The 56,673-nt window shown below is 71.8% G+C and carries 53 protein-coding genes and 2 tRNA genes (2 of these 55 running past the window's edge); 33 read left to right on the top strand and 22 right to left on the bottom strand.

Translation table 11 applies throughout. The features are described from left to right. Both ABZ452_RS18720 and ABZ452_RS18715 read left to right on the top strand, forming a co-directional pair. Nucleotides 1-256, top strand: the 3' portion of a protein-coding gene (locus tag ABZ452_RS18720; RefSeq protein WP_357944187.1) for a hypothetical protein. Its footprint begins 287 nt before the window's first position; 256 of the gene's 543 nt are visible here — the last part of the coding sequence; the start codon falls outside the window, past its left edge; it ends in the stop codon at nt 254-256. A gap of 28 nt (nt 257-284) precedes the next feature. Next, nucleotides 285-1,790: an SPFH domain-containing protein gene (locus ABZ452_RS18715; RefSeq protein ID WP_357944185.1), complete on the top strand. Its 1,506-nt coding sequence runs from the start codon at nt 285-287 to the stop codon at nt 1,788-1,790. A gap of 66 nt (nt 1,791-1,856) precedes the next feature. Here the strand turns inward: ABZ452_RS18715 and ABZ452_RS18710 are convergent, their stop codons facing one another. Both ABZ452_RS18710 and ABZ452_RS18705 read right to left on the bottom strand, forming a co-directional pair. Beyond that, nucleotides 1,857-3,899: a S8 family serine peptidase gene (locus tag ABZ452_RS18710; RefSeq protein WP_357944183.1), complete on the bottom strand. Its 2,043-nt coding sequence runs from the start codon at nt 3,897-3,899 to the stop codon at nt 1,857-1,859. A 167-nt stretch (nt 3,900-4,066) separates the two neighbouring features. Then, on the bottom strand, nt 4,067-5,527 hold the full coding sequence (locus tag ABZ452_RS18705; RefSeq protein ID WP_357944180.1) for a CCA tRNA nucleotidyltransferase: 1,461 nt from the start codon (nt 5,525-5,527) through the stop codon (nt 4,067-4,069). A 131-nt stretch (nt 5,528-5,658) separates the two neighbouring features. Here ABZ452_RS18705 and murJ point away from each other — a divergent pair, with 131 nt between their 5' ends. The 7 genes from murJ to ABZ452_RS18670 all read left to right on the top strand — a co-directional run bounded on the left by murJ (nt 5,659) and on the right by ABZ452_RS18670 (nt 14,027). Continuing rightward, nucleotides 5,659-7,398, top strand: a complete 1,740-nt coding sequence (gene murJ / locus ABZ452_RS18700; protein WP_357944178.1) for a murein biosynthesis integral membrane protein MurJ — start codon at nt 5,659-5,661, stop codon at nt 7,396-7,398. A gap of 430 nt (nt 7,399-7,828) precedes the next feature. Then, nucleotides 7,829-9,442 carry a protein kinase family protein gene (locus tag ABZ452_RS18695; protein WP_357944175.1) on the top strand — a complete coding sequence of 538 codons (1,614 nt, stop codon included), beginning with the start codon at nt 7,829-7,831 and terminating at the stop codon, nt 9,440-9,442. Nucleotides 9,443-9,485: 43 nt separating this feature from the next. Beyond that, nucleotides 9,486-10,217 (top strand): RNA polymerase sigma factor SigM, encoded by a 732-nt coding sequence (sigM, locus tag ABZ452_RS18690; RefSeq protein ID WP_357944172.1) that lies wholly within the window; start codon nt 9,486-9,488, stop codon nt 10,215-10,217. Continuing rightward, nucleotides 10,214-11,185 carry a hypothetical protein gene (locus ABZ452_RS18685; protein WP_357944169.1) on the top strand — a complete coding sequence of 324 codons (972 nt, stop codon included), beginning with the start codon at nt 10,214-10,216 and terminating at the stop codon, nt 11,183-11,185. Before sigM ends, ABZ452_RS18685 begins: the two co-directional genes overlap by 4 nt. A 177-nt stretch (nt 11,186-11,362) precedes the next feature. Further along, nucleotides 11,363-12,316, top strand: coding sequence for a thioredoxin-disulfide reductase (gene trxB, locus ABZ452_RS18680; protein ID WP_357944167.1), 954 nt, complete (start codon nt 11,363-11,365; stop codon nt 12,314-12,316). A 38-nt stretch (nt 12,317-12,354) separates the two neighbouring features. After that, nucleotides 12,355-12,678, top strand: a complete 324-nt coding sequence (gene trxA / locus ABZ452_RS18675) for a thioredoxin (protein ID WP_073836974.1) — start codon at nt 12,355-12,357, stop codon at nt 12,676-12,678. A 188-nt stretch (nt 12,679-12,866) separates the two neighbouring features. Then, the gene (locus tag ABZ452_RS18670) at nt 12,867-14,027 is read left to right on the top strand and encodes an N-acetylmuramoyl-L-alanine amidase (protein ID WP_357944164.1); all 1,161 of its coding nucleotides are present in this window, start codon (nt 12,867-12,869) and stop codon (nt 14,025-14,027) included. A 12-nt stretch (nt 14,028-14,039) separates the two neighbouring features. Here the strand turns inward: ABZ452_RS18670 and ABZ452_RS18665 are convergent, their stop codons facing one another. Next, nucleotides 14,040-14,705: a GNAT family N-acetyltransferase gene (locus ABZ452_RS18665; RefSeq protein ID WP_357944161.1), complete on the bottom strand. Its 666-nt coding sequence runs from the start codon at nt 14,703-14,705 to the stop codon at nt 14,040-14,042. A gap of 294 nt (nt 14,706-14,999) precedes the next feature. Between ABZ452_RS18665 and ABZ452_RS18660 the strand changes: the two genes are divergently transcribed. Both ABZ452_RS18660 and ABZ452_RS18655 read left to right on the top strand, forming a co-directional pair. Continuing rightward, nucleotides 15,000-16,313, top strand: coding sequence for a PLP-dependent aminotransferase family protein (locus ABZ452_RS18660; protein ID WP_355054527.1), 1,314 nt, complete (start codon nt 15,000-15,002; stop codon nt 16,311-16,313). Between the two features lie 7 nt (nt 16,314-16,320). Continuing rightward, nucleotides 16,321-17,319, top strand: a complete 999-nt coding sequence (locus ABZ452_RS18655) for a D-alanine--D-alanine ligase (RefSeq protein WP_357944159.1) — start codon at nt 16,321-16,323, stop codon at nt 17,317-17,319. A gap of 2 nt (nt 17,320-17,321) precedes the next feature. On the opposite strand, the gene ABZ452_RS18650 is transcribed toward ABZ452_RS18655, so the two are convergent. The 9 genes from ABZ452_RS18650 to rpmH form a co-directional block, all read right to left on the bottom strand. Further along, the gene (locus ABZ452_RS18650; protein WP_357944157.1) at nt 17,322-18,272 is read right to left on the bottom strand and encodes a hypothetical protein; all 951 of its coding nucleotides are present in this window, start codon (nt 18,270-18,272) and stop codon (nt 17,322-17,324) included. A 2,792-nt stretch (nt 18,273-21,064) separates the two neighbouring features. Next, nucleotides 21,065-22,120: a ParB/RepB/Spo0J family partition protein gene (locus ABZ452_RS18645; protein WP_357944155.1), complete on the bottom strand. Its 1,056-nt coding sequence runs from the start codon at nt 22,118-22,120 to the stop codon at nt 21,065-21,067. Between the two features lie 27 nt (nt 22,121-22,147). Further along, on the bottom strand, nt 22,148-23,512 hold the full coding sequence (locus tag ABZ452_RS18640) for an AAA family ATPase (RefSeq protein ID WP_357944153.1): 1,365 nt from the start codon (nt 23,510-23,512) through the stop codon (nt 22,148-22,150). Nucleotides 23,513-23,760: 248 nt separating this feature from the next. Then, nucleotides 23,761-24,540 (bottom strand): 16S rRNA (guanine(527)-N(7))-methyltransferase RsmG, encoded by a 780-nt coding sequence (rsmG, locus tag ABZ452_RS18635; protein ID WP_357944599.1) that lies wholly within the window; start codon nt 24,538-24,540, stop codon nt 23,761-23,763. A gap of 425 nt (nt 24,541-24,965) precedes the next feature. Further along, nucleotides 24,966-25,550 (bottom strand): R3H domain-containing nucleic acid-binding protein, encoded by a 585-nt coding sequence (locus ABZ452_RS18630; protein WP_357944151.1) that lies wholly within the window; start codon nt 25,548-25,550, stop codon nt 24,966-24,968. A 217-nt stretch (nt 25,551-25,767) separates the two neighbouring features. Next, nucleotides 25,768-26,769, bottom strand: a complete 1,002-nt coding sequence (gene yidC, locus ABZ452_RS18625) for a membrane protein insertase YidC (RefSeq protein ID WP_357944149.1) — start codon at nt 26,767-26,769, stop codon at nt 25,768-25,770. After that, complete coding sequence (gene yidD, locus ABZ452_RS18620; RefSeq protein WP_357944596.1) at nt 26,770-27,009, bottom strand: membrane protein insertion efficiency factor YidD; 240 nt, start codon at nt 27,007-27,009, stop codon at nt 26,770-26,772. A 41-nt stretch (nt 27,010-27,050) separates the two neighbouring features. Next, entirely contained in the window at nt 27,051-27,464 is a 414-nt protein-coding gene (gene rnpA / locus ABZ452_RS18615; protein WP_357944147.1) for a ribonuclease P protein component, read from the bottom strand. Nucleotides 27,465-27,498: 34 nt separating this feature from the next. Beyond that, the gene (gene rpmH / locus ABZ452_RS18610) at nt 27,499-27,636 is read right to left on the bottom strand and encodes a 50S ribosomal protein L34 (protein WP_089002791.1); all 138 of its coding nucleotides are present in this window, start codon (nt 27,634-27,636) and stop codon (nt 27,499-27,501) included. Between the two features lie 628 nt (nt 27,637-28,264). Between rpmH and dnaA the strand changes: the two genes are divergently transcribed. The 5 genes from dnaA to ABZ452_RS18585 all read left to right on the top strand — a co-directional run bounded on the left by dnaA (nt 28,265) and on the right by ABZ452_RS18585 (nt 34,664). Next, nucleotides 28,265-30,103, top strand: coding sequence for a chromosomal replication initiator protein DnaA (gene dnaA, locus ABZ452_RS18605; protein ID WP_357944145.1), 1,839 nt, complete (start codon nt 28,265-28,267; stop codon nt 30,101-30,103). Between the two features lie 760 nt (nt 30,104-30,863). Next, entirely contained in the window at nt 30,864-31,997 is a 1,134-nt protein-coding gene (gene dnaN / locus ABZ452_RS18600; RefSeq protein ID WP_148429202.1) for a DNA polymerase III subunit beta, read from the top strand. A gap of 40 nt (nt 31,998-32,037) precedes the next feature. Then, nucleotides 32,038-32,910 carry a phosphogluconate dehydrogenase (NAD(+)-dependent, decarboxylating) gene (gene gnd / locus ABZ452_RS18595; protein WP_357944143.1) on the top strand — a complete coding sequence of 291 codons (873 nt, stop codon included), beginning with the start codon at nt 32,038-32,040 and terminating at the stop codon, nt 32,908-32,910. Nucleotides 32,911-32,926: 16 nt separating this feature from the next. Then, nucleotides 32,927-34,060 (top strand): DNA replication/repair protein RecF, encoded by a 1,134-nt coding sequence (recF, locus tag ABZ452_RS18590; RefSeq protein ID WP_357944141.1) that lies wholly within the window; start codon nt 32,927-32,929, stop codon nt 34,058-34,060. A gap of 94 nt (nt 34,061-34,154) precedes the next feature. Continuing rightward, nucleotides 34,155-34,664: a DciA family protein gene (locus ABZ452_RS18585; protein WP_357944593.1), complete on the top strand. Its 510-nt coding sequence runs from the start codon at nt 34,155-34,157 to the stop codon at nt 34,662-34,664. Between the two features lie 3 nt (nt 34,665-34,667). Here ABZ452_RS18585 and ABZ452_RS18580 read toward each other — a convergent pair whose 3' ends face one another. Continuing rightward, nucleotides 34,668-34,898: a hypothetical protein gene (locus ABZ452_RS18580; RefSeq protein WP_357944139.1), complete on the bottom strand. Its 231-nt coding sequence runs from the start codon at nt 34,896-34,898 to the stop codon at nt 34,668-34,670. 99 nt (nt 34,899-34,997) lie between these two features. Here ABZ452_RS18580 and ABZ452_RS18575 point away from each other — a divergent pair, with 99 nt between their 5' ends. Further along, nucleotides 34,998-35,492 carry a MarR family transcriptional regulator gene (locus ABZ452_RS18575; protein WP_357944136.1) on the top strand — a complete coding sequence of 165 codons (495 nt, stop codon included), beginning with the start codon at nt 34,998-35,000 and terminating at the stop codon, nt 35,490-35,492. On the opposite strand, the gene ABZ452_RS18570 is transcribed toward ABZ452_RS18575, so the two are convergent. Then, nucleotides 35,477-36,031: a hypothetical protein gene (locus ABZ452_RS18570; protein WP_357944134.1), complete on the bottom strand. Its 555-nt coding sequence runs from the start codon at nt 36,029-36,031 to the stop codon at nt 35,477-35,479. The two genes, ABZ452_RS18575 and ABZ452_RS18570, sit on opposite strands and share 16 nt — an antisense overlap. 581 nt (nt 36,032-36,612) lie before the next feature. Between ABZ452_RS18570 and gyrB the strand changes: the two genes are divergently transcribed. The 6 genes from gyrB to ABZ452_RS18540 all read left to right on the top strand — a co-directional run bounded on the left by gyrB (nt 36,613) and on the right by ABZ452_RS18540 (nt 42,638). Further along, nucleotides 36,613-38,559, top strand: coding sequence for a DNA topoisomerase (ATP-hydrolyzing) subunit B (gene gyrB, locus ABZ452_RS18565; protein ID WP_357944132.1), 1,947 nt, complete (start codon nt 36,613-36,615; stop codon nt 38,557-38,559). Nucleotides 38,560-38,689: 130 nt separating this feature from the next. Next, nucleotides 38,690-41,215, top strand: a complete 2,526-nt coding sequence (gyrA, locus tag ABZ452_RS18560) for a DNA gyrase subunit A (protein WP_357944130.1) — start codon at nt 38,690-38,692, stop codon at nt 41,213-41,215. A 3-nt stretch (nt 41,216-41,218) separates the two neighbouring features. Beyond that, a complete protein-coding gene (locus tag ABZ452_RS18555) occupies nt 41,219-42,127 on the top strand; it encodes a DUF3566 domain-containing protein (protein ID WP_357944128.1) in 909 nt (302 codons plus the stop codon). Nucleotides 42,128-42,277: 150 nt separating this feature from the next. Continuing rightward, nucleotides 42,278-42,351, top strand: a tRNA-Ile gene (locus ABZ452_RS18550). Between the two features lie 43 nt (nt 42,352-42,394). Next, a complete protein-coding gene (locus tag ABZ452_RS18545) occupies nt 42,395-42,523 on the top strand; it encodes a DLW-39 family protein (RefSeq protein WP_208818042.1) in 129 nt (42 codons plus the stop codon). A gap of 39 nt (nt 42,524-42,562) precedes the next feature. Further along, nucleotides 42,563-42,638 (top strand) — tRNA-Ala (locus tag ABZ452_RS18540). Nucleotides 42,639-42,700: 62 nt separating this feature from the next. Here ABZ452_RS18540 and ABZ452_RS18535 read toward each other — a convergent pair. Continuing rightward, on the bottom strand, nt 42,701-43,582 hold the full coding sequence (locus ABZ452_RS18535) for a site-specific integrase (RefSeq protein WP_357944125.1): 882 nt from the start codon (nt 43,580-43,582) through the stop codon (nt 42,701-42,703). Between the two features lie 304 nt (nt 43,583-43,886). Here ABZ452_RS18535 and ABZ452_RS18530 point away from each other — a divergent pair, with 304 nt between their 5' ends. The 4 genes from ABZ452_RS18530 (at nt 43,887) to ABZ452_RS18515 (ending at nt 47,394) form a co-directional block, all read left to right on the top strand. Next, the gene (locus ABZ452_RS18530; RefSeq protein ID WP_357944590.1) at nt 43,887-44,132 is read left to right on the top strand and encodes a hypothetical protein; all 246 of its coding nucleotides are present in this window, start codon (nt 43,887-43,889) and stop codon (nt 44,130-44,132) included. Nucleotides 44,133-44,336: 204 nt separating this feature from the next. Continuing rightward, complete coding sequence (locus tag ABZ452_RS18525; protein WP_357944123.1) at nt 44,337-44,861, top strand: hypothetical protein; 525 nt, start codon at nt 44,337-44,339, stop codon at nt 44,859-44,861. Nucleotides 44,862-45,668: 807 nt separating this feature from the next. Further along, entirely contained in the window at nt 45,669-46,133 is a 465-nt protein-coding gene (locus ABZ452_RS18520) for a histidine triad (HIT) protein (protein ID WP_357944121.1), read from the top strand. A gap of 697 nt (nt 46,134-46,830) precedes the next feature. Next, nucleotides 46,831-47,394 carry a dihydrofolate reductase family protein gene (locus ABZ452_RS18515; protein ID WP_357944119.1) on the top strand — a complete coding sequence of 188 codons (564 nt, stop codon included), beginning with the start codon at nt 46,831-46,833 and terminating at the stop codon, nt 47,392-47,394. A gap of 160 nt (nt 47,395-47,554) precedes the next feature. Here ABZ452_RS18515 and ABZ452_RS18510 read toward each other — a convergent pair whose 3' ends face one another. After that, a complete protein-coding gene (locus tag ABZ452_RS18510) occupies nt 47,555-48,679 on the bottom strand; it encodes an FAD-dependent monooxygenase (RefSeq protein WP_357944117.1) in 1,125 nt (374 codons plus the stop codon). Between ABZ452_RS18510 and ABZ452_RS18505 the strand changes: the two genes are divergently transcribed. After that, the gene (locus ABZ452_RS18505) at nt 48,614-49,435 is read left to right on the top strand and encodes a TetR/AcrR family transcriptional regulator (protein ID WP_357944115.1); all 822 of its coding nucleotides are present in this window, start codon (nt 48,614-48,616) and stop codon (nt 49,433-49,435) included. The two genes, ABZ452_RS18510 and ABZ452_RS18505, sit on opposite strands and share 66 nt — an antisense overlap. 126 nt (nt 49,436-49,561) lie before the next feature. On the opposite strand, the gene ABZ452_RS18500 is transcribed toward ABZ452_RS18505, so the two are convergent. Beyond that, nucleotides 49,562-50,266 carry a VOC family protein gene (locus ABZ452_RS18500; protein WP_357944113.1) on the bottom strand — a complete coding sequence of 235 codons (705 nt, stop codon included), beginning with the start codon at nt 50,264-50,266 and terminating at the stop codon, nt 49,562-49,564. Between the two features lie 97 nt (nt 50,267-50,363). On the opposite strand from ABZ452_RS18500, the gene ABZ452_RS18495 reads away from it, so the two are divergent. Both ABZ452_RS18495 and ABZ452_RS18490 read left to right on the top strand, forming a co-directional pair. Then, nucleotides 50,364-51,182, top strand: coding sequence for a HEAT repeat domain-containing protein (locus tag ABZ452_RS18495; RefSeq protein ID WP_357944111.1), 819 nt, complete (start codon nt 50,364-50,366; stop codon nt 51,180-51,182). Between the two features lie 39 nt (nt 51,183-51,221). After that, on the top strand, nt 51,222-51,575 hold the full coding sequence (locus tag ABZ452_RS18490; RefSeq protein WP_357944109.1) for a hypothetical protein: 354 nt from the start codon (nt 51,222-51,224) through the stop codon (nt 51,573-51,575). A gap of 4 nt (nt 51,576-51,579) precedes the next feature. Here the strand turns inward: ABZ452_RS18490 and ABZ452_RS18485 are convergent, their stop codons facing one another. After that, the gene (locus tag ABZ452_RS18485; RefSeq protein ID WP_357944106.1) at nt 51,580-52,170 is read right to left on the bottom strand and encodes a dienelactone hydrolase family protein; all 591 of its coding nucleotides are present in this window, start codon (nt 52,168-52,170) and stop codon (nt 51,580-51,582) included. A gap of 63 nt (nt 52,171-52,233) precedes the next feature. On the opposite strand from ABZ452_RS18485, the gene ABZ452_RS18480 reads away from it, so the two are divergent. After that, on the top strand, nt 52,234-52,842 hold the full coding sequence (locus ABZ452_RS18480) for a helix-turn-helix domain-containing protein (RefSeq protein ID WP_357944104.1): 609 nt from the start codon (nt 52,234-52,236) through the stop codon (nt 52,840-52,842). 43 nt (nt 52,843-52,885) lie between these two features. Here ABZ452_RS18480 and ABZ452_RS18475 read toward each other — a convergent pair whose 3' ends face one another. Continuing rightward, the gene (locus tag ABZ452_RS18475; protein WP_357944587.1) at nt 52,886-53,776 is read right to left on the bottom strand and encodes an aminoglycoside phosphotransferase family protein; all 891 of its coding nucleotides are present in this window, start codon (nt 53,774-53,776) and stop codon (nt 52,886-52,888) included. Nucleotides 53,777-53,828: 52 nt separating this feature from the next. Continuing rightward, complete coding sequence (locus ABZ452_RS18470) at nt 53,829-54,380, bottom strand: hypothetical protein (RefSeq protein WP_357944102.1); 552 nt, start codon at nt 54,378-54,380, stop codon at nt 53,829-53,831. A gap of 74 nt (nt 54,381-54,454) precedes the next feature. On the opposite strand from ABZ452_RS18470, the gene ABZ452_RS18465 reads away from it, so the two are divergent. Then, a complete protein-coding gene (locus tag ABZ452_RS18465) occupies nt 54,455-55,402 on the top strand; it encodes an L-threonylcarbamoyladenylate synthase (protein WP_357944584.1) in 948 nt (315 codons plus the stop codon). Between the two features lie 4 nt (nt 55,403-55,406). Here the strand turns inward: ABZ452_RS18465 and ABZ452_RS18460 are convergent, their stop codons facing one another. Then, nucleotides 55,407-55,868, bottom strand: a complete 462-nt coding sequence (locus ABZ452_RS18460) for a GNAT family N-acetyltransferase (RefSeq protein ID WP_357944100.1) — start codon at nt 55,866-55,868, stop codon at nt 55,407-55,409. Nucleotides 55,869-55,986: 118 nt separating this feature from the next. On the opposite strand from ABZ452_RS18460, the gene ABZ452_RS18455 reads away from it, so the two are divergent. Further along, on the top strand, nt 55,987-56,406 hold the full coding sequence (locus ABZ452_RS18455; RefSeq protein WP_357944098.1) for a CBS domain-containing protein: 420 nt from the start codon (nt 55,987-55,989) through the stop codon (nt 56,404-56,406). Between the two features lie 56 nt (nt 56,407-56,462). Here the strand turns inward: ABZ452_RS18455 and ABZ452_RS18450 are convergent, their stop codons facing one another. After that, nucleotides 56,463-56,673 carry the 3' portion of an MBL fold metallo-hydrolase gene (locus tag ABZ452_RS18450; RefSeq protein ID WP_357944096.1) on the bottom strand. It continues 578 nt past the right edge of the window, so the window shows 211 of its 789 coding nt (coding positions 579-789); the start codon falls outside the window, past its right edge; it ends in the stop codon at nt 56,463-56,465.

The raw sequence follows: 56,673 nt of genomic DNA, 5'->3' as shown, positions 1-56,673 counted from the left end.
CTGGCTGGCGGCCCGGCTCAGCCGCGCGGCCCGGAACATGCGCACGGACGCCACGCCGACCCGGGACGACCTGGCCGGCGCGATCGGCCTGGTGGTGACCCCGGTCCCCGCCAACGGCTACGGCGAGGTCCGGGTACGCCTCGCCGGCCAGCCGGTCAAACTCAACGCCCGCGCCGACGGACCCATCCCGGTCGGCGCCCGGATCTTCGTGGCCGAAGCGCTCAGCGAGACCAGCGTGCACGTCGAAACCTACTGAATCCCCCCAGCACAGACGGGACCTCACCATGCCCCTGCTCGTCGCCATCGGCGGCGCGGTCCTCCTCGCCGTCGTCCTCGTCCTCTTCGTGCTGTCCCGGATCAAGGTGGCCGGCCCGAACGAGGCGTTCATCGTCACCGGCCGCAAGGGCCGGACCACCCAGTCCGCCGACGGCATCCGGTCCACCGACATGTCGGGCCAGAAGGTCGTGCTCGGCGCCTCGGTCTTCGTGCTGCCGGTCGTGCAGAAGCTCCAGTCCCTCGACCTGTCGAGCCGGCGGATCGACGTCGGCATCAAGGGCGCGGTGAGCAAGCAGGGCATCCGCACCGACCTGCACGGCGTGGCCATCGTCAAGGTCGGCGGCACCGAGGACGCCATCCGCGCGGCCGCCCAGCGGTTCCTGCACCAGCAGGACGAGATCGAGGACTTCACCCGGGAGGTGCTGGCCGGCGCGCTGCGCTCGATCGTCGGCCGGCTCACCGTCGAGGAGGTCATCCGGGACCGGGCCGCGTTCGCCAGCGCGGTCGCCGAGGAGGCCGAGCACTCGATGACCAACCAGGGCCTGGTGCTGGACACCTTCCAGCTCCAGGACATCCTGGCCGAGGGGTCCTACCTGGCCGACCTCGGCCGGCCCGAGGCGGCCCGGGTGCTCAAGGACGCGGCCATCGCCGAGGCGCGGGCCCGGCAGCAGGCCGAGCAGGAGCGGCTGCTCGCCGAGGAGGCGATCGCCGAGGCGAACCGGAACCTGTCGCTCAAGCAGGCCGCCATCCAGGCCGAGATCGACGCGGCCAAGGCGAAGTCGGCGGCGGCCGGCCCCCTCGCCCAGGCCGAGCGGGACCAGGCCATCCTGTCCGAGCAGCAGAAGGTGGCCGAGCGCAACGCCGAGCTGAAGCAGCGCCAGCTCGACACCGAGGTGCGCAAGCCGGCGGACGCGGCCCGTTACAAGGTCGAGCAGGAGGCCGAGGCGGCCCGCAACGCGGCGGTGCTCAACGCGGACGCGCAGCGGCAGGCCACCATCGCCGCCGCCCAGGCCGCCGCCGAGCAGGCCCGGCTCACCGGTGAGGGCGAGCGGGCCCGGCGGGCCGCGCTGGCCGAGGCGAACGCCATCGAGGGCGCCAAGGAGGGTGAGGCGGAGCAGCGGCGGCGCTCCGCGATCGCCGAGGCCGTCGAGCGCGAGGGTCAGGCCGAGGCCGCGGCCATCCTGGCCAAGGGGCAGGCGGAGGCCGACGCGATGGCCCGCAAGGCCGAGGCGTTCGCCGCGTACGGTGAGGCCGCGGTGCTGGACCTGCTGGTCAAGGTGCTGCCGCAGGTGGTCGAGGCGGCCAGCGCCCCGATCGGCGCGATCGACAAGATGACCGTCATCTCCACCGACGGCGCGTCGTCGCTGACCAAGTCGGTCGCCGGCAACGTGGCGCAGGGCCTCCAGCTCGGCAGCGACCTCACCGGCATCGACCTGGCCGGGCTGCTCGCCAAGCTGGGCAGCGCGCACACGAACGGCAAGAACACCGTGGACGGCACCACCGTCACCCCGTGACCTGACACGACGGCGCCCGCCGGTTTCCCCTGCTGGGGACTCCGGCGGGCGCCGTTATGTGGACGGTCAGATGACCGCGACGACGAACTTCTCGCCGATGCCGAGACCCAGCGTCCCGCTGTCCCAGTCGATGGTGCGGCTGGAGATGAGTTCGCTGGCGCCGGTGCTGCCGGCCGTGACCGCCTGCCCGTCGATGTCCGCCCGGAGGTAGATCGAGCCGTCCGGGTTGTAGTCGAGGAAGTCGAACGTCTCCCAGACGCCGATCGAGTCCGACCGGGCGATCAGCGGCTTGGCGCCCGCGCTCTCCGCCACGACGAACTTGTTGTTCGCCAGCGACCGGATGCCGACGTAACCGTCGCCGGCGCTGACGATCTCGAACTTCTCCCAGGCCCCGACGCTGGCGGACCGGGCGATCAGCGGCTTGGCGCCGCCGCTCTCCGCGGTCACGAACTTGTTGTTCGCCAGCGACCTGATGCCGACGACCGGGGCCGGCGCGTCGAAGTCGAACCTCTCCGCCGTGCCGATGGCGGTCTTGCTGGCGATCAGCGGGGAGGTGGTGCTCGGCGCGGTGACGTACCGGCCGTTGACGGTCGCCTTCAGGCTGATCGTGCCGTCGGTGTTGTCGACGATCTGGAACGTCTCCCAGGCGCCGATCGAGGCGGACCGGGCGATCAGCGGCTTCGCGCCGCCGCTCTCCGCGGTCACGAACATGTTGTTGGCCCGCGCCCGCAGCCCGACCAGGCCACTGCCGGCGTCGACCACGTCGTACTTCTCCCAGGCCCCGATGGTGGTGCCCCGGGCGATCAGCGGCTTCGTGCCGCCGCTCTCCGCGGTCACGTAGCGGCCGTTGACCCGGGCCTTGAGCCCGTACGAGGCGCGGGCCGTCGGGACCGTGCCGACGTGCAGGAGCCGGTCGATCGAGCCCATGGTGTCGTGCACGGCGCCGCCCACGCCGGTGGTGACGACGGCGTCGCGCACCTGCTGCGGGGTCCAGGTCGGATGCGCCTCGAGCAGCAGCGCGGCGGCGCCCGCCACGTGCGGGGAGGCCATCGAGGTGCCGTTCATCGCCACCGAACCGTCGGTGGTGCCCATCGCGGCGGAGACGATGCCGGTGCCCGGCGCGAAGGTGTCCAGGCAGGGGCCGTAGTTGGAGAACCAGGCCCGGAAGTCGACCTGGTCGGTGGCGCCGACCGTGATGGCCGCCGGCACGCTCGCCGGGGAGACACCGCAGGCGTCCCGCCAACTGTTGCCGGCCGCCACGGCGTACGTGATGCCGGAGGCGATGGAGCCGGCGACGGCCTCGTTGACGGCCTGGTCGGTGATGCTGAAGCCGAGGCTCATGTTGGCCACGGCCGGCCCGGTGGCGTGCGCGGTGACCCAGTCGATGCCGGCGACCACCTGCTCGCTGTCACCGCTGCCCTCGCAGTCCAGCACCCGGACCGCGACGAGCTTGACGTCCTTGGCCACGCCGTACTTCGTGCCGCCGATGGTGCCGGCGACGTGCGTGCCGTGACCGTCGCAGTCCTGGGCCACGTCGTCCTTCTCGATGGCGTCGTAGCCGTAGCTGGCCCGCCCGCCGAAGTCCTGGTGGGTGATGTCGATGCCGGTGTCGATGACGTACGCGGTCACGCCGGCCCCGGTCGCCGGGTAGGTGTAGACGCCGTTGGCCTTCGCCGTGGTCTGGTCGATCCGGTCCAGGCCCCAGGACGGCGTGCCGCTCTGGCTGCCGGTGGCCGACGCGCGCTGCACCTGCTGGACGTACGCGACGTCCGGATCCGCGGCGAGGCGCTCGGCCTGCCGGCGGTCCATGCTGGCGGAGTAGCCGTGCAGCGCCTTTCCGAAGACCCGGCGGACGGTGCCGCCGTGCTCACCGGCGAGCGCCGACGCGGCGGACCGCACCTTCGCGGCGCTGGCCCTGCCGTCCTTCAGGACGACGATGTAGCGGCCGGGGACCGCCTCGGCCGCGTCGGCGCCCCGGACCGGAGCACGCTTCGGGCCGGCCGGGTCGGCGAGCGCGGGGCCGCCGCTGGCGGCGCAGATGATGGAGGTTGCCGAGGTGAGGGCGAGCCCCACGAGGGCAGAGCGGCGCAGCGCGCCGTGATGTCTCACTGAGAGTTCTCCCCGTGTCCAGCGACCGTCCGGACCGGACGGGCGGATGCGATCAGAACCGCCTCACCCTCGAACGGGGAGGCCGGTGATGACCAACATCATGCGGGAGACATCTACCGTCGCGCGTCAACCGTTCGGTCGACACGCCGGCGTATCGTCGTCAGCCCTCAGCCGAGGACGCCCTGCTCCCGGGCCCAGCGCAGCAGCTCGGCCTCGGCCTCGTCCCGCTCCAGCGGGCCGCGCTCCAGCCGCAGCTCCTTGAGGTGTTGCCAGGCGCGCCCGACGACCGGCCCCGGCGGCACGCCGAGCAACTCCATGATCGCGTTGCCGTCGAGGTCGGGACGGACCCGAGCCAGATCCTCCTCGGCGGCGATCCGGGCGACCCGCTCCTCCAGCGCGTCGTAGTCGGCGGCGAGCTGGGCCGCCTTGCGCCGGTTGCGGGTGGTGCAGTCGGAGCGGGTCAGCTTGTGCAGGCGGGTCAGCAGGTCACCGGCGTCGGTGACGTACCTCCGGACCGCCGAGTCGGTCCACTCGCCCCGGCCGTACCCGTAGAAGCGCAGGTGCAGGCCGACCAGCTTGACGACCTGGGACGTCACGTCCTTGGGGTAGCGCATGGCCTTCATCCGGGCCTTGGTCAGCCGGGCGCCGACCACCTCGTGGTGGTGGAAGCTGACCCGGCCGTCCGGGCCCACCGCCTTGGTGGCCGGCTTGCCGACGTCGTGCATGAGCGCGGCCATCCGCAGCACGAAGTCGCAGCCGTCCTCCTCCATCGACATGGCGTTGGCGACCACGGTCAGTGTGTGCTCGTAGACGTCCTTGTGCTGGGCGTGCTCGTCGATCTCCAGCTTGAGCCCGGTCAGCTCCGGCAGGAAGCGCTCGGCCAGCCCGGTGTCGACCAGCAGCCGCAACCCGGTGATCGGGTCGGCGCCGCAGAGCAGCTTGGTGAACTCGTCCCGGATCCGCTCGGCGGTGATCCGGTCCAGGTCGGCGGCCATCCGGGTCATCGCCGCGCGGACGTCCGGGTGGACCGTGAAGCGCAGCTGGGCGGCGAACCGGGCCGCGCGCAGCATCCGCAGCGGGTCGTCCCGGAACGACTCCTGCGGCGTGCCGGGGGTACGGATGATCTTCGCGGCCAGGTCGGCCAGGCCGCCGTACGGGTCGGTGAACCGGTGATCGGGAACGCTGACCGCCATGGCGTTGACGGTGAAGTCCCGGCGCTTGAGGTCGTCGACCAGGTTCGTGCCGTACTCGACCACGGGGTTCCGGCTGACCTGGTCGTACGCCTCCGCGCGGAAGGTGGTGATCTCCAGCCGGAGCCCGTCGCGCTGGCAGCCGATGGTGCCGAACTCCCGTCCGGTCTCCCAGATCGACTCGGCCCAGCCGCGGATGATCCGGATGGTCTCGTCCGGGTGGGCGTCGGTGCAGAAGTCCAGATCGTCACCGAGGCGGCCGAGTAGGGCGTCCCGGACCGAACCGCCCACCAGGTGCAGCTCGTGACCGGCCTGGACGAAACGCCGGCCCAGCTCGTCGGCGACCGGCGAGACGCGGAGCAGTTCGGCGACGGCGTTGCGCTGCGCGGCGGTCAGGTCGCGGCGGTCGGCGGCGTGGGAGGCGGAGACTTCGGACATGGGATCGCCAGCCTATCGGGCCGGGGCCGTGGCTCCTGCGCCGGGCGCGGGTAACGGGCCGGGGTTGACTAAGGTTTCGGTTGGGCGGGACCAGCGAGGCCGGCTCTGGCGTACCCCTTGGAGGCTGGGAGATGAGCGGCGGGCTCTACCGCAGCGCGAACGCGCACGGCGACGGCCTGCCGCCGGACGACGGCGCCACCTTCATCTCGGCGGAGCCGCTGAACCAGCCGGGGGTCGAGGCGACCGCGCCGCCCCAGGAGGTGGTCGCGGAGACCAGCGCCGCGGCGAACAGCGCGGTGATGGCGATCGGCAGCCTGGTGAGCCGGGGCACCGGCTTCATCCGCAACCTGATGATCGGCGCCGCGCTCGGCAACGCGGTCGGCAACGTGTACACCACCGCCCAGTTCCTGCCCAACCAGGTGTACGAGTTCCTGCTCGGCGGTGTGCTCACCAGCGTGCTGATCCCGGTGCTGGTCCGGCGCCGCAAGCTCGACCCGGACCGGGGCGAGGCGTACGCCCAGCGGCTGCTCACCCTCGCGGTGCTCACGTTGGCCGCCGCCGCGCTGCTGGCGGTGGTCTCCGCGCCGGTGCTCACCGCGATCTACGCCGCCGGCAAGGACGCCACGTACAAGGGACTGGTCAACGACCTGTCCTACCTGATGCTGCCGATGCTCTTCTTCACCGGCGTGAGCGCGCTGATCGCCGCCGTGCTGAACACCCGGGGACACTTCGCCGCACCCATGTGGGCGCCGATCCTGAACAACCTCGTGGTGATCGGCGTCTTCGGCCTCTACATCGGCGTCCACGGCGCCAAGGCGCTACGGCCGGACCAGATGACCACCGGTCGGATCCTGCTGATCGGCGGCGGCACGCTGCTCGGCGTGGCGGTGCAGGCCGCCGGCCTGCTGCCGGCGCTGCGCAAGGTCGGCTTCCGGTGGAAGTGGCGGTTCGACTTCCGCGAGCTGGGCCTGCGCGAGCTGGCCCGGCTCGGGGCCTGGATGTTCTGCTACGTCGGGGTCAACCAGCTCGGCCTCTTCGTGGTGGTCAACCTGCTCACCCGGGCCGCCGGCAAGGAGAACGCCGGCCTGCTGATCTACAACAACGTCTTCCTGCTGCTGATGATGGCGCACGGCATCATCGCCGTCTCGATCATCACCGCGCTGATGCCCCGGATGAGCGCCGCCGCCGGCGAGGGCCGGTTCCGCGACGTCACCGCCGACCTGTCCCGCGGCACCCGGATGGTCACCGCCGTCCTCGCCCCCGTCGCGGTCTGCTACGCGGTGCTGGCCGGCCCCATCTCGGTCGTGATCTTCCGGTACGGCGCCTTCACCGGCGAGAACGCGGTGGCCACCTCGACCGTGCTGCTGGTGGCGGCGATCGGCCTGGTGCCGTTCGCGATCAGCCAGCTCTTCACCTTCGCCTTCTACGCGCTGCCGGACACCAAGACCCCGGCGCTGATCAACATTCCGGTCGTGGCGCTGCGGGTGCTCCTCCAGATCGGCCTCTTCCTCGCCTTCTCGGCCACCTTCGCGGCGGCCGGCATGATGCTCGGCAACGCGATCTCGTACGTGGCGGCGGCGGTGATCTCGGCGCTCCTGCTGCGTCCCCGGGTGGGCCGGATCGGGCTGGGCGGGATCATGCGGACCATGGGCCGGGTGGTGATCGCCGCGCTGGGCGCGGCCCTGGTCGGCCTGCTGGTGGTCCGGCTGCTTCCCGGCGACCCGGCGCACCTGAGCTGGCTGGCCGCCGCGGTCCAACTGGTGATCGGCGGCGCGGTGATCGGCGTGACCTACCTCGGGCTGGCCATGGCGTTGCGGATCGGCGAGATCACCGAGGTGGTGGGGATGGTCCGCCGCCGGCTCGGGCGGTGACCTCGACCAGCACCGATGACGGACGGTGAACGACGATCACCAGCCTGGGGATACGGCTGTGGATAACTCAGGGTTCCCCCGCCCAATGGGCCTCTCGGCCTGTGGACAACCAACCGTACGGCCGAGGGTGACCGGCGGGAGCAGGGGAAACACACCGGTGTCACGGAGGCCGCCACACCGGTGCGCCCCTGCGCCGACTACTTGCCGTCAACATCTAGATTGAGCGTGCGTGTCCCAGCGACGTGGCCCGACCGGGCCGTTCACCCGACCGATCCCCACGGTCACTGGCGTCCCACCGGCTACGGCGGGAAGATGACATGTCGGAGAACCGGGCATCCCGGGTAAGGTCACTCTCGACGGGCACGGCGGGTGCCGACGCGGGCGTCGACACCGGTCTGCCGGTTCCAGCCAAGGCAGAGCGGGAAGCCACATGCCCAGCAGCACGGGTCCATCGATCGACACGATCACCGAGGGAGGACGGGTGACCCAGGTCGGCGAGGGTCAGGAGGCGGAGGAGACCTCTCCTCCGGTCGTGACCTTCGGTGCTCCCGCGGTCGGTGAAGTCCTGGCCGAGCGGTACGAGCTGGTCGAGCACATCAACAACGACAGCGCGGGCCGGCTGGTCTGGCGCGGGGTCGACGTCGTGCTGCGCCGTCCCGTAGCGGTGGTCCTCCGCTACCCGGGTGGCGACTCCGCCACCGAGATGCTCCAGGCGGCCGTCGCGGCCAGCCGGGTGATCCACCCCAACCTGGTCGGCGTCTACGACGCGATCGACGAGGCCGACCGGGCCTACGTGGTCCGCGAATGGGTGGACGGGCAGTCGCTGCGCGAGATGGTCACCGCCGACGGTCCGCTGGACCCGGCCCGGGCCACGGCCATCGGCAGCGCCGTCGCCAGCGCCCTCGCCGCCGTGCACGCCACCGGCATGGTGCACGGCAACGTCCACCCCGGCACCGTGATGATCAGCGACGACGGCCGCGTGGTGCTGGCCGACGCGCGCACCGACGGTGCGGACAGCCAGGAGAACGACCTGCGGGCGGTCGGCGGGGTGCTCTACTTCGCCCTGACCGGCCACTGGCCGCACGGCGAGGCCCCGCTGCACGGCGCCACCGCCGGCCACGGGCGCGCCGCCCTGCCCGACGCCGTCCGGGACGCCGGCGGCGCCATCGCCGCGCCCCGGCAGGTGCGCGCCGGGGTGCCCGCGTACCTCGACGACCTCACCATGGACCTGCTCGACTCGGAGATCGCCCCGCCCTCGTCCGACGTCCTGTCGGCCGAGCTGAACCGGCTCGACATCCCCGCCGACGAGCACTTCCTGGATCAGCAGGCCGGTCCGCTGCGCTTCACGGCCGACACCGAGGACGAGCCCTCGCCGCTGGCCGCGGCCGGCGGCCGCAAGGTCGCGCTGGGCATCGCCGCCCTGCTGGCGGTGGCCCTGGTCGGGCTGCTCATCGGGATCAGCGCCCTGGGCGACGACAAGGACCCGGGCAAGGAGCCGGTGGCGCAGCCGTCCAGCAGCGCGCCCGCCGGCGGCACCACCGCCCCGGCCGCGCCGGTCCGCAAGCTCAACATCCAGGACGTCCGGATCATCGACCCGGAGAGCCGGGACCGCGCCGAGGTGCGGAACGCCGAGAAGGTGATCGACGGCGACCCGAACGAGGGCTGGGAGACCGCCAGCTACCGGAACAACGGCAAGTTCGGCGGTCTGAAGAAGGGCATGGGGATCTGGATCGACCTCGGCGCCCCGCACACGGTCAAGTCGATCAAGGCCACCCTGTCCTCCACCGGCGCCTCGGCCGAGCTGCGCGCGGGCAAGGGCGAGTTCCCGTCCAGTTCCTCGGGCGACAAGGATCTCGTGGCGGCCTACACCGAGCGGATCGGGCAGCCGTTCGAGGACCACGACGGCACCACGATGGTCTTCGACGGGTTCAACCCGGAGGCGAAGTACCAGTACCTCCTCTTCTGGATCACCGAGCTGCCGGCGAAGGACAGCGGCGGCGGCTGGAAGCTCGGCGTCCAGGAACTGACGGTCGAGGGCTCGTGACCCGTTCGCCGCACCCGGTGCACCACCTCCGCCGGACGTGGTGATGGCGGGTCGCGGTGGGCGTACGCCCGAGCCGGCGACCGGGGACGGCCCGCCGGCCGGGGTGTCCGACCTCGACCTGCTGCGGGCGCACGTCGCCGGCGACCGGGACGCCTTCGCCGAGCTGTTCCACCGGCACCGGGACCGGCTCTGGGCGGTGGCCCTGCGGACGGTCGGCGACCGCGAGGAGGCCGCCGACGCCCTGCAGGACGCGCTGCTGTCGGCGCACCGCGCCGCGGCCCGGTTCCGGGGTGACTCGGCGGTCACCACCTGGCTGCACCGGATCGTGGTCAACGCCTGCCTGGACCGGATCCGGCGGCGCCAGACGCACGCCACGGTCCCGCTGCCGGACGGCGTCCACACCGACGGGGAGCCCGGCCGGCACACCGGCGGGGTGGAGCCGGCCGCGCCGGCCCGGGACCACGACACCGCCCTGGTGGTCCGGCAGGCCCTCGCCGCGCTGCCGGTCGAGCAGCGGGCGGCGCTGGTCCTGGTGGACGTGCAGGGCTATCCGGTGGCCGAGGTCGCCCGGATGCTCGGGGTCGCCGAGGGGACGGTGAAGAGCCGGTGCGCCCGGGGTCGGGCCCGGCTGGCCGTGCTCCTCGGGCATCTGCGGACCGGCTCCGACGAGGTCGCGGACGTGCCGCGGGTCACCGGTGGGAACCCGCGGCCACCCGAGGGCGTCGGATCCACGTCGGGACGGTCCCGGCGGGATGCCAGCCAGGAGGAGACGTGACTTCCCGGGAGTTCAGCGAGGTCGACCACGACCTGCTCGCCGACTACCTCGGCGGGGCGCTGGACGGCACCCCGGAGCAGGCGACCGTCGCCCGGCTGGTCGAGCGGGACCCGGCCTGGACCGAGGCGTACGAGGCCCTGGCCCGGGCCGTCGACCTCGTCCAGGCGGACCTGGCCGGCTGGGCCGCCGAGCCCGGCCCGGAGCTTCCGCAGGCCGTGGCCGACCGGATCACGGCGGCGCTCGCCGGCGCCGGCCCGGCCCCCACCGGCGACCTGGCGTCCGACCCTCCCGAGCAGGCCTCGACCCCGGCCGCCGTGCCGGCACAGCCCGGCCGGGGCACCCATCCGGCGGGCGGGACGGGCCGGCCGGGCCGGAACACCGGACCGGGGCGCCGTGCCCGCCGCTGGACGCGGCTCGCCGGTCCGGTCGCGCTGGCCGCCGCCTCGGTGACCGCGGTCGGGTTCGGGATCGGTCACCTCGTCGACACGGGCGCCGGCCGGATCACCGGGGCGTCCGACAGCGCGGGCAGCCGCGCCGACGGCAAGGCGGCCGCTCCGCTGGCCGCCGGGGCCTTCCAGACCACCGGTCCGGCCCTGCACAGCGGCACCGACTACACCCCGGACTCCCTCTCCCGGATCCCGGGCGGAGTCGCCGGGCCCTCGGCGGCGGCGAGCGACAAGGCGAACTCCGCGGGTGGACCGGAGGGGCAGCGGGTGTTCGAGGCCGCCGGGCTGGACCGGCTGGCCCGCCCCGAGGCGCTGGCCTCCTGCCTGTCCGAGATCGGCGCGGAACACCGCGGCGGCCCGCTCACCGTCCACCTGGTCGACTACGCCCGGTTCCAGGGCAACCCGGCGCTGGTGGTGACCTTCACGGACGGGGGCGGCGCCCGGTGGGCCTGGGTGAGCGGACCCGAGTGCGGGGTCCCCGGGTCCGGCGCGGACACCCGCTTCACCACGCGGGTAGGGTGAGGTCGCGGTCACCCGGGCGGGTCTGCCACGTGACGTGACCCACCGGATGACCGGCTCGGGAATCCCCGCTTCGTACGATGACGTTCTGCAAGTCAGGTGCCGCTGTCGCTGAGCTGTCGGCACTCGGGATCGACATCGGTGCGCGCCGGTGACGAACACACACATCGGGAGACGGCAGTGGACGAGGTCCGCAACCTGATCATCATCGGCTCCGGGCCGGCCGGCTACACGGCGGCGGTCTACGCCGCGCGCGCCAACCTCAAGCCGCTGGTCATCGAGGGCGTGCAGTCCGGCGGCGCGCTGATGACCACCACCGAGGTGGAGAACTTCCCCGGTTTCGCGGACGGCATCCTCGGCCCCGAGTTGATGGACAACATGCGCAAGCAGGCCGAGCGGTTCGGCGCCGAGTTCCTCACCGACGACGTGACCCGGGTCGAGCTGAAGGACACCGGCGAGGTCGGCTCCAACACGGTGAGCACCGTCTGGGTGGGCGAGACCGCCTACCGCGCCAAGGCGATCATCCTCTCCACCGGCTCGGCCTGGCGCCCGCTGGGTGTGCCGGGCGAGCAGGAATACCTGGGCCACGGCGTGTCGTCCTGCGCCACCTGTGACGGCTTCTTCTTCCGTAACCAGCACATCGTGGTGGTCGGCGGCGGCGACTCGGCCATGGAGGAGGCCAGCTTCCTCACCCGGTTCGCCGAGTCGGTGACGATCATCCACCGCCGCGACTCGTTCCGCGCCAGCAAGATCATGGCTGCTCGCGCCCTCGGCAACGAGAAGATCAAGGTCGAGTGGAACAGCGTGATCGAGGAGATCCTCGGCGACGACGGCAAGGTCAGCGGCGTACGGGTGCGCAACGTGCACAACGGTGAGAGCAAGGTGCTCGACGTCACCGGCGTGTTCGTGGCGATCGGTCACGACCCGCGCAGCGAGCTCTTCCGCGACCAGGTGGAACTCGACGACGAGGGGTACGTGAAGGTGCAGGCGCCGAGCACCCGGACCAACATCCCGGGTGTCTTCGCCGCCGGTGACGTGGTCGACCACACCTACCGGCAGGCCATCACGGCGGCCGGCACGGGCTGTGCGGCCGCCCTGGACGCCGAGCGCTTCATCGCCACCCTGCAAGGCTGAAAGATTTTCACGAACAGGTCCCGGAGGAGGGGTTCATAGTGGGAGCAACCAAGGCGGTCACGGACGCGAGCTTCGCGAGCGACGTGCTGAAGTCCGACAAGCCGGTTCTGGTCGACTTCTGGGCGGAGTGGTGCGGTCCGTGCCGCAAGGTCTCGCCGCTGCTGGAGGAGATCGCGGGCGAGATGGGTGACCAGGTCACCATCGTCAAGCTCAACATCGACGAGAACCCCGAGACGGCGCGCACCTACCGGGTGATGTCCGTGCCGACCCTGACCATCTTCAAGAACGGCGAGCCGGTGCAGTCCATCGCCGGCGCCAAGCCCAAGGGTGAGCTGGTCAAGCTCATCGAGTCGGCGCTCTGAGCCGACGCCCGACACCGCCGGAACCCCCGTCCGCCCGATCCCGGGTGACGGGGGTTCCGCGTTCCTGACCTGTGGCGAATTCGTGATCGTCGGTGACCGGCCACGGTACGCTCCGTAAGGCGTCCCCAGCGGGGAAGCACCTCCGTCGGAGTCTCCGGCCAGCCAGCGTCCGTGCAGAGGGGGTCGTCGTGCGTCCGATCCGACCCGGTGACCGGGGACCCGCGGTGGCCGAGATCCGCACCGTCCTCACCGGCCTGGAGCTGCTCCCGGCCGGCCGCGGAGGCGAGGAGTTCGACGCGGAGACCGAGCGCGCCGTCCGGGCGTTCCAGCAGTCCCGCGGCCTCAGCGTGGACGGGCGGGTGGGCGCGGAGACCTGGCGGGCGCTGGACGCGGCCCGCTGGCGGTTCGGCGCGCGCACCCTCTACCACGCGGTCCCCGAGCCGCTGATCGGCGAGGACGTCCGGTCGCTCCAGGAACGGCTCCTGGAGATGGGGTACGACGTGGGCCGCGCCGACGCCATCTACGGCATCCGCACCTCCCGCGCCGTCGCCCAGTTCCAGCGGGAGATGGGGCTGAAACCGGACGGAACGTGCGGCCCGCACACCATCAACGCGCTGCGCCGCCTCGGCCGGAAGGTCGTCGGCGGGCGGCCGCAGTGGCTCCGCGAGTCCGACGCCATCCGGCAGGCCGGGCCGACCCTGGTCGGACGGACCGTGGTCATCGACCCGGGGCACGGCGGCACCGACCCGGGCGTGGTCGTGCCCGACGGCCCGCTGCGCTGGACCGAGGCGGACCTCGTGCACGACCTGGCCAGCCGGCTGGAGGGGCGGCTCGCCGCGGCCGGCGTACGCGTGCAGCTCACCCGGGGCCCGTCCCCACGGACCTGCCTGCCGGACGCGGACCGCGCCCAGCTGGCCAACTCCCTCGGCGCCGACGTCTTCATCTCCCTGCACACCGACGGGCACGCCAACCCGGCGGCCGACGGGGTGGCGACCTACCACTACGGCACCGACAACGGCGTCACCTCCGCCACCGGGGAGCGGCTGGCCGGGCTGGTGCAGCGGGAGATCGTGGCCCGCACCGGGCTGCGGGACTGCCGCACCCACGCCAAGTCCTGGGACCTGCTGCGCCTGACCCGGATGCCCGCGGTCCGGGTCGAGGTGGGCTACCTGACCTCACCGGCCGACCGCGAGCGGCTCGTGGACCCCCGGTTCCGGGACCGGCTGGTCGAGGCGATCGTCGCCGCCGTGCAGCGGATGTACTACCCGATCGAGCGGGACGTGCCCACCGGCTCGATCGACGTGAGCGAGCTGCGGGCGGTGGTGGCCGCCGGCACGGTGGTCGACTGAGCCGCCCGGGCCTCAGCTCATCGAGCGGGTGGCGGGAGCCGGGCGGACCGGGCGGAGCAGCGTCTCCGGGCTCATCGAGCCGAGGAGCTTCTCCAGCGCGTACTCGACGTCGGACTTCCAGCTGAGCGCCGTGCGCAGTTCCAGGCGGAGCCGGGGGTAGCGCGGGTGCGGCCGGACCGTTTTGAAGCCCACCGAGAGGAAGAAGTCGGCCGGCGCGAGGCAGGCCCGGGTCGGGTTGTCCCCGTCGTCGCCGAACTTCGCGTCGCCGAACGCCTCGATCGCCTTGATCCCACGCTTGGTGAGATCCCGGGCCACCCCCTGGACCAGCATCCGGCCCAGGCCGCCCCCGGCGAACGACGACACCACGTTGGCGGTCATCAGCAGCGCCGCGTCCGCGGAGACCGGCGAGGTGGGAAACGCCATCGAGCGCGGGACGTACGCGGGCGGGGCGTACATGACGAAACCGGCGGGCATGCCGTCCACGTACGCGAGCTTGCCGCAGGAACCCCACTCCAGGAGCGTCTGGGAGACCCAGGCCTCCTTCTCCAGCCCCGGGTCGCCGGCGGCGCACGCGCGCTCGGCCGAGACCGGGTCGAGCTCCCAGTAGACGCACTGCCGGCAGGAGCGGGGCAGGTCCTCCAGCGTGTCCAGGGTCAGACTGACCAGACGTCGCGACATGAGCACCCCACCCATAGGCCCGGAGCGGAGACCACCGAGGTCTCCCGCCGCCTTACTGCCCCCGACGAGCGATCGTACGCTCCCGCCCGACGCTACGGGAGAGGACGCGCGAACGCCCACCCGAGCCGGGGAGAGGGGCCGGTCCGGGATGTGGACGTACCCACACGGTGGGCCCGGTGCTGGCGGGCGCCGACTACGATCGACCAACCGGCCTTCCGCGCGCCGCCATGGTTGTCGGCATCGCGGGTACCACACCGGGCGGCAGCCCCGCCGACACCCGATCGAGGTGATGTCATGACCGGCACGACGCTCGACGACTACACCGACCGGTACGCCCGGCGGGTCCGGGGGATGACGGCCTCCGAGATCCGGGCACTCTTCGCGGTGGCCAGCCGGCCGGAGGTGGTCTCGCTCGCCGGTGGGGCGCCCTACATCGCGGCGCTGCCGCTCGACGCGGTGGGCGAGATGCTCGGCCGGCTCGGCGCCGAGCACGGCGCCACCACCCTGCAGTACGGCATCGGCCAGGGCACCCCGGAGCTGCGTGAGCGGATCTGCGAGGTGATGGCGCTGTCCGGGATCGACGCGTCGTGCGGCGCCTCGCCCGAGGACGTGGTGGTCACCGTCGGCGGGCAGCAGGCCCTCGACCTGGTGGCCCGGCTCTTCCTGGACCCGGGTGACGTGGTGCTCGCCGAGGGCCCGACCTACGTCGGCGCACTCGGGGTGTTCCAGGCCGCCCAGGCCCAGGTGGCGCACGTGCCGATGGACGCCGAGGGGCTGATCCCGGAGGCGCTGGAGGCGGCCATCGCCGACCTGGCCCGGGCCGGCCGGCGCGTGAAGTTCCTCTACACCATCCCGACCTACCAGAACCCGACCGGCGTGACGCTGAGCGAGGAGCGGCGTGAGCGGGTGCTCGACATCTGCGAGCGCGCCGGGCTGCTGGTGGTCGAGGACGACCCGTACGGTCAGCTCGGTTTCGAGGGCGAGGCGCCCGCGCCGCTGCGGGCCCGGCGGCGCGACGGGGTGTTCTACCTGAGCACCTTCTCCAAGACCTTCGCGCCCGGCCTGCGGGTGGGCTGGATCCTCGCCCCGCACGCGGTCCGCGACAAGCTGGTCATCGCCAGCGAGGCGCAGATCCTCTGCCCCAGCGGCTACGCGCAGGCCGCCGTCTCGACCTACCTGGGCACCATGCCCTGGCGGGAGCAGCTCAAGGTCTACCGCGAGGTCTACCGTGAGCGCCGGGACGCCCTGCTCGACGCGCTCGCGGACCTGATGCCGGAGGGCACCACCTGGACCACCCCGGCCGGCGGTCTCTTCGTCTGGGCGACCCTGCCGGACGGCCTCGACTCCAAGGCGATGATGCCGCGGGCGGTCGCCGCCCGGGTCGCCTACGTGCCGGGCACCGGGTTCTACGCCGACGGGACCGGCGCCGGCAACATGCGGCTCAACTTCTCGTTCCCGCCGCCGGAGCGGATCCGCGAGGGCGTCCGCCGGCTGGCCGGCGTGATGGAGCAGGAGATCGCCATGCGCAAGGTCTTCGGCGCGGTCGGCGGGGCGGGTCCGCGGCGCCGGCAGGGCGGCTCGGACGCGCCCGGTCCCGACTTGGCATGATTCCCGCATGTCCGTCAGCCCTGCCGCGCACACTCCCGTGACCGGATCCGCCGCCACCGACGAGCTGCACGTGCTGGTGCTCGCCGGCGGGCTCTCCTACGAGCGGGACGTCTCGCTCCGGTCCGGCCGGCGGGTCCTCGACGCGCTGCGCGCGGTCGGCGTGGAGGCCGAGCTGCGGGACGCCGACGTGGCGCTACTGCCCGCCCTGGCCGCCGACCCGCCGGACGCCGTGGTGATCGCCCTGCACGGCGCCACCGGCGAGGACGGCTCGCTGCGGGGTGTGCTCGACCTCTGTGGCGTGCCCTACGTCGGCTGCGACGCCCGCGCGTCCCGGCTCGCCTGGGACAAGCCCTCGGCCAAGGCGGTGCTGCGCGAGGCGGGAATCCCGACGCCCGACTGGGTGGCGCTGCCGCACGACCGCTTCTCGGAACTGGGCGCGGTGGCCGTCCTGGACCGGATCGTCGACCGGCTGGGCCTGCCGCTGATGGTCAAGCCCGCGCAGGGCGGCTCCGGACTGGGCGCCGCCGTGGTCCGGGACGCCACGTCGCTGCCGGCCGCCATGGTCGGCTGTTTCGCGTACGACCAGACGGCGCTGGTGGAACGCTACGTGCCCGGGATGGACGTGGCGGTCTCCGTCCTGGACCTGGGTGAGGGCCCGCAGGCCCTGCCCCCCGTCGAGATCGTGCCCCGCAACGGCGTCTACGACTACGCGGCCCGCTACACCGCTGGCCGCACCACCTGGCACGCACCGGCCCGGCTCGACCCGGAGACGACCCAGCGGGTGACCCAGGTGGCGCTCGCCGCGCACGCCGCGCTCGGCCTCCGCGACCTCTCCCGCGTCGACCTGATCGTCGACGCGGACGGGCAGCCGCACGTGCTGGAGGTCAACGTCTCCCCGGGGATGACCGAGACCTCCCTGCTGCCGCTGGCCGTCCAGGCGGCCGGTCTGGACTTCGGGCGGGCGCTCGGCACCCTGGTGAGCCGCGCCGCCGCCCGCCGCCCCTGACGTCAGGCCGACTCGGTCGCCCGCCGCGGTTGCTCGGCCTGCTCCGGCGCCGCCCCCTGCTCCGGCACCTCGGGCTGTCCCGTGGCCCCCTGCTTCGGGTGCGCGGTCTGTTCCGGCGTGCCCGGCTGCTCCGGGTGCGCGGCCTGTTCCGGCGTGCCCGGCCGCCCCGGGTGCGCGGCCTGTTCCGGCGTACCCGGCTGTCCCGGGGGCGCGACCTGTTCCGGCGTGGCCGGCCGCTCCGGCGCCTCGGGCGTGGGTTCCTCCGCGGCTTCGGCCTCCGGGATCTCATCCGCAGCCTCGATCACCGAAGCGGTCTCCTCGTCGGGATCCTCCGCCGCCGCGGCGGTCGACGTGGCGGTGAGGCTCGACGGCGCCTGCCACTGGATGCGCGGCGGCTCGGCGAGCGGCCGGCCACCGAACTCGGCCAGCCACGCGGCAACCATCGCCAGGTTCTCCCGCCACTGCGCCTCGGAGATCGGCGGCAGGATCGAATCCCACAGGGACAGGAACGTGCCGCGCAGTTGCAGCCGCCCGTAGGGCCGGGCGAGGAACCACATGTGCAGGTGCGCCGAGCCGTCACCCCAGCGGTTCACGTGCACCCGGGCCACGCCGTCCAGCGACCGGATCGCCCGCTCCAGGCGCACGGTCATGACGCCCAGCTCGGCGGCGAGCAGGTTCGGCAGGTCACCGAGGTCGAGGTGCGACCGGGACTCCAGGATCAACACCATCGGCAGGCCGGTGGGCCGGTCCATCGCCCGGACCCGCCATCGTTCACCCACCCAGATGTACGCCTCGTCCGGCGCGTTGCAGGCGGTGCACTCCCGATTCCCCTCGCCGCGGCGGGGAGGCTCGACCGGCACCGGCTCGTCGAGCTGCTTGACGTGGAGATCGCCTTCGAAGGGAAATGAGGGCCACTGGGTGAAGTCCGGGACTGAGGGAGGGGTGTCCTGCACGACGCTGACCCTAACCGAGTTGGCGACGCCTGTCCCTACCTGACCGCCGGGCCGCTGAGCGTTCCTCGTCGATCCACAACGGGTTGTCCACCGCGTTGTCCACAGGCCGCTGAGATCACCAGCACAGCGCGTCATCCACTGCTCAGCAAGGGTTTCGGCGCGGTGTTTCACATGAAACGGGGAGGGCCTGTGGAAAACGGCTGTGGATAACGGGGGTGGTCGTCCTTGGGTCCCTGGGGTGCCTCGATCCATCCTTCCCAACGAGCGAGCCGGCGATCGGCACCGGGCGGATCCGGTGGTTCCCAAGGTCCTCTTTCAAGGGGGCGCGCGAGGAGCCGGTCGACGGCTGGCGGTCGTGTTCCACGTGAAACGGCGGCGTTAGGCGCGAGCAGAATTTGGCGGCGGGAGGGTCAGTGCCTAGCCGCGAGGACTGTTGCGGCTTCCGGTTCCCGGCTTCGGTATCCGGATCCGTTTGCCGGTTCCGTTGCCGGCTGGCTCGGACCGGTTTCACGTGAAACGGCCTTGGCGCGCACGAGCCCGCCGGGGCGTGGCCCGTGGGCGGCGGGCGTAGCCCATGGGCGGCGAGGCGACCGCGCTGTTGGGGTCGTTGCCGCAATGGGGGGCGGTGCCGGATGCGTCGTGAAGCCACCGAGCTGACCGCTCCGCCACTGATGCAGGGCGGCGCCGGGTCAGGACCGCGTCAACCGTTTCACGTGAAACGGCGGCACCGGGACACGTCGTCGAGATTCGCGGACCCCTTCCGAGGCCTCGCCACGGCGGCGGGTCAGGCGGGGCTCCGGCGCCCAGCCATGGCGACGGGTTACATGGGGCTCCGGTCGAGGCTTGGGGCTGGCTCGGTGGTACCCGGGGGACGTGACCGAGCGCTCGGCCCTCGCGGACCGTTTCACGTGAAACACCGAGGGGGCGACGGCTCTTCGACGCTGGGAGCGGCTGCGAAGCGTCCTGGGCGAAGCGGTCGAGGCGCGGGCGCGCCGCACGGAGCCCTTGGTCGACCGGCAGGGTTTGCGCCGGGCCGACCGCCGTGTCTTTCGCCATCGGCGGCGAGGGCCGGCGCTTCCGCTCCGCTGGGCGGTCAGGACGAGTCGCCACCCGAGCACTGCGTCAGGCCACCCCGTCCGGGCGGTCAGCACGAGTCGCCACCCGAACACCGCGTCAGGCCGCCCCGTCCGTGGGCGTTCCCCTGAGCCGGCCGGCTCGGCGGCCTTGGATGCCCCGGAGCCCCAACCACCGTGGCGACGGAAGGCGGCGAATGTTGCGGACCACCGTGGCGAAGAAGGCGGCCAATGTTGCGGGCAAACAGAGAGCCAACCGACGGACGCGACTCAAGCTTCGTGTGTCTGGAGCGGCAGGTGTTCCGGGGGCGGTCGGCCTGCCAGGGGATCCGGTCCCGACGCGGGGCCAAGCAACGGTGCGGCCAACCAGTTGACGGCGACCGGCACCAGCCGGCTCAGCGCGCCCTCTGAGCCGCTGATAGGCAGCGGCCAGTGCCCCTCGGGCGGCAAGGACGGTGCCGATCGCGCCAGCCCGCTCGGCGACCGGCATCAGCTGGCCGGCGGCGATCCGGCCGCCTCGCACTGGCCTCGCACTGGCCTCGCACTGGCCTCGCACTGGCCTCGCCCTGGCCTCGTTGCCGGCCGAGGACCGTCGGCAAGGGCCGAGCGTTGAGGCGGCGGACCGTCGGCAAGGGCCGAGCGTTGAGGCGGCGGAACGTCGGGCCACGCAGGAACGTCGAAGGCAACCTGGCCGGGGACCGAGCCAGACGGCTTACGCCGCGCCGGTTCGGGACCTCCGCGCCCAGCAGGGACACCACGAGGCGTGGCGACACCTCCAGGGCGGGGCGGGCCGGGTGCCGAGGCGGCCCGGGCGGGCCGAGGGCGGGAGACATCTCTCCGGGAGGGCGGGCACTCCCCACGCAGTCCTCTCCGGGAAAGGCAGGCACTCCGCACGCCGTCTCTCCGAGGAGACAGGCGCTCCTCACGCCGCCGTTTCACGTGAAACACCTCCGCCGGCGGGGCAAGCAAAGTGTGCACGGCGGCTGCCGAGGTCCGCATGCTGCACACCGACGTCGCCCGAGCGGATGGCCGGCCTCTGTGAGGGCCACCGCTAGAAACCGGCGACGGTGGTGGCGGCGGTTTCGCGACCCCCAAGCCAGACCGGCGACACCACCTCAAGAACCAGGGCGGGCCGGCGATGAGGACGACTGGAAACGACGACGAGGCCGCGGACCACAGCGCAGCAACCTCGTAGGCAATGCGGCTTCCAAGCTCGCTGCCGAGGCGAGCGCCCTCACGAGGCCGTGAGCGTTGAGGACGGCCCACCCAGCCCCAACCACCCACGGAGGCGCCCGTCCCGCCCTGAGGCCCGTCAGGCCCCGCACAGATGCCCTCCCGCTCCTCCCCGGAGATGATCCGCGCAGGCGGCCGCCGTGGACACCGACAGCCGTCGACCGGGTGGCAGCCGACGCAGGTCGCACATCATCTCGCATCTCCCCGGCGCAGCCGCTCCTGCGTCCGGAGCAGCTCGCGAAACCGGGGAAGCCACGCAGCGAGCCGATCGGGCGGGTCGCCAGGGTCCAACCCCGGTGACGGGCGTCAGAATCCAGCAAGCCCGAACCAAAGCGGCACGCCCCCGCACCACCGACCCGCACCACCGACCCGCACCACCGACCCCAATTGGCCAGGCCCGAGCACCGGCAGCCGCCCAGCCCCCGGAAACGACTCGGCCGCGTCGCCCCCACAGGGACCACGCGGCCGAGGCCGACAGCCGGCTACTCACTCCCCGGGCTGCTCCTCCTGCCCGACGCCGATGATTCCGACGATCCGCTCCAGGTCGTCGACGGTCGCGAACTCGATCGTGATCTTGCCCTTGCTCCGGCCGATGTCGACCTTCACCCGGGTGTCGAAGCGGTCGGAGAGCCGGTCGGCGAGGTCCGTGAGCGCGGGCGCGTGCGGCTTCGGCCGGCGCTTGGCGGCCGGGGTCTTCGCCGGGCCGTCGGCGAGCGCCAGGGCCACCAGTTCCTCGGTGGCGCGTACGGAGATGCCTTCGGCGACGATGCGCTTGGCGAGCTGCTCCTGCGCCTCGGAGTCGTCGAGGCTGAGCAGGGCGCGGGCGTGGCCGGCGGAGAGCACCCCGGCGGCGACCCGGCGCTGCACCTGGGCCGGCAGATTCATCAGCCGGATGGTGTTGGAGATCTGCGGCCGGCTCCGGCCGATCCGGCGGGCCAGTTCCTCGTGGGTCGCGCCGAACTCCTCCAGCAGTTGCTGGTACGCGGCCGCCTCTTCGAGCGGGTTGAGGTTGGCGCGGTGGATGTTCTCCAGCAGCGCGTCCCGGAGCATCGCGTCGTCCTTGGTGTCCCGGACGATGGCGGGGATGCTCTCCCGGCCGACCGCCTGGGCCGCGCGCCAGCGCCGCTCGCCCATGACGAGTTCGTACTTCTCGCTGTCGAGCTGGCGGACGACGATCGGCTGGAGGAAGCCCACCTCCTGGATCGAGGTCTTCAGCTCCTCCAGCGCCTCCTCGTCGAAGACGTGCCGGGGCTGCTTCGGGTTGGGCACGATGCTGTCGACCGGGATCTCGGCGAAGCGGGCTCCGGGGACCGGGCTCAGTTGCGGCTCGGGCTCGGGGTCCGGGGTCGCCCGGGTGGCCACGTCGCCGGCGCCGAGGGCTCCGGTCACGGCCGCCGCCGCACCGCCGGCCGGGGTCGCCGGGACGGCTGCCGCCGTACCGTTCTCGGGTTCGGCGGCCGCCGGGCTGCTGCCCGGCACGGGCCCGGTGGGGATGAGGGCACCGAGCCCCCGGCCCAGACCGCCGCGAGGACGGTTCTTCATGCGACGCCTCCCAGCGACTTCTCCGTGCTACGCATTACGGCTCACCGGCTCCTTGACGCCTCGCTCGGCAATCTCCTGAGCGGCCTCGAAGTAGCTCGTGGCCCCCCGCGAACCGGGATCGTAGGTCATCACCGACTGCCCGTAGCTGGGCGCCTCGGAGACCCGCACGTTACGGGGGATGACGGCCTCGAGCACCTTGTCCCCGAAGTGGTTCCGGACGTCCTGCTCCACCGCGTCGGCCAGCCGGGTACGCCGGTCGTACATGGTCAGCAGGATCGTCGACACCTCCAGCTTCGGGTTGAGGTGCTGCCGGACCAGATTGATGTTCTGGATCAGCTGGTTGAGGCCCTCCAGCGCGTAGTACTCGCACTGGATCGGGATCAGCACCTCCTGCGCGGCGACCAGCGCGTTGACGGTCAGCAGGCCGAGCGAGGGCGGGCAGTCGATGAAGACGTAGTCGAAGTGCCCCGGGTACCCGGCGATGGCCCGGGCCAGCCGGGACTCCCGGGCGACGACCGAGACCAGCTCGATCTCGGCGCCCGCCAGGTCGATGGTGGCCGGCACGCACCACAGGTTCGGGATGCCCTCGACGGCCTGGGCCACCTCCTCCAGCGGCACGCTGTCGATGAGGCAGTCGTAGACGTCGGGCACCCCGGTGTGGTGCGGCACGTTGAGCCCGGTGGAGGCATTGCCCTGCGGGTCGAGGTCGACGACCAGCACCCGGTTGCCGTGCAGGGCGAGCGCCACTGCCAGGTTGACCGTGGTGGTGGTCTTGCCGACGCCGCCCTTCTGGTTGGCGACGCACATCACCCGGGTCCGTTCAGGGCGGGGCATGCTGACCTCACCACTGGGATTCAGGATCTGCACGGCGCGCATAGCCTCCATAGCCAACGGTGGGTCATCCTCTTCGCGCGTCGGGGTTTCACGTGAAACGTACGTGCTCGCCGGGGGTTCGGCAGCGTAGCCGGCATCGGGTGGCGTGTCGGAAGGAGCCGCGGTCGCGGCCACCTCCGGCGCGGACTCGGGGGTGGGCTGCTGCGGCACGACCACCACCGGCGGCTGCGGCTCGTAGCGCGCGGGTACCGCGGCGTTCCCGCGTACCGGGGCCGGACGCGGGGTGGGCGCGTTCGCCGGGCCGCCGTTCGGATCGTGCGGGTCCCGCGCCGGCGGGACGTTCGCCGGTACGGACGACGTCGGCCGCACGGCGCCGACCGGGGGCGCGTCCCGCCGCACCACCGGTTCACAGTCCGGGGGCCGCGTGGACGGGTCATGCGGCTCGCCGCTCGGCGGCCAGCCCTGGGAGTTGGTTTCACGTGAAACGGGGCCGGTGGCAGAGGGTCGTCCGCCTGGCCCGGTCACCCGTGACTCGTCGTACCTGCCGTCGTCATGCACCTGTCATCCCTGCCCGCTCCGGATGGTCGGTCCGCACCCGTCATTCAGGCCCCCGCGCTCGCCGCGCGGTGTCACCGGCCCGGTGGGAACGGTCGGGTTCGGGTGCCGCCCGGCACCGCCGCTCCACACTATCGGCGCGCGGCCAGCCTACGGCCGACGGGCGCAGCGGGTCCACGTCGGGTTCTGGTCGATCAGCTCACGCCCAGCCGGTCCAACGACCGATCGGGTGCCCGCAAAGCCGTGCCGCGTCAGCGGTCCCGGCCCTGGGCGCCGCGGCGACGGCCGCCCCGCGAGCGCTTCGGCGCCTTCTTCCGGGCCGGGCCGACCATCCGCTCGCGGACCACCTCGATCACCGTCGCCGGGGGGTCGATCACGTCAACCCCGCACCGGTGCAGCTCCGGCTCGCCGCCGCCGAGCCGGGCCACCGCCGCGGCGTGCTCGGCGATCTCCTCGGCGGCGGAGGCGCCCTTGAGGGCCACAAGCCGGCCGCCGGGCACCGCCAGCGGCAGGCACCAACCGGCGAGCCGGTCCAGTGGGGCCACCGCGCGCGCGGTGACGATGTCGGCGGTCAGCGGCTGCCGGTCCCGGGAACCGACTGCGGCCTCCTCGGCGCGTCCACGAAACACCCGGACCGACTTGGTCAGCCCCAGCTGCTGCACCGCCTCGATGAGGAAGGCGGTGCGCCGGGCGAGCGGCTCGACCAGGGTCACGGTGAGGTCGGGCCGTGCGATCGCCAGCACCAGGCCGGGCAGGCCGGCCCCGGAGCCGACGTCGATGAGGCTGGCGCCCTCCGGGATCCGCTCGGCCATCGCCGCGCAGTTGAGCAGGTGACGGTCCCAGAGCCGCGGCGTCTCGCGGGGGCCGATGAGGCCGCGCACCACGCCGTCGGTGGCCAGCAGTTCGGCGTACGCGGCGGCCAGGTCGAGCCGGTCGCCGAAGAGGGTACGGGCGGCCTCCGCCAGCTCGGGCGGCAACGTCGCTTCGCCAGGGGCCGGCTGGACCCCGGAGGGCTGGCCTTCACTGTCCACTTGGGACGGTGCAGATCCGCTCCGATCGTCGGAGGGACCGTCGTCCAGGTCGGGGCCGGCGGGGGCCGGCTCGGCGAACACCGGGTCGACCGCGCCTCCCGGGGCCGGGGCCTCCGTCGGCGCCGACGGCTCGGGCCGCCCGTCGGGTGCGGCGGAGAAGGCCGGCGTCACACCATCGGCGGGATCGGCTCCCGCGACGGGCTGCGCGGCCGCCGGAGCCGGCTCACCCGAGAGGTCCGGCTCACCCGAGAACATCGGGTCGACCGGGGCCGCGGGCGGGACCGGTGTGGACGGGTGTGCCGGGGCGTCGCCCCCGGAGAAGACCGGGTCGACGGCCGGATCGGTGTGGACAGGCGACGGCCCGGGCGGGTTGCCGCCCGGGCCGGTCACGGCACCCGCCGTCGTCTTGTCGGAGGCCACCTACGTCAGTCCGTCACCGGCCGGACGACGATCCGGCGGTTCGGCTCGACGCCCTCGGACTCGCTCTCCACACCGCTCATCGCGTTGACCACGTCGTGCACGCACTTGCGCTCGAACGCGGACATCGGCTCCAGGCGCACCGCCTCACCGTGCTCCTTCACCTTCTCCACCGCGTTCTTGGCGACGGCGGCCAGCTCCTTGCGCCGGGCGGCGCGGTAGCCGCCGACGTCGAGCAGCAGGCGGCTCGGCGAACCGGTCTGCCGGAACACCGCCAGCCGGGCCAGCTCCTGGAGCGCCTCCAGGGTGGCGCCGCGCTGACCGACCAGGTTCTGCAGGCGGCCGCCGACCACCTCGACGACCGGGCGTCCGCCGGAGACCAGCTCGTCGATGTCGCCGTCGTAGTCGAGGATGTCGAGCAGCCCCTCGACGTAGTCGGCGGCGATCTCGCTCTGCCGGAACAGGTCGCTGTCGGCCGGTGCCTTCTTCTCCCGGCCCTCGGCCTGGGTGTCCTCGGCCTCCTCCGTGGTGGCGGCCGGCGCAGTCTCCTCGTCCAGGGACTGGTCCGCGCTGGGGATGCTGGTGTCGGTCACGGTCTCATCTCCGTACTCGCTCGGCCGGACCGTCGGGTCCGCTGGTCTCCCGGGGGCCGGCGGGAGGTTCGCCGGTGCCCTCGGGCAGGTCTGTACGGGCCAGTTTCGCCCGTGACCGCGCTCCGCGCGGCGGTTCCGGTCCGGCGCCGACTCCTCGGGTGGCAGCTCGGGGACCGGAACGGGCCGCCACCGGTGTCCGGCGGCGGCCCGGTGGGGCTCAGCCCTGTCGCTTGGCGGGCCGGCCGCTGCCCTTCTTCGGGTTGACCGGCTTGGCGCCGGGCTTCGGGCCGGCCACCTTCGGGGCGGCGGCGGGGGCCTTGACGGCCGGCTGGGCGGTCTTGCGGCCGAGCAGGCCACCGATCTTGGCCGGCTGGGCGGCGGCCTTGCCCGCGGCGGCCTTGCCGGCGGTGCTGCTCTTCTGCGGCACCAGCGGCGGGAACTTCCGCAGCACCCACTGCTGCTGGCCGAGGGTGAAGAGGTTGTTGGTGACCCAGTAGATGATCACACCGATCGGGAAGATCGAGCCCGAGACGAGCAGCGAGACCGGGATGCCGTACAGCATCAGGCGCTGGACCATCCGCTGCTGCGGGTCCTCGGCCCAGCCGGTCTTGAGGATCATCTGCCGGCTGGTCAGGTAGGTGGTGGCGATCATGATCAGGACCAGGATGCCGGCGACGATCTTGACCGTCGTGCTGTTCGCGCCCAGGTTGGCCAGCTCGTCGGCCGTGGAGCCGAACCGGCCCGAGATCGGAGCGGTGAAGAGCTTCGCGCTGGAGGCGCTGTTGAACTGCTCGACGGTCCAGCCGTACAGGGTCTTGCCCTGGTTGTCCGGGTTGAGCCGCTTGAGCGTGTGGAACAGGCCGAGGAAGACCGGGATCTGGAGGAACATCGGAAGGCAGCCCATGAGCGGGTTGGCCTTTTCCTTCCGGTAGAGCTCCATCATCTCCTTCTGGAGCGTCTCCCGGTCACCCTTGTGCTTCTCCTGCAGCTCCTTGACCTTGGGCTGGAGCGCCTGCATGGCCCGCTGAGACTTGATCTGCTTGACGAAGACCGGGAACAGGATCACCCGGACCGTGACCACCAGGAAGATGATGGACAGGATCCAGGCCCAGTTCGTGCCGATCACGGCCCCGACCGGAACCCCGATGGCGTCCCAGGCCGAGTGCCAGGTCAGCAGGATCCACGAGATCGCGTAGTAGATCCAGTCGAGACTAAACACTCAGGCTCCAGTCACGTCGGCACGGCGGCGGTCGCCCGGCTCCGGCACCGGGTCGTGTCCACCAGGATGGAAGGGGTGGCAGCGCGACAGCCGCCGGACCGTCAACCAGGCTCCCCGCAGCGCACCGTGCCGGGTCACCGCCTCGACGGCGTAGGCACTGCACGACGGGTAGAACCGGCAGCGGGCCGGCAGCGCCGGACTTATCCACCGACGGTACGCGATGATGGGCGCCAGCAGCATGCGGGCACCGGTTGTGGGCCGCGGCGCGGCGGTGTGTTCGGTCACCGGGACCGCCGGCCCCGAGGGGAGCGAGCGGCGGCGAGGGCGGCGTCCAGGTCGGCACCGAGCCGGGCGTACGACGCCTGGGCGGCCGGCGGCAGTGCGCGTACCACCAGGGTGCTGCCGGCGGGCAGACCGGCCAGCCGCTCGCGGACCAGGTGGCGGAGCCGGCGCCGGACCGTGTTCCGGACCACGGCGTTGCCGACGGCCTTGGACACGACGAAGCCGGCGCGGCTCGGTGCGGAGGTCTCCGCACCGCTGCTCCGCGCCGGCTCCGGCGAGGTTGTCGCGGTGGATCCGGTCTGCTCGGAGAGGGTCAGGTGCACCACGACGGCGCCGCGGCCGACACGTCGGCCACCCCGGACCGCTGCGGCGAAGTCATTACTCCGCCGCAGTCGCTGCGCGGCGGCCAGCACGACTGCCCACGTCCCCGGACCGGACCGGTCGGCCTCAGGCCGACAGGCGGGCGCGGCCCTTGCTGCGACGGGTCGAGAGGATGGCACGGCCGGCACGGGTGCGCATGCGCAGCCGGAAGCCGTGGGTCTTCGCGCGCCGGCGGTTGTTCGGCTGGTAGGTGCGCTTGCTCACGTCAGGCTCTCCGTTGTCGTACGCCCCGCGCGGGGGATCGCCCGGGGTCGTGTGGTGGTCCAGGCCACCTCGACGGTGGCCTCCGATCGGTGCTGCCCGGCGGCGTGGGACCCCGGCGGAGCGGGGAGGTGACCGCGGACAGCAAGCACCCATCACCCTAGCAGAGGGCGTGAGAGCAGCCGTTCCAGCCTACGCAGGGGGGCAATGACCGTCAAACCTCGCACCCCGGCCGCGACCAGCGCCGGAAGCGCGACCGAAGGGGCGGTTTTCACTGATGTTGACAAGGCTGCCCCGGTGTCGACGGTTGATGGCGTGGGGTCCGCGCTGTTAGCGTGCCCGATTGCGGTCAGCGTCGGGGGTCCGGGACGACGGCTCCAGGTCGCCGCGCGGCGTCAGACGCGCCGAGCTGGAGTGTCGGTTGTCGCTGACCGGCAAGACCGGACAAGGTAGTGAATCGTTCGGCACGGTGAACCCGCTTCAGTGCCTCCGGGAATCAGGGGGCAGGTCCGACCCGCGTCCGGTGGGCGGCCACAATCGGTCGGTACACACAGGCTGTGGATAACTTGTGGATGACGACCGGTCAGCCGTCCGGGCGGGCGTGAGGAGAGGCGAGGGGGGTGGCACGACGGTGACCGGAGCGACCGACCTTGCCGCGGTGTGGGCGGCGACGACCGACGAACTCGCCGACGAGATCATCTCCGCGCAGCAGCGGGCGTACCTCCGGCTGACCCGGCTGCGCGCGATCGTCGAGGACACCGCACTGCTCTCCGTGCCCGACGCCTTCACCCGGGACGTGATCGAGTCCCGTCTCCGCCCGGCCATCACCGAGGCGTTGAGCCGCCGGCTCGGCCGGCCCATCCAGGTGGCCGTCACGGTGCGCGTCGCGGAGGACCCGGGTGGCCGCCCGGCCGGCACCGTCTACCGCAGCAACCCGGAGCCGGCCGTCGGCCCCGCCGCCCCACCGGATCTGCTCACCGGTTTCGACCAGCCCGGCCCCGCCGACGCCGCGCCCGGCTTCCCCGAGCTGGGTTTCCCCCCGGCCCGGCCGGAGGCCCCGGCGTACGCCGATCCGCGTCCGGAGCCGCCCGCCGACGAGCCGGCCCCGCGGCAGCGCACCGCCGACGGCGTCCGGCCGCAACTCATCCCGGCCAGCCGCGACGGGCAGGACACGCTGTTCAGCGCCGCCTTCGCCGAGCCGCTGCGTGCCACCCCCGAGCACCGGGGCTTCGACGATCGGCCCCGGGTCGAACCGGCCGCCCCCGACGCCGGGGGCTACGAGCCCCGCTACCGGGAGGCGCCCGGCCCGGCCGACGCCCCGCCGATGCGCGGCCTGCCCCGCGACGGCGCCACGGACAGCGGCCCCGGCCGCGGCGGCCCGGACCACCACCGCCCGGGCGGCCAGGCCGACCGGCGGATGCCCGGCGGGGCGGAGAGCGGTGGGAACCGGCTCAACCCGAAGTACATGTTCGAGACGTTCGTCATCGGCTCGTCGAACCGCTTCGCCCACGCGGCGAGCGTCGCGGTGGCCGAGTCGCCGGCGAAGGCGTACAACCCGCTCTTCATCTACGGCAGCTCCGGGCTGGGCAAGACCCACCTGCTGCACGCCATCGGGCACTACGCCACGACGCTGGGCAACGCCCGCTCGGTCCGGTACGTCTCGACCGAGGAGTTCACCAACGACTTCATCAACTCGCTGCGCGACGACAAGACGAGCGCGTTCCAGCGCCGCTACCGGGACGTGGACATCCTCCTGATCGACGACATCCAGTTCCTGGAGAACCGGGAGCGGACCCAGGAGGAGTTCTTCCACACCTTCAACACGCTGCACAACGCCAACAAGCAGATCGTGATCACCTCCGACCGCTCGCCCAAGCAGCTGGCGACGCTGGAGGACCGGCTGCGGACCCGGTTCGAGTGGGGGCTGCTCGCCGACATCCAGCCGCCGGACCTGGAGACCCGGATCGCGATCCTGCAGAAGAAGGCGGCGCAGGAGCGGCTGTACGCCCCGCCGGACGTGCTGGAGTTCATCGCCTCCCGGGTGTCGAACTCGATCCGGGAACTCGAGGGGGCGCTGATCCGGGTCACCGCGTTCGCCAGCCTCACCCGCTCGTCGGTGGAGCTGTCGCTGGCCGAGGAGGTGCTGCGGGACTTCATCCCGGACGGCGCCGGCCCGGAGATCACCGCCGACCAGATCATGGTCTCGACCGCGGACTACTTCGGCGTGAGCCTGGAGGATCTGCGTGGCCACTCCCGGTCCCGCGTGCTGGTCAACGCCCGTCAGGTGGCCATGTACCTGTGCCGCGAGCTGACCGACCTGTCGCTGCCCCGGATCGGGCAGGCGTTCGGCGGCCGGGACCACACCACCGTCATGCACGCCGACCGGAAGATCCGCCAGCAGATGGCCGAGCGGCGCTCGCTCTACAACCAGATCGCCGAGCTGACCAACCGGATCAAGCAGACCACCTGATCCGTACGCCGACGCGACGCCCGGCCGGGCTCACCGGCCGGGCTTTTTCGTGCCTGTGGAGATGCGGAGCTTGACCCTCGACCCGGTTCAGGGCCCACGATCGGTGTCGTGTTCATCCACACCCCGACCCGGTTGTCCACACCCCCTGTTCCACAGACGGTGGAAAACCACGCTCGGTCTCCGCCCGGTTACCCACAGACTGTGGACAACCCCTGGGGACGAGGCTGTGGACGCCTGGGGACAACGGTCACGTTGTCCACCGACGACGGTCCGCCTGTGGGCGGCCTGTTGAAGGTTCTGGGGATGACGGCCGTCGACGCCGCCGGCGCTGTCCACAACACTGGGGAGAAACCCGGTGGATTAGCGGTGGACAACCGGTGGACAGCCGTGGATAACCCGGCGGCTGGCGGCGGCTGTGGACTCAGACACGGGTTGTACCCCTGGTTCTCCACAGCGAAACCACCGGTGGATAACCTGTCTGACCTGGGCGGACGCCGGTTCTCCACAGTTTGCACAGGTGCGATGAAGACGATGAGTTATCTCTTCTAAACAACAAAAACCAATCATCACCGTTGGACTTCCTGTGGATCGGGCCGGAGCACTGCCGCCGGCAGTCACCCGGGCACCTGGATCCACGGGGTCGGGCGCACAGCCGATGCCCACGCGCCCTAAGGTGCGAGGGGAACCCGCACGGTCGGGCGGGACGGGTGGCAGCGGTCGGCATGAGAGAGTTGTCGCTGACGTCGACGCGGAGGCATTGATGAAGTTCCGAGTGGAGCGCGACGCGCTCGCCGAGGCGGTCGCGTGGACCGCCAAGAGCCTGCCCAACCGACCTTCCGTGCCGGTGCTGGCCGGGGTGATGCTCCGCGTCACCGACGGCAACCTGCAGGTCTCCGGCTTCGACTACGAGGTCTCCAGCCAGGTCACCGTCGAGGTGCAGGGTGACGCCGACGGGGCCGCCCTGGTCTCCGGCCGGCTGCTCGCCGAGATCACCAAGGCGCTCCCGGCCAAGCCGGTGGACATCGCCGCCGTCGGCGCGCACCTGGAGCTGGTGTGCGGCAGCGCCCGGTTCACCCTGCCGACCATGCCGGTCGAGGACTACCCGACCCTGCCGGAGATGCCGGAGAGCGCCGGCACCGTCGACGCGGCCGCCTTCGCCGCCGCCGTCGCCCAGGTTGCCGTGGCCGCCGGGCGGGACGAGACGCTGCCGATGATGACCGGCGTCCGGATCGAGCTCTCCGGCAGCACGCTGGCGATGCTCGCCACCGACCGCTACCGCCTGGCCCTGCGCGAGATGGAGTGGAACCCGGACGACCCGGAGATCAGCCTCAACGCGCTGGTGCCCGCCCGGACCCTGCACGACACCGCCAAGGCCCTCGGCCCGCTCGGCGGCCACGTGACCATGGCGCTCTCCCAGGGCGGTGCCGGCGAGGGCATGATCGGTTTCTCGGGCGGCACCCGCCGGACCACCAGCCGGCTGCTCGACGGGGCCAACTACCCGCCGGTGCGCTCGCTCTTCCCGGCGAGCCACAACGCCGAGGCCCGCGTCCCGGTCGCCACGCTCATCGAGGTGGTCAAGCGCGTGGCGCTGGTCGCCGAGCGCACCACCCCGGTGCTGCTCAGCTTCAGCTCCGACGGCCTGGTGGTCGAGGCCGGCGGCACCGAGGAGGCCCGGGCCAGCGAGGCCATGGAGGCGACCTTCACGGGCGACCCGCTGACCATCGGCTTCAACCCGCAGTACCTGATCGACGGCCTGACCAACCTGGGCGCCCAGCACGCCCAGCTGGCGTTCGTCGACGCCTTCAAGCCTGCGGTGATTTCCCCCGCCGGCGAGGATGGCGAGGTCATCCCCGGGTACCGGTACCTCATCATGCCGATCCGCGTGTCCCGCTGATCGCCGGCAGCACGATCCAGACGTACGGAGGTAGGAGCAGATGCAGCTCGGCCTGGTAGGACTCGGCCGGATGGGCGGCAACATGCGCGAGCGGTTGCGCGCCGCCGGTCACGAGGTGGTCGGTTACGACCGCAACGCGGAGCTGAGCGACGTCGCGAGCCTCGCGGAGCTGGCCGAGAAGCTGGAATCGCCCCGCGCGGTCTGGGTGATGGTCCCGGCCGGCGTCACCGACGCCACCATCGACGAGCTCGCCGGCGTCCTCGGCGAGGGCGACATCATCATCGACGGCGGCAACTCCCGGTTCAGCGACGACGCCCCGCGCGCCGAGCGCCTCAACGAGCAGGGCATCGGCTACATCGACGTCGGCGTCTCCGGCGGCGTCTGGGGCAAGCAGAACGGGTACGCCCTGATGGTCGGCGGCGCCCAGGAGCACGTCGGGCGGCTCATGCCGATCTTCGAGGCGCTCAAGCCCGAGGGCGAGTTCGGCTTCGTGCACGCCGGCCCGGTCGGCGCCGGCCACTACGCCAAGATGGTGCACAACGGCATCGAGTACGGCCTCATGCACGCCTACGCCGAGGGCTACGAGCTGCTGGCCGCCTCCGAGCTGGTGACCAACGTGCCGGGTGTCTTCAAGTCCTGGCGCGAGGGCACCGTGGTCCGGTCCTGGCTGCTCGACCTGCTCGACCGGGCACTCGACGAGGACCCGGAGCTCACCGAGCTGAGCGGTTACACCGAGGACACCGGCGAGGGCCGCTGGACGGTCGACGAGGCGGTGCGGCTCGCCGTGCCGCTGAACGTCATCACCGCCTCGCTGTTCGCCCGGTTCGCCTCCCGGCAGGACGACTCGCCCGCCATGAAGGCCGTCGCCGCGCTGCGCCAGCAGTTCGGTGGGCACGCCGTCCGCAAGCGCTGACCGGCGTCCACAGCCTGTGTACGTCCGCCGGCTCGAACTTGTCGACTTCCGCTCGTACGAGCGGGTCGGCGTCGACCTGGAGCCGGGGCCGAACGTGCTGGTCGGCGCGAACGGCGTCGGCAAGACCAACCTGGTCGAGGCGTTGGGCTACGTGGCGACCCTGGACTCGCACCGGGTCGCCACGGACGCCCCACTGGTCCGGATGGGCGCCAGCTCGGCGGTGATCCGCTGCGCGGTGGTGCACGAGGGCCGGGAGCTCCTGATCGAGCTGGAGATCGTCCCGGGCAAGGCCAACCGGGCCCGGCTGGGTCGCTCCCCGGCCCGCCGCGCCCGGGACGTGCTGGGCGCGCTGCGGCTGGTGCTCTTCGCCCCGGAGGACCTGGAACTCGTCCGCGGGGATCCGGCCGAGCGCCGCCGCTACCTGGACGACCTGCTGGTCACCCGCCAGCCCCGGTACGCCGGGGTCCGCGCCGACTACGAGCGGGTGGTCAAGCAGCGCAACGCGCTGCTGCGGACGGCGTACCTGGCCCGGAAGACGGGCGGCTCGCGGGGCGGGGACCTGTCCACCCTCGCGGTCTGGGACACGCACCTGGCGCACCACGGCGCGGAGCTGCTCGCCGGCCGGCTGGAGCTGGTCGCCGCCCTGACCCCGCACGTGGCGAAGGCGTACGACGCGGTGGCGGCGGGCCGGGGTGCGGCGGGGATCGCGTACCGGCCGTCGGTGGAGCTGCCCGAGTCGACCACCGACCGGGCGGCCCTGGTCGAGGCGCTCGGCGCCGCGCTGACCGCGAGCCGGTCGGCGGAGATCGAGCGGGGCACCACGCTGGTCGGCCCGCACCGGGACGATCTGGCGCTGACCCTCGGCCCGCTGCCCGCCAAGGGCTACGCCAGCCACGGCGAGTCCTGGTCCTACGCGCTGGCGCTGCGGCTGGCCGGCTACGACCTGCTGCGCGCGGACGGGATCGAGCCGGTGCTGGTGCTGGACGACGTCTTCGCCGAGCTGGACGCCGGCCGGCGGGAGCGGCTGGCCGAGCTGGTCGGCGGTGCGAGCCAGCTCCTGGTGACCTGCGCGGTCGACGACGACGTGCCGGCGACCCTGCGGGGTACCCGGTACGCGGTGGGCGAGGGGACGGTACGCCGTGTCGGATGAGGTGGAACTCCCGCCCGCACGGCTGGGGCCGGGACGCGGTGGGCGTACGCCGGAGGGGCCGGAAGCGAAGCCGGGCGGCGAGGCCGGCGCGGACCTGCCGGAGGGGACGTCCGGGCCGGAGCTGGCCCGGGCGGTGCTGGACGCGGCGAAGGCCCGCCGGCAGGCGGCGGGCGGTACGCGGCGGCGCGGCGCGGTTCGTGGCGACGGCGAGAAGCGGCTGCGCGGCTATTCCGGCCCGGGTCCGGACCCGCGGGACCCGCAGCCGCTCGGCGCGGTGCTGGACAAGCTGGTCAAGGCGCGCGGCTGGCAGCAGCCGGCGGCCGAGGCGACGGTCTTCGGCGCCTGGGAGCGGGTGGTCGGTCCGGAGGTGGCGCAGCACAGCCGCCCGGTGAAGCTGGAGAACGGCGAGCTGACCGTGGAGGCCCGCTCGACGGCCTGGGCCACCCAGCTGCGGCTGCTCGCCGGCTCGCTGCTCAAGCAGATCGCCAGCGAGGTGGGCCACAACGTGGTGCGCAAGCTGCACATCCACGGCCCGGCGGCGCCGTCCTGGTCGCGTGGCCCGCGCCGGGTGCGGGGGCGGGGGCCGCGCGACACCTACGGCTGACCGTCACCGGTCGCCGCGGCGTGCCTCCCGCTGGGCGCGCTTGAGCTCCCGCTGTTCGCGGCTCCACTGCTTGCGCCGCTCCAGGTCCTGCTTCCAGGCCTCGCGGGCCAGCCGGGAACCGCCCTGCACGGCGCCCTGCACCTGGGACGGGCCGGCCAGGTTCTGGAACACCCAGCCCAGCAGGCGACCGCCCTTGCCGGAAGCGTCGCCCACCTGCTGCTCGTCGCCGCTCATCCGCCCGACCTCTCCTCGCCGACCACGTACGATTGGTGTGCCAATAATTGGTACACCAATCGTTGCTACCATCGCAACGACCGGACGAGGAGGACGAGGGTGGCCGACCGGCTCGAAGGCGATCCCCTGGCGCTGGAGCAGCAGGTGTGCTTCGCGCTCTCCGTCGCCGCGCGCGGCGTCGTCGCGGTCTACCGCCCGCTGTTGGAGCCCATGGGGCTCACCCACCCGCAGTACCTGGTCATGCTGGCGCTCTGGCAGCACGCGCCGCTGTCGGTCCGGGAGCTGAGCCGGCTGCTCCAGCTCGACCCGGGCACCCTGTCACCGCTGCTCAAGCGGCTCGAAGCCGCCGGCTACGTGCGGCGGGAGCGCGACGCGTCGGACGAGCGCAGCCTGGCCGTCTCGCTCACCGCCAGCGGGCGGGCGCTCCGGGCACAGGCCGAGCGGATCCCGCCGGCGATCGTGCAGCGGCTCGGCCTGCCGCTGGCGGACCTGCGGCACCTGCACACGGTGCTCACCGAGGTGATCGCGGCGGCCAACCGGGCCACGACGGCCGGGCCCGGCGAGGCCGGGCAGCCGGGTCAGGCGTCGGCATAGACCGCGAAGCCGCGCTCGGCGCAGCGCCGGTAGAAGGCGGCGAGAACGCTCAGCTCGGCGCAGGTGAAGTTCCACTGCGGCGGCTCGCCGCTCTCGTCGCGCAGCTTGTCCAGCCGGCTGTCCAGCCAGCGGAGCTGCTGCTCGGCCAGGCGCCCGTCGCCGAGCAGCGAGCGCAGCACCTCGCTCACCGACTCGAAGGTGACCGCCTCGCCGAAGGGCCGGTGCCGGGCCACGAACTTCTCCACGCCCTCGGCGATCCAGGAGCAGCCGTCCGGGTCGATCACCGGGTCCTCGTCCTCGGCGGAGTTCTCCGTGGCGTACAGCACATTTTCCAGACCGAGGATGAGGTCGACGAGTTCGGTGTACGCCGTCGCCCGCACCGTGCCGGTCTTCGCGATCAGCTCGGCGAGCGCGGCGGTCGGCGCCGAGATGCGTGGCATGTCCACGATCTCGCTGAAGTCGACGAACTCGGCCGGCGCGACCGGATCGTAGAAGCGGCCGGTCCGCGGCCAGTGCACCGCGACGTTGTCCAGCCCCATCTGGCGTCACCTCTCAGCAAGCACGTTGTCCGACCGATCGGGTCGATCGTCCCGGTTCCGGCCGCGAAAGATCAAGACCGCAGGTGGCGGCGCCGCAAAAGGTACGGCACGTCCGGTCCCGCCGCGACCCCCGGTCGGTCACCCGCCGCCACCGATCCGGTGCCGGCCGCGCCCTCGATCAGGGCGACGACGACTTCAGCCCGGCACGTCTGACGCCGTGCCGCGACCGGAAGCCGCCGGAGCCGTGTAGGGGGAGTCGTGGATAGCGCGGTTCGGCCCCCTACGGCAATCTCAGCCGCCCCGGAGGGGGTGCCGAGTGGCGGTTTGGTCGGCTGCGCAGAGTAAGATTGACGACGAGACGAAAGACCCGACACGGAGCGACGGACAGGGGCCCCAGGGCCCTTGATCATTGTCCCGCATCGGGTCGAGCCGATCGCGATCCGCGGGCATCCGCGGCGACCGGCGTACGCGATCCGTGACCTGGAGATCCGGGGACCGGTTTGTGCGCGCCGACGTCGCGTCCTGTCCGCCGAACCCGCGCCCCGCGCCCTGGCGCGGCCGGTGCGAGAAAGTGGCCGAGGGTGGCAGCGGAGGACAACAAGAAGTACGGCGCCGAGTCGATCACCGTTCTCGAGGGCCTGGAGGCGGTCCGGAAGCGGCCCGGTATGTACATCGGGTCCACCGGTGAACGCGGTCTGCACCACCTCGTGTGGGAGGTCGTCGACAACGCTGTGGACGAGGCGCTGGCCGGCTACTGCGACACCATCGACGTGGTGCTGCTGGCCGACGGCGGCGTCCGGGTCACCGACAACGGTCGTGGCTTCCCGGTCGACCTCCACCCGAAGCTCAAGAAGCCGGGTGTCGAGGTCGCGCTGACCGTGCTGCACGCGGGCGGCAAGTTCGACGGGAAGGCGTACGCGGTCTCCGGCGGCCTGCACGGCGTCGGCGTCTCGGTGGTGAACGCGCTCTCCACCCGGATGGCCGTGGAGATCCACAAGGACGGCTTCGTCTGGCGGCAGCAGTACCACAACTCCAAGCCCACCCCGCTGGAGAAGGGCGAGACGACCGACCGGAGCGGCTCGGCGGTCTCCTTCTGGCCCGACCCCGACGTGTTCGAGACGGTCGACCTCGACTTCCAGACCATCTACCGGCGCCTGCAGGAGATGGCCTTCCTCAACCGGGGCCTCACCATCCACCTGCTCGACGAGCGGGTCTCCGATGGTGAGGAGGGCAAGCAGCGCGAGGTCACCTTCCTCTACAAGGGCGGCATCGCCGACTTCGTCCGGCACCTCAACGCCTCCAAGAACCCGATCCACAAGACGGTGGTCGAGTTCGGCGCCGAGGAGGAGGGCATGTCGGTCGAGATCGCCATGCAGTGGAACGAGTCGTACGGCGAGTCGGTCTACACCTTCGCCAACACGATCAACACCCACGAGGGCGGCACCCACGAGGAGGGCTTCCGGGCCGCGCTGACCAGCGTGGTCAACCGCTACGGCGCGGACAAGAAGCTGCTCAAGGGCGACGAGAAGCTCTCCGGCGAGGACATCCGCGAGGGCCTGGCCGCGATCATCTCGGTCAAGCTGGCCAACCCGCAGTTCGAGGGCCAGACCAAGACCAAGCTCGGCAACACCCCAGTGAAGAGCTTCGTGCAGCGGGTCTGCAACGAGTGGCTGGTCGACTGGTTCGACCGGAACCCGGCCGAGGCCAAGACCATCATCACCAAGGCGTCCCAGGCGGCGCGGGCCCGGATCGCCGCCCAGCAGGCGCGCAAGCTGGCCCGGCGCAAGTCGCTGCTGGAGTCCGGCTCGATGCCGGGCAAGCTGGCCGACTGCCAGTCGACCGACCCGCGTGAGTCCGAGGTGTTCATCGTCGAGGGTGACTCCGCCGGCGGCTCGGCCAAACAGGGGCGCGACCCGCGTACCCAGGCGATCCTGCCGATCCGCGGCAAGATCCTCAACGTGGAGAAGGCCCGGATCGACCGGGTGCTCAAGAACAACGAGGTCCAGGCGCTCATCACCGCGCTGGGCACCGGCATCCACGACGACTTCGACATCGAGAAGCTGCGCTACCACAAGATCGTGCTGATGGCCGACGCCGACGTCGACGGCCAGCACATCCAGACGCTGCTGCTCACCCTGCTGTTCCGCTTCATGCGGCCGCTGGTCGAGCTGGGGCACGTCTACCTGGCCGCCCCGCCGCTCTACAAGATCAAGTGGAACAAGAAGGGCGACGACGCGCAGTACGCGTACTCGGACCGGGAACGGGACGGGCTGATCGCGCTGCGCCAGCAGAAGAAGGCCAACGCCCGGCCGGACGACATCCAGCGGTTCAAGGGTCTCGGCGAGATGAACTATCCCGAGCTGTGGGAGACCACGATGAACCCGGCCACCCGCACCCTGCGCCAGGTGACGCTCGACGACGCCGCAACCGCCGACGAGCTGTTCAGCGTCCTGATGGGTGAGGACGTCGAGGCACGCCGTTCGTTCATCCAGCGCAACGCCAAGGACGTGCGGTTCCTGGACATCTGACGGACCGCGCCGGGCCGGCCGGAGATCCACCGGCCGGCCCGGCGGTCCACAGAGTTATCCACAGTCTGGCCGGTATCCACAGACGTTATCCACAGCACGAAAACGACTCTGAGTCTGATAAGGGTTAACAGTGACCGATACTCCCGAGTCCACGCCGAACGAGCCGGAGACCCCGGAGACACTGGCCGCGGTCGTCGCGCACGACCGGATCGAGCCGGTCGGGCTCGAGGTCGAAATGCAGCGCTCGTACCTCGACTACGCGATGAGCGTGATCGTCGGGCGTGCCCTGCCGGACGTCCGGGACGGGCTCAAGCCGGTCCACCGCAAGATCCTCTACGCCATGTTCGACTCCGGCTACCGGCCGGACCGCGGCTACGTGAAGTGCTCCCGCGTCGTCGGTGACGTGATGGGTCAGTTCCACCCGCACGGCGACTCCGCCATCTACGACGCGCTGGTCCGGATGGCGCAGCCCTGGTCGCTGCGCTACCCGCTGGTCGACGGCAACGGCAACTTCGGCTCGCCGGGCAACGACCCGGCCGCGGCCATGCGGTACACCGAGTGCAAGCTCGACCCGCTGGCCATGGAGATGCTCCGGGACATCGACGAGGACACCGTCGACCTCCAGGACAACTACGACGGGCGGGCCAAGGAGCCCACCATCCTGCCCTCCCGCATCCCCAACCTGCTGATCAACGGCTCCGAGGGCATCGCGGTCGGCATGGCCACCAAGATCCCGCCGCACAACCTGCGCGAGATCGGCGCGGCCGTGCAGTGGTGCCTGGAGAACCCGGAGGCCGACGAGGCCACCACCCTCGAAGCGCTGCTGGAGATCGTCAAGGGCCCGGACTTCCCGACCCACGGCCTGATCGTCGGCCAGTCCGCCATCCAGGACGCGTACCGGACCGGGCGCGGCTCGATCCGGATGCGGGCCGTGGTCGAGGTCGAGGAGGACAAGCGCGGCCGGCCGGCGCTGGTGGTCAGCGAGCTGCCCTACCAGGTCAACCCGGACAACCTGGCCGAGCGAATCGCCGAGCTGATCAAGGAGGGCAAGCTCGCCGGCATCGCCGACATCCGCGACGAGTCCTCCGGGCGCACCGGCATGCGGATCGTGCTCGTGCTCAAGCGCGACGCGGTCGCCAAGGTGGTGCTGAACAACCTCTACAAGCACACCCAGCTCCAGGAGACCTTCGGCGCCAACATGCTGGCGCTGGTCGACGGCGTGCCGCGCACGCTCAACCTGGCCCAGTTCATCCGCTACTACGTCGAGCACCAGATCGAGGTCATCCGCCGGCGGACCGCGTTCCGGCTGCGCAAGGCCGAGGAGCGGGCGCACATCCTGCGCGGTCTGGCCAAGGCGCTGGACGCGCTCGACGAGGTGATCGCCCTGATCCGGCGCTCGCCCACCGTCGAGGACGCCCGCCAGGGCCTCATCCGGCTGCTGGAGATCGACGAGGTCCAGGCGACCGCCATCCTGGACATGCAGCTGCGCCGGCTGGCCGCCCTGGAGCGGCAGCGGATCCTGGACGACCTGGCCAAGCTCGAGGTGGAGATCGCCGACCTCAAGGACATCCTGGCCAAGCCCGAGCGGCAGCGGCGGATCGTCTCCGAGGAGCTGGGCGAGATCGTCGCCAAGTGGGGCGACGAGCGGCGCACCAAGATCGTGCCGTTCGACGGCGAGGTCTCGATGGAGGACCTCATCGCCCGCGAGGACGTGGTCGTCACGATCACCCGCACCGGGTACGCCAAGCGCACCAAGGTCGACCTCTACCGCTCGCAGCGGCGGGGCGGCAAGGGCGTCAGCGGGGCGACGCTGCGGCAGGACGACATCGTCAGCCACTTCTTCGTATGCTCCACCCACGACTGGATCCTGTTCTTCACGAACAAGGGCCGGGTCTACCGGGCCAAGGCCTACGAGCTTCCCGAAGCCAGTAGGGTGGCCAAGGGCCAGCACGTGGCCAACCTGCTCGCCTTCCAAGCGGACGAGCAGATCGCGCAGATCATCGAAATCCCGAACTACCAGGTGGCGCCCTACCTGGTACTGGCCACGAAGAACGGCCTGGTGAAGAAGACGCGGCTCGAGGAGTTCGACTCCAACCGTTCCGGCGGAGTCATCGCGATCAACCTGCGCGATGAGGACGAGCTGGTCGGTGCTGCCCTCGTCGCTCCCACCGACGACCTGCTGCTGGTCTCCAAGAACGCGCAGGCCATCCGCTTCAATGCCAGTGACGAGGCGCTGCGCCCGATGGGCCGGGCCACCTCCGGTGTGATCGGCATGCGGTTCAGCGAGGAGGATGTTCTCCTGGCTATGGAGGTCGTCCGCGAGGGCATGGAAATGGACGTGCTGGTCGCGACGAACGGGGGGTACGCGAAACGAACCCCGATCGAGGAATACCCGGTCCAGGGCCGGGGAGGTAAGGGCGTGCTGACTGCGAAGATCACCGAACGACGCGGTGGTCTGGTCGGCGCGGTGGTGATCAGCCCGGACGACGAGCTGTTCGCCATCACCAGCAACGGTGGCGTCATCCGGACTCCGGTGAAGCCTGTACGCCGTACGCGTGACCGGAACACAATGGGGGTCAAGCTGATGGACCTCCCGGACGGCGTGACTATCGTGGCGATTGCTCGCAATGCCGACGAGCCTGACGAACAGGACTAGTTGATGACGGAGACACAGGCGAAGTCGGGGAACACGGGGACCTCGGCCAACCCGGTCGACGAGGAGGCCGCACAGGGCGGTACACCAGCGACCGGCCGCGCGGCCGTGGGCCGGGCCACCGTCCCCGCCGACGCGCCTGCCCCGAAATTCACCCGGGCTCCCGGCATGGCCCCGCCGCCGGAAAACGCCGACGAGGACTCGCGGCCGTCCGACCAGGCCGAGACGAAGGTCGACGCTCCGACGTCTGCCGACGGCCTGGCCGCGCCCGCCGCGGCGAAGCCCGGCGCGACCCCGCAGCCGGCCAAGCCGGCGGCGGCCGCCCGGCCGTCCACCGGCACCACCGGCACCCAGCCGCGTGTCGGCGCCGGCCTGGGCACCGCGCCGAAGCCGACGCCGGACGGGGGCCGTCCCGCCGCCACGGGCCGCCCCGCCAACGGGGGCGGCCTGCCGCCGGGCATCAGCGGTGCGGCCGCCGTCGGGGCCGCCCGCGTGGGTGAGGCGGTACGCGCCGCGCGTACCTCGGTCAGCTCGGCCGCGTCGCGCGGACCGCGCCGGGCCCGGCTGAACCTCAAGCGGATCGACCCCTGGTCCGTGATGAAGTTCGCGTTCGCGGTCTCCGTGGTGCTCTTCATCGTGGTGGTCGTCGCCACCTCGGTGCTCTACCTGGCCCTGGACGCCATGGGCGTGTTCAAGAGCGTCAACGACAGCCTCACCGACCTGGTGAACGCCGGCGGCGGCCAGGGTGGCGGCGGCTTCCGGATCACCGCCAAGGGCGTGATCCTCAGCTCCGCGCTGATCGGCCTGGTCAACGTCGTGCTCTTCACCGCGCTGGCCACGCTGGGCGCGTTCGTCTACAACGTCTGCGCCGACCTGGTCGGCGGGATCGAGCTGACGCTCGCCGAGCGGGACTGACCTGACGACGACGCCGGGGCACCGCGTAAAGCGGTCGCCCCGGCGTCGCGTATCCGGGTAGGTTTCAGGGTGTCGCGGGTGAGCGCGCCGCCACGGCCCCCCGATTTGGGGGCCACGGCGGCGATGGGTTAACCTTGCTCGTCGCTACGCGGGGCTATAGCTCAGTCGGTTAGAGCGCAGAGCTGATAACTCTGAGGTCGCTGGTTCGATTCCAGCTAGCCCCACCGCACATCGTCCGACGGTAGTCGAGCGCGAGGGGTCAAGCCCATGTTCAAGAAGCTCCTGATCCTGGCCGGCGTCGTCGGTGTCGCCGCCGTCGTGGCCAAGAAGATCAAGGCATCGAACGACGAGCGCGCTCTCTGGCACGAGGCCACCACCGCGCCCGACCTGCGCTGACCCGCCTCACCGTCAGCACCGGGCGAATCCGCCCGCCTCGGGGCCCTAGCTCAACTGGCAGAGCACTGCCTTTGCAAGGCAGGGGTTAGGGGTTCAAGTCCCCTGGGCTCCACCAATACCGCCTCTGAACTGCGGCGCGACACGCCGCAAGATCGTCCGGACCACATCGGGACCACGTTACCGATGGTCCCGGCCACCGAGGGCGGCCCGCAGCACGTCACCCACGACACCGCGCCGACGCTCACGGCGTGGCCAGAAGTGGACGTAGGTCTCCAGGGTGATTTGCAGCGTGCTGTGCCGAAGAGCCCGCTGAACTTCCTTCGGGTCCACGTGGTTGGTGATCAGCGTCGTGGCGAAGAAGTGCCGCAGGGCGTGGAAGCCGCCGTGCTCCTTGGGCCAGCCGGCCTTGTCCCGCCACTTGACCCACTCGGCCGACCAGGTGCGGTCAGTGAACGGGTTCTTGTGGGTGGTGGTGAAAAGCAGCGGAACGCGACGGCGCACCGGATTGCCCGAGGTCACGTCGACTACTTCGACCTCGGTCGGTGGGTACTCCTGCACGTGGCGGCGCAGCGCGGAAGCGACCATCGGGTCCAGGTCCACGATGCCGACCGAGCCACCCTTGGGGGTGCTCAGGTAGAAGCCGCCCTGGTACTCCTGCGGCGCGTACCGCAACTGCTGGACGATGTGCAGCTCGCCGTGTTCCGCGTCCAAGCAGCGCGGCCCATCCTCGAAACCGAGCGCTTCACTGATCCGCAGACCCGCGCCCGCCCCGAGCCACAGCAGCCCGTGATAGCGGTCGGGCACGGCATCGAACAGGCGGAGCACGTCACTTTCATCCGGCACCCATTTCGGCGCGCGGCTGAGCCCGCGGAACACCTGCGACAGCTTGATCCCATCACACGGGTTGTCCGGGATCACCTTGTCCGTGACTGCCGCACCCATGATCGCGTCGAACAGCTCGAAGTACAGACGCAGACTGGGCTGAGGTACACCCGCGCCAAGACGCTGGGCCAGCCACAGCAACACATCGGTTTGAGTGATCGAGCGGACGAGTGCCACCCGTCCGGCATCAAGGGCGCTTCGCGTCGCTACGCGATGGCCTACGGCCACCCTTGACCCCAGCCGGGAGTCGAGGATCCGGCACCTATCGGGGGACGGGGGCAGAACGGCGACAGCCAGGAGCGCCGGGCCGTCCACGGGCCAGAAGCCATGCCCGCTCACGGTCGCGAATGGGCACGAGCGGTCAGTTCGGCCGAAGCTGCGAGCAGGCGTTTCGGGCATCACGGGCGGTGGATGACGCTCTTCCAAACTGACGGTGCCGGATTGTGGCTGGGTCTACCATCGCGGCGTGCAAGACGACGACATCAGCGGGCACATCTGGCGCGAGGAGGCGGCGAAGAAGCCGCCCCTTGTGCAGGACGCCCAGGCGCTGGGCCGGCTGATCGAGCACGACCACGACCCAGCCGAGGTGTCGTACTACGAAGCGTCCGCAGACCCAGACGCCCAGGCGCTGGACAATGCCCAGCGCTCCTATGCCGGGCACTACCTCCGCAGGCTGCGGCGGCTTCGGGTGCGAGACAAGCACGCCAAGACTGACCGTCAAGACTGACGGCTGTACAGCCATCCGTACAGCCAAGCCAAGCGACTCCAACAGCCACGGGTCGACGCGGGGCGACGAGACGAGCAGGTCAACTGCACTGGCAGACGCTGACCGACAGCAGTCTTGATCTTTGCAAGGCAGAGGTCGGAGAGGGTTATCGGTGGCGCGCGCCTGGGTGTGCGCGAGGTTGTCTACCTGCTGTAGCTTCCCGCCATGAAATGGACTCGCCGGGTCGCGGTGGCCGGGGTCGTGTGGTGCGCCGGCCTGTTGGCGGCATCGGCGCTTCCGGGAGGACTTCCGCTGCCCACGGCGATCATCCTGGCGTCTGCATTCCTGCTGGCGCTGCCGGGCTTTGTCGCCACCCTCCTCGCGGTCAGGCGCCTCGCGGTCCTTGAGACCGGCACCCCTGCTGGGGGCGGCCAGGCGTTGTGGCGTCTGTTGCGCGAAACGATGCCGGGTTGGTTGCTCATGGCGAGCTGGCTGCTGTTCGCCGGGTTCTGGCTGGTCGGGGTTCTCTCCCTCGGTGGCACGCCGGGCGTGCCGGAGCAGCGTGCCGGAGCGTACGTCGTCAACAACCACGGCGAGGTGACGGTCATCAGCAAGGCTGAGTATCTGACCTTGAAGGCGCAGGATCAGCGGAGCGCAGTCTCGGTGGCGGGGGGCTTTGGCGTGTTCGCTGCGGTCATCTCAACTGCTCTGCTTCGTCGAGAAGGCCGGCGCGAGGCAGTGCGTCCGTAGGCGCACCGCGAGCAGGCGTCGCAATCACTGCCGGCGGGCAATCCATGGGCCACAAGCCCGAGTTACGAGGTGTCGACCAGGCCACCGGGGACCGTGTCGCTGGCGGACACGCCCGTGCCCCGATCCGATCTTGTGCGGCCCCAAGTTGGCAGTGTGGGCGGTAACGCCGTCGAGGACCAGGACCAGGCGGACGGTGCCAGCTCGGGCCGCCCCGATCTCCAAGATCATCGGGACCACATCGGGACCACCTGAGGCCGCAAACTGGTGTCAGGCAACGGAAGCCGATCCGAGGTGACAGCAGGTCAAAGGCTGCCTACACCCCCGATGTCCCATGATCGCGTTTTTGGGGTTCAAGTCCCCTGGGCTCCACCAACACCGCCTCTGACCTGCGGCGGGACGCCTCTCAAGATCATCGGGACCAACTTACCGATGGTCTCGCGTGGCCAGAAGTGGTCCACCGCCGCGATGCCGCCGGCCACTCCCGAAACGGACAGCGCACCCCGACGCGGACGGTCGGTGGAACGCCATGGAGGTCTCCGGGTCCCGGATACCTCCATGGCGTTCCACTCAGTGCCTCAAGCAGGGCATGAATCGGCCAGCCACCCCAGGCTGACGCTGCCTCTGTCGGCGGCTACGAACGTGATGACGTGGATGGATCGGCGCGGTAGCCCGTCGCGCATCTCGTACCTTCTCCCGCCACTTGACCCACTGCACGTGACGGGGCAGCGCGGAAGCGACCATCGGGCCCAGGTCCACGAGGAGATCCGCTGAACCCTCGGGGAACATCACAGCACCTAGTCTTGCCGAATGGCTGAGGACTGCCTGATCTGTCAGAAGCACCGCGGCGAAGGCGCCCTTGTCGGTCCGCGTGTGTGGGAAGGCCAAGAAGTGATGGTCACTCATCGGCCGGTCGCCAGGGACAGCCAGACCTTCCTGGGCTATCTCTTCGTGGAAACCCGACGGCACGCGGCATCCCTCGATGCCTTGACCGAGTCCGAGGCGATGGCCGTGGCGCGGGCGGTATGGGTCGGTGCACAAGCGCTTCGGAGCGAGCTGGGTCCGGATTTCGTCTTCTCCGCGATCGCTGGCCGCCAGGTGGCGCATTTCCATCAGCACCTGTTCGTCCGTCATGCCGGCACCCCCGTCCAACATGGATGGATGGACGTGGACGATTGGCCAGAGGCACCCCGTGGGGATGGTGCCCGCGTGGCCGCCCTGTGCGCTCGGCTTCGGGAGTACTTCCAGCGCCAGATGCCAACTGTCAACACCTGAGTGGTGCTGTCCGTTGGCCGCTGCGAACGCACCGCGAGGCGCAGCCGGGCCGGCCGCCGGGCGCAGGCGTTTCGGGCACCACGACCAGTCGAGCACACCCTTCCAGGCTGAAGCTCCGCAGACAGGTGTCAGGCAACGGAGGCCAAGCCGAGCTGACCGCAGGTCAAGGCCGCCTACATCCCCGACGTCCCATGATCGGGTTTTGGGGTTCGAGTCCCCTGGGCTACTCCATCTCCACTCCTCACCTGTCTCCGAGTCGCCGGCCCTGGCAACGACGTGCCAGCGGACCGTCATTTCGAGCCTTTCGTCGTCCTGCTTCTCCGCGGGCTGGAAACTGGGTCGGTGACCGAGGGCGGGGGCGGTGGTCGGCGGAACGGTGGGAATCAGGAGCCGCCCGGCCGGGAAGCGGCAAAGACGGAGAGCGCCGGGCGGGACAGCCGGCGAGCCAACTTCCTGGAGTTGTTCTTCGACCTGGTGCTGGTCTTCGCGTTGTCGGGAGTCGTGTCGCGGGTCGTGCCGGCGGTTCGTGCTCCCTGACACTCCGCGGCGGCCGGGTTGCCGAGGCGGGGCGGGCGTGCTCGCGAGTCGCCCCCGGCCCTGACGTGATGGTGAACCGGCCCTCGGTGTGGCCCGACCGATGACTCTTCCGCGCCGTGCTGGTCTGTACTCGAGTACCGACTCACGGGAGGCTGACACCATGCGGAAACTGACCTTCGCCATGAACCTGAGCCTGGACGGCTACATCGCCGCGCCCGGCGACGACCTCGGCTGGAGTGTGCCGAGCGACGAGCTGTTCCAGTGGTGGTCCGACCGGGTGGGGGCGACAGGCACGGCGCTGTACGGGCGCAAACTGTGGGAGACGATGAGCTCCCACTGGCCGACCGCCGACCAGCAGCCGGGTGCCACACCGGCGGAGATCGAGTACGCCCGCCGCTGGCGGGACATGCCAAAGGTGGTGTTCTCCTCGACGACCGGCAGGGTCGACTGGAACACCCGCCGGGTCACCGGCGACGCGGTCACCGAGATCACCCGGCTCAAGGCCGGGGACGGCGGCCCCATGGACATCGGCGGCGCCACACTCGCCGCGGTGGCCATGCGGGACGGGCTGATCGACGAGTACGTGATCGTCACCCATCCGGTCCTGGTAGGTGGCGGCACGCCGTTCTTCGCGGCCCTGGACAACTGGGTGAACCTGACCATGGTGGAGACCCGGACGTTCCCTGGCGGCGTGATCCTGACCAGGTACGAGACCAGGCGCTGAGTACCCCAATCTCGGATCGGCCAGGGCTTCGGGCCGCCCGAGGATCTCGTGGCGCTGTGTTCGAGGCGATCGTGATACCCGCCCCGGATCACAGACCGTGTATGGCACAAGACACGCGAGGGGCGAGGCAGCCTGTCGGGTCCTCGTGCGTCGCGCGTTGTCAGTCCACGGCTGCCGGCTCGGTGGGCCGTGGCGTGAAGAAGCGGATGATGTCGTCGGCTGCGGTGGGGGACAGCATCATTGCCTGGACTCGTGCGGACATTTCGGCGATCGGTTGGATCCTGGTGAACATCGCCTCCTCGTACGTCCGGATCGCCAAGTCGGGGTCGGCGGGGTTGCTGGCGAGTTCGGCCGCGAGTTCGGCGGCGTCGAGCATGGCTTGGTTCGCGCCCTCGCCGACCGGTGGCATGAGGTGGGCGGCGTCACCGATGAGGGTGATGCCCGGCTGGTGGGCCCAGCGGGTACCGGTGGCCATCGCCTCGATCCTGCGTGGGGTCGGCGGGCTGTCGCCGGCTTCGATGAGTGCGGTGAGGCTGGGGTCCCAGCCCGCGAACATGTCCAGCAGGGCGCGCTTGTTGCGGTAGCTGTCCAGGTGGCGATCGTCCGCCGGTAGCGAGATCCCGACTCGGATGCTGCCGTCGCCGAGGCGTTGCGCTGCCAGGATCTGGCTCACGCCGATGCACCAGAGGTTTCCCGGGCCGACCAGCTCGGCGAGATCCGGGTGGCGCCGGTCGGCGTCGCTGATGCTGAGCTCGGCCAGGGTGGCCACGGAGGACAGTGTCGCGTCGGTCAGCAGCGACCGGACGACCGAGCGCGCGCCGTCCGCGCCGATGAGGACGTCACAGTCGACGCTGTGCCCGCCATCGAACGTCAGCCGGAACCCTCCGGCGGGTCGTGGTGTCGCCGCGACGAGCCGGTGCTGCCAGGCGACCGCGTCGCCGGGGAGCGAATCGAGCAGAAGGTCACGCAGTGCGGCGCGGTCGATCTCGGGGCGTCCGGAGAACGAGCCGGGTGGCGGCTTGTGGTGCACGAGGGTGCGCCCGGCCGGGTCGAGGATGCGATGTTCCTCGCCCTCCGGCCGTGCCTCGGACCGGAATCGGCCGGCGAGGCCCGCGTCGGCCAGGGCGCGTTGCCCGGACTCCGGGTGCAGGTCGAGTGATCCGCCCTGTGATCGCGCGGATCGGCTCGCCTCGCGTTCGTACATCGCCGCGTCGATGCCGTGCCGGTGGAGGATTCGGGCCAGCGTCAGGCCGCCGAGGCCGCCACCGGCGATCGCAATTCGCATCATCAGCTCCCTTACCGTACGCTGTATCTCATGGATACGCCGTACGGTAGCGCACCGCTGCCCGTCTGGGAACGGCCCGAGCCTCAGCCGCGGTCGGCGCCGGTGGCGCTGAGCCGCGCGAAGATCGCCGCCACGGCGATCCGGCTCGCCGACGCACACGGCCTCGACGGGCTGTCGGTGCGCAAGATCGCCAAAGAGCTCGGTGTCGGTCCCATGCGGCTCTACGACTACGTGACCAACAGATCCGAGCTGCTTGATCTGATGGTCGACGCCGTGTACGCCCAGATCGCCGAGGCCGGGCAGCACTCCGAATGGCGTGCCACGGTGCTGGCCATCGTCCACCGGACCCGCGATGCCGCTCTCGACCACGAATGGTTCGCCGACCTGCTCGGCGCAAGGCCACACCTGGGACCGCACGCGCTCGCCGTGGGCGAATCGACCGCGGCGGCGCTCAGCCAGGCCCCTGGCGTACGCGGCATCGACGATCTCCAGCGGGCCTTGGGCGCCCTCAACGCGTTCATCGTCGGAGCACTCCGCAGGGAGATCACCGAGCGGCGCACCGCCCGTTCGACCGGCACCGACGTGTCCGCCTGGCAGGCCGCCCTCGGGCCCTATCTGACCCGCATGCTCGAAACGGGCCGCTATCCCACCGTCGCCCGGCTCGTCGTCGACGGCGCCCACCTCAACGCCGAGGAAACCTTCCACCACAACCTGGTCACCATCCTGGACGGCATCACCAGCCGTCCCCAGCCATGATGTCGACCATGGACGAGCCCTTCGTGCGGTGTTCGTGGTGGAAGCCGGCGAGGAGATGACCAGCTTGGCGAGGGACCTCCGCGATCTCCTGGGTCAGCCCGGCAGGGCCGGTCGCACAGCCGGCGGTCAGGCCACTCGGACGCAGAACTCGTTGCCGTCGGGATCAGCCAGCATGACGGCGCCGTCCGCACCGACCTCCAGCCGGGTGGCCCCGAGGGAGAGCAGTCGGTCGACCTCCGCCTGCTGATCGCCACCGGCCGGGGCGAGGTCGAAGCGCTGCCGGTTCCTCGCCTTCTTGGGGGCCACGGGCGGGCCTCCCCACGCGACCTTCGTGCCGCCGTGCGGTGACTGGATCGCGGTCTCCTCGTCCTGGTCCCACACCAGCGGCCAGCTCAGCGCCTCGCTCCAGAAGAGGCCGACCTCGCGGGTGCCGTCGCAGGCGATTTCCCCGAGCAGGCCGCACCCGGCGAGGAAGGAGTTGCCCGCCTCGATCACGCAGAACTCGTTGCCCTCGGGGTCGGCCAGGACGATGTGCCCCTCCTCGGGGAGTTGCCCGACGTCGAGGTGGCCGCCGCCGAGCCTGAGCGCCGTCGCCACCGTGCGCTGCTGGTCGTCGGGACCGGCGCTGGTCAGGTGAAGGTGGATCCGGTTCGGCCCCAGCTTCTTCGCGTCGCTCGGGACGAACCGGAGGCTGACCTGGGTGTCATCGCCGGGCAGGAGCGCAGCCCCGGCGTCCTCGACGACCTCCCGACCCAGCATTCCGGCCCAGAACTGCGCGAGGCGAGCCGGATCGTGCGCGTCGAAGGTCAGCGTCAGCGTTCGCGAGAGCATGACTGCACCGTAGAGACGGGCCAGCACGACAACAAGGCGGTTTCGGCGGAGCCGGTGCGCCCACCGCGGTTCCCTCCCGGGACTTAGGTTGTCTCCTGTGCATGAGCGACTCCGCGAGCTGACCGACCGTGACCGCGAGGTTCGGTTGGAGGCACTGCGTGTGCTCCTGGCCGGGGCCGAGAGGGAGGACGCGGCCGCGAAGCAGGTCCTCAGGGAGATCGTGACCGGTTACCGCGACTTCGACCCCGAGATCTACACCCGCGCGTTGAATCTCCTCGTGCTGTTCGGTGACGAGTCGCTGGCCGAAGCGCTCCTTGCCGCGCTTGCCGACGAGGAGTACGGATGTCAGGCGTGGGCGGCGACCGGCTGCGCGACCCTGCGTGTCCAGGCGGCCGTTCCGCTGTTGATCGACCTACTCGGCCACGGCGATGCGCTTGCCCGACAGAGTGCCTGCGAAGCCCTGGGGGAGTTGGGTGACCTCATGGCGATCACGCCTCTCGCGCAGGTGCTCGACGACCCGGCTGAGCACGTCAGGGCAGCTGCCGCACATGCCCTGGCCGACATCGGTGACGACGAGGCGGTCGAGCACTTGTGGAATGCGCTGGAGTCGCCACGCCGTCCCGTGCGTGCCGGCTACCTGGCCGCGGCGCTGGCGCACCCCGCCACCAGGACGTTCGACCGGCTGATCCAGGCGACCTCACACGAGGATCCCGAAGTGCGCTTCTGGGCCGCACGAGCACTCGGGTCGACCGGCGACCAACGAGCCGAGGAACTGCTGGCGCACCTCGCGGCGGAGGACCACGCCACGGTGCGAACCGGCGCGCACGTCAGCACCGCCGCGAAGAAGGCCCTGAAGATCCTGCGGAACATCCGCAGACACCAGCGGAAGGCAAGCAGCCGGGAACAGACCAGGTGACCCGTCGAACCTCAACCGGTGCGCCCCTAGGCTGAGCCCATGATCGACGACCGGAAGCCGCCGTCCCGTCTCAGCGGCTTCCGGGTCTGCCTCCTCGGCGGCGCCTTCTTCGTGGCGTTGCTGGCGGTGCTCCAGCCGATCACCCGCTATGAGGACTGCCCGAACTACGGCGGGAACGGCAACGCGAGCGCGTTCGCGAACCCCGCCTGGGACTTCTACCTCACGCTCCTGTTGTTCGGCTGGGTGTTCCTGGTCGTCCTGGAGCAGACGTTGTCGGTCACCCGGCGCGGGCGTGGTCGCGCCGACGTCGCGCTCCGGGCGGCCGGCGCGATCGCGGTGACGACGGTCGCCGCGTGCGGTCTCTTCGTCAACGTGGCGGTGGTGTGCCACTGACCGGTCAGCCCAGCCGGTCGAGGAACTCCCGCGAGCGCCGCACCACGAGCGCCGTGGCGTCCGCGTCGTAGGACGGCAGCGAGCTGTCGGTGAACAGGTGCGCGTCGCCCGGGTAGACGAACAGCTCGCCCCGCTCGGGTCCGACGATCCCGACCAGCTCGCGGGCGGAGTCGATGTCGCCCTCCAGCGCGAAGAACGGGTCCTTGTCCATGCCGTGGATCTGCACGGGGACGCCGTCCGGCCACGGGCCGACGGCCCACTCGCCGGTGACCGGCAGGCAGGCCTCGTAGAGCAGGGCGCCGCGGGCGCCGGCGCGGGTCTGGGCGAGCCGCTGGGCGGTGGCGGCGCCCCAGGAGAAGCCGGCGTAAACGAGGTCCTTCGGCAGGTCGGCCACGATGCGGTCGGCGCGCTCGTCGAGCACCGCGCCGCCGATGCGCTTCGTCAACGCGGCGCCCTCCTCGATGGTCGCCGGGCGCTCGCCGTCGAACAGGTCGGGTGTGTGCACGGTGTGCCCGCCGGCGCGCAGCTCGTCGGCGAAGGCGCGTACGCCGTCGGTGAGCCCCTGGATGTGGTGGAAGAGGACGATGTCTGCCATCTCTAGACTCCTGTCATCGAACCAGAGTGATCGAATGATCCAGAATTCTAGAACGGTCGAGAAATGTCGGTCAATCAGCAGATCCCGGATTACGACCTCGACGAGCTCCTCGTGGTCACCGCGCCCGAGCAGCTGCGCGCGCTGGCCGACCCGCTGCGCAGCACCCTGCTGGAGCTGCTCCTGGAGCGGGCCGCCACGGTCAACGAGATGGCCCGCGCGGTCGACCGTCCGAAGAGCAGCGTCGCCTACCACGTGAACCTGCTGGTCGACGCCGGCCTGCTCAAGGTGGTGCGGACGCGACGGGTCCGGGCGATCGAGGAGCGGTTCTACGGCCGGGTCGCCCGCACGTTCTACGTCGGCGTGCTCAACCGACCCGAGGACAAGCAGGTCGTCGCGCGCATCAACGGCCTCGCCGAAGCGGCCGCCGAGGCCGCCGCGGCCCACGCCGCCGACGAACTGCGGTGCACGCTCGTCCACGCCCGCATCCCGATCGGGGACGTGCGGGCGTTCTGGGCGGAGGTCCAGGCACTCGCCCGCCGCTTCGCCCAGATCCCCCGCTCCGGAGACCAGGTGTACGGGTTCGTCGCCGGCCTCTATCCGACCGACGCGCCCACCCTCCCGGACACCGACCGGGACCCGGCCGACCGCCCCGGCGGCGACGCCGCTCAGTAGCGCTGAGCCGCGACGAGCTGCTGGGGCGGCCGGGGCGGGTAGGTCAACGGGCGGCGTCGGCGAGCACCTCGCGCAGCGCGTGGGAGGTCTGCTGGACGATCCCCGGGTTGGTGTCCCAGTAGTAGGGCAGGGCCATCACCGCCTGGAACAGCGCCCAGCCCCGGCCGCGCAGCCAGGAGGCGTCGTCCACCGCCAGTTCGGCGCGGAACCGGTCGCGGCTGCCGCCCGTGAACACGTTCCACGCCGGTTGCAGGTCGCAGGCCGGATCGCCGACGTTGAGCCCGCCGAAATCGATGACCGCGGAGAGCCGGCCGTCGACCACCAGCAGGTTGCCGGGCAGCAGGTCCCCGTGGAGCCAGAGCCCCGGCCCGCCCCAGGCCGGCGCGTCCAGCGACTCCTGCCAGGCGCGCAGCACCGCGGCGCCGTCGACACGGTCGCCGAGCCGGCGCACCGCGTCGTGGACTCCCTCGTCCAGTTCCGCGAGGTCCGCACCCCGGGCCTGCGGTGGCCGGGGGTACGCGCCGGCGGTGTCGATCCGCCGGATGGCGGCGATGAAGGCGGCCAGGTCGACCGCCGCCGCGTCCCGGTCGTATCGGGCGGTGCTGGCGCTCTCACCCGGCAGCCACTCGTAGACGGACCAGTCGAACGGGTAGCCCTCGGCGGGGTGGCCCATAACCAGCGGCACGGGCAGGGCGAGCGGCAGGTGCGGGGCGAGCCGGGGCAGCCACTCGGCCTCCCGGGCCGCCTGCTTCGTGGCCCAGCCGATCCGGGGCAGCCGCACCGCCAGGTCGTCGCCGAGCCGGTAGATGTCGTGGTCCGTCCCGTGCGAGGGGACGAGGCGCAGCGGCCGGTCGGCCCAGTGCGGGAACTGCCCGGCGAGCAGCCGGCGAACCAGGTCGACGTCGGTCAGCACCTCGTCGGCGTGCATCTTCATGCGGGTCACGTCGACCATCCTGGATCGGCCCGGGCGAGAGCCGCAAACGAGTTCAGTCCGCCCGGCGGCGCCAGGTCAGCGTCATGCCGAGGATCACCAGACCCGCCGGCAGGGCCGCCACCAGCAGTCCGCGCCAGAACGCCAGCCGCAGGCGCAGGGCGAGCCGGCGGTCCGGTTCCCGGGTGACCGCGTACTGCTGGCCGGGGGCGTCGGGGTCGAGCCGGCAGGTGAGGCGGTAGCCACCGGCGGCCGGGGCGGCGAAGGTGGCGGTCCAGGTCCAGATCGTGTCGTCGGTGGCCACCTCGGTCCACTCCACCAGGTGCCCGGGTTCGGCCGCCGGGACCGCCCGCCCGTCGGGCCCGGTCACCCGGCACCGGCCCGCGTCCGGGGCGCTGGTCGGCCGGGTGGCCCAGATGGCGTACCGGCCGGGGTCGAGGTCGACGGTGAGGTCGTCGTAGCGCTGGCCGGCGGGCCGGACCGGGAGGGGCGTCGGCTCGGCGTGCGGCGAGACGGCCCGCTGGACGGCCGGCACGGCGGTCAGCAGGCCGAGACAGCCGACCAGCACGAGGACACCGGCCACCGCCAGCGCGATCCGCCTGCCCATGGGGGCAGGGTAGTGCCGGGCCGGCCGTCGCGGCAGGCTAGCGTCGGTGCGTGAGCACCGGATCCCCGCGCGTCCTGCCGGCCGAGAGCGGCATCGCCGAGGCCGCCGCCGTCCTGCGCTCCGGCGGGCTGGTCGCCTTCCCCACCGAGACGGTCTACGGGCTGGGTGCGAACGCGCTGGACGCCCGGGCGGCGGCCCGCATCTTCGAGGCGAAGGCCCGGCCCAGCTTCGATCCCCTGATCAGCCACCTGGCCGACGCCGCCGACCTGCCCGGTCTGGTCGGCGCGGTGCCGCCCGCGGTGGCCGCGCTGGTGGAGCGCTTCTGGCCCGGCCCGCTCACCCTGATCGTGGACCGACCGGCGGCGATCCCGCCGATCGTCACCTCGGGCCTGGACACCATGGCCGTGCGGGTGCCCGACGAGCCGTCCGCCCGGGCGTTGATCGCCGCCGCCGGGGTGCCGGTGGCCGCGCCCAGCGCCAACCGGTTCGGGCAGCTCAGCCCCACCCGCGCCGAGCACGTGGTGGCCGGGCTGGGAGCCGCCGTGGACGTGGTGCTCGACGGCGGGCCGACCCGGTGCGGGATCGAGTCGACCATCGTGGACGCCCGGGGCGGGCGGCCGGTGGTGCTCCGGCTGGGCGCGCTGCCGGTGGAGGCGCTCGTCGAGGCGGCCGGGCCGGTCGAGGTACGCCCCGGCAGCTCCGGCCAGCCGGTGGCGCCCGGGACGCTGGCCGCGCACTACGCCCCGCGTACCCCGTTGCGGTTGGGCGCGGCGGCCGACGGGAACGGCGGGCGGCGCGGGTTCCTCGCCTTCCGGGAGCCACCGGCGCGGGGTGACTGGGCGGCGGTGGAGGTGCTGTCGCCCGAGGGTGACCTGACCGCGGCGGCCGCGCGGCTCTTCGACGCCCTGCACCGGCTCGACGCCACCGGGGTCACCGAGATCGTCGCCGAGCCGGTCCCCGAGGTCGGTGTGGGCCGGGCGATCAACGACCGGCTGCGGCGCGCGGCCGCCACCTGGCACTGACCCGTCAGAGGGCCAGTTCGCCGACCACCTGGTCACCGCTCAGCTCGCCGGTGAGCCGGAAGCCGAGGCGCTGGTAGAAGCGTTCCGGGCCGTGCGGGCCGGGCGCCCAGGTGACGAACATCCGGTCCGTGCCCCGGCCGCGCAGCGCGTCGGCGAGCGCCGCAACGGCGAACCGCCCGTAGCCCCGGCCCTGCTGGTCCGCGGCGATGTTCAGCCGCCACAGGCCGGAGCGGACGTCGGTGGGATCGTCCTCCCGCCACCGGACGTCGAGGAAGCCCATGAGGAAGTCCACCGGCCGGTCGCCGTCCACGATGAGCCGGGGCCAGGCGACCGCCGGCTGGGCGTACGCCTCGGCCAGCGACCGGGCGACGGGAGCGACCAGCCCCTCCTGGTCGGGACGGACGGCGATCGCGCAGGCGGCCAGGACGTTGTCCGGGGTGATCTGCTCCAGGCGAGGTGACGGCACGCCGGCACCCTAGCCGCCGCCCCGGCCGGCGATCGATCCATTTACGCAGGCCGCATGGCTGCCGGCGGTGGGGGTAGGAGTACGGACAACAACCCCCCGAAAGTGAGGTGTCATGCCAATGCCGACCGCACGCGAAATCATGACCAACGACGTGAGCTGTGTCCGGGAGCAGGACGACCTCCGGACCGCCGCCCGGCGGATGGCCGAGCTCGGGGTGGGCTCGCTGCCGATCTGCGGCGACGACAACCGCCTCAAGGGCATGGTGACCGACCGGGACATCGTGGTGAAGGTGCTGGCCCAGGGGAAGGACCCGGCCGCGGTGACCGCCGGTGAGCTGGCCCAGGGCGAGGCCGTGACCATCGGCGCGGACGACGACGCGGCCGAGATCCTGCGGACCATGGGCGAGCACAAGGTACGCCGGTTGCCGGTCATCGACGGGCGCGAGCTCGTCGGCATCGTGGCCGTCGCCGACGTGGCCCGCTCGCTGCCGGACCGCCCGGTGGGTGACCTCATCGAGGCGATCTCCGAGCACGCCTGACCGGTCCGCCGTTCCGCCGCCCCTCCGGCCCGCGCCGGATGGGGCGGCGAACCGTGTCAGGGGGTCAGCGGCACGGTCTCGCCCCGGTGGATGGTGCGGACCTGCCGGACGAAGCCGCGCCGGCGGGCCTCCTCGACGAAGTGCCGCAGCGGGGAGCGGAACACCGGGTAGTCGTCGTAGTGGATGGGCACGGTGAGCCGGGGACGGATCAGCTCCACCACGTCGGCGCCCTGCCGTGCGTCCATGGTGAGCAGGATGCCGGCGACC

The organism is Micromonospora sp. NPDC005707, assembly GCF_040631005.1.
In the GTDB taxonomy this organism is placed as follows: domain Bacteria; phylum Actinomycetota; class Actinomycetes; order Mycobacteriales; family Micromonosporaceae; genus Micromonospora.
The sequence above is the reverse complement of the archived record's forward strand: the minus strand, read 5'-3'. Positions and strand labels throughout refer to the sequence as shown.

Bases quoted from the DNA above. Each gene is read 5' to 3' on its own strand.
- ABZ452_RS18715 (WP_357944185.1), top strand. From the start codon at position 285: ATGCCCCTGCTCGTCGCCATCGGCGGCGCGGTCCTCCTCGCCGTCGTC.
- ABZ452_RS18705 (WP_357944180.1), bottom strand. From the start codon at position 5,527: ATGTCCGAAGTCTCCGCCTCCCACGCCGCCGACCGCCGCGACCTGACC.
- murJ (WP_357944178.1), top strand. From the start codon at position 5,659: ATGAGCGGCGGGCTCTACCGCAGCGCGAACGCGCACGGCGACGGCCTG.
- ABZ452_RS18695 (WP_357944175.1), top strand. From the start codon at position 7,829: ATGCCCAGCAGCACGGGTCCATCGATCGACACGATCACCGAGGGAGGA.
- sigM (WP_357944172.1), top strand. From the start codon at position 9,486: ATGGCGGGTCGCGGTGGGCGTACGCCCGAGCCGGCGACCGGGGACGGC.
- ABZ452_RS18665 (WP_357944161.1), bottom strand. From the start codon at position 14,705: ATGTCGCGACGTCTGGTCAGTCTGACCCTGGACACGCTGGAGGACCTG.
- ABZ452_RS18660 (WP_355054527.1), top strand. From the start codon at position 15,000: ATGACCGGCACGACGCTCGACGACTACACCGACCGGTACGCCCGGCGG.
- ABZ452_RS18655 (WP_357944159.1), top strand. From the start codon at position 16,321: ATGTCCGTCAGCCCTGCCGCGCACACTCCCGTGACCGGATCCGCCGCC.
- ABZ452_RS18645 (WP_357944155.1), bottom strand. From the start codon at position 22,120: ATGAAGAACCGTCCTCGCGGCGGTCTGGGCCGGGGGCTCGGTGCCCTC.
- yidD (WP_357944596.1), bottom strand. From the start codon at position 27,009: ATGCTGCTGGCGCCCATCATCGCGTACCGTCGGTGGATAAGTCCGGCG.
- dnaN (WP_148429202.1), top strand. From the start codon at position 30,864: ATGAAGTTCCGAGTGGAGCGCGACGCGCTCGCCGAGGCGGTCGCGTGG.
- gnd (WP_357944143.1), top strand. From the start codon at position 32,038: ATGCAGCTCGGCCTGGTAGGACTCGGCCGGATGGGCGGCAACATGCGC.
- ABZ452_RS18580 (WP_357944139.1), bottom strand. From the start codon at position 34,898: ATGAGCGGCGACGAGCAGCAGGTGGGCGACGCTTCCGGCAAGGGCGGT.
- ABZ452_RS18570 (WP_357944134.1), bottom strand. From the start codon at position 36,031: ATGGGGCTGGACAACGTCGCGGTGCACTGGCCGCGGACCGGCCGCTTC.
- ABZ452_RS18555 (WP_357944128.1), top strand. From the start codon at position 41,219: ATGACGGAGACACAGGCGAAGTCGGGGAACACGGGGACCTCGGCCAAC.
- ABZ452_RS18545 (WP_208818042.1), top strand. From the start codon at position 42,395: ATGTTCAAGAAGCTCCTGATCCTGGCCGGCGTCGTCGGTGTCGCCGCC.
- ABZ452_RS18525 (WP_357944123.1), top strand. From the start codon at position 44,337: ATGAAATGGACTCGCCGGGTCGCGGTGGCCGGGGTCGTGTGGTGCGCC.
- ABZ452_RS18520 (WP_357944121.1), top strand. From the start codon at position 45,669: ATGGCTGAGGACTGCCTGATCTGTCAGAAGCACCGCGGCGAAGGCGCC.
- ABZ452_RS18515 (WP_357944119.1), top strand. From the start codon at position 46,831: ATGCGGAAACTGACCTTCGCCATGAACCTGAGCCTGGACGGCTACATC.
- ABZ452_RS18510 (WP_357944117.1), bottom strand. From the start codon at position 48,679: ATGCGAATTGCGATCGCCGGTGGCGGCCTCGGCGGCCTGACGCTGGCC.
- ABZ452_RS18500 (WP_357944113.1), bottom strand. From the start codon at position 50,266: ATGCTCTCGCGAACGCTGACGCTGACCTTCGACGCGCACGATCCGGCT.
- ABZ452_RS18490 (WP_357944109.1), top strand. From the start codon at position 51,222: ATGATCGACGACCGGAAGCCGCCGTCCCGTCTCAGCGGCTTCCGGGTC.
- ABZ452_RS18485 (WP_357944106.1), bottom strand. From the start codon at position 52,170: ATGGCAGACATCGTCCTCTTCCACCACATCCAGGGGCTCACCGACGGC.
- ABZ452_RS18480 (WP_357944104.1), top strand. From the start codon at position 52,234: ATGTCGGTCAATCAGCAGATCCCGGATTACGACCTCGACGAGCTCCTC.
- ABZ452_RS18475 (WP_357944587.1), bottom strand. From the start codon at position 53,776: ATGAAGATGCACGCCGACGAGGTGCTGACCGACGTCGACCTGGTTCGC.
- ABZ452_RS18470 (WP_357944102.1), bottom strand. From the start codon at position 54,380: ATGGGCAGGCGGATCGCGCTGGCGGTGGCCGGTGTCCTCGTGCTGGTC.
- ABZ452_RS18455 (WP_357944098.1), top strand. From the start codon at position 55,987: ATGCCGACCGCACGCGAAATCATGACCAACGACGTGAGCTGTGTCCGG.